Below are 56,088 nucleotides of genomic sequence, written 5' to 3'. Positions count from 1 at the left end.
AAGGTATTCCGCGCGGGTGAACATACCCCGGTGTTCGTACGCTTCTCCGCGGTGGTACATGGCAACCACTCGCCTGAAACCCTGCGCGACCCGCGTGGCTTCGCCACCAAGTTCTATACGGCCGATGGTAACTGGGACCTGGTGGGCAACAACTTCCCCACCTTCTTCATTCGGGACGCCATCAAGTTTCCCGACATGGTCCACGCTTTCAAGCCGGACCCGCGCACCAACCTGGACGATGACTCCCGCCGGTTCGATTTCTTCTCTCACGTTCCCGAAGCCACGCGTACGCTGACGCTGCTTTATTCCAATGAAGGTACCCCGGCCGGCTACCGCTTCATGGACGGCAATAGCGTACACGCCTACAAGTTCGTCAACGCCAAGGGCCAAGTGCACTATGTGAAGTTCCACTGGAAGAGCCTGCAAGGGATCAAGAACCTCGATCCGGCCCAGGTGGCGCAAGTCCAGTCCAAGGACTACAGCCACATGACCAACGATCTGGTGCAGGCGATCAACAAGGGCGACTTCCCCAAGTGGGACCTGTACATTCAGGTGCTGAACCCCGAAGACCTGGCCAAGTTCGCCTTCGACCCACTCGACGCCACCAAGATCTGGCCTGATGTGCCGGAGCGCAAGGTAGGCCAGATGGTGCTCAACAAGAACGTCGATAACTTCTTCCAGGAAACCGAGCAGGTTGCGATGGCGCCCGCCAACGTCGTGCCTGGCATCGAACCTTCCGAAGATCGACTGTTGCAGGGCCGAGTGTTCTCCTATGCCGATACTCAGCTGTACCGGGTTGGCACCAACGGGCTGAGCCTGCCGGTGAACCGTCCTCGGGTAGCGGTGAACAACGGTAACCAGGACGGCGCGATGAACCTGGGGCACACCACCACCGGGGTCAACTACGAGCCTAGCCGCCTCAATCCTCGCCCGCAGGACGAGAGCGCCCGCTACAGCCAGTTGCCCCTGACCGGTACTACCCAGCAGGCGAAGATCCAGCGTGAGCAGAACTTCAAGCAGGCTGGCGACCTGTACCGTTCCTATAGCCAGAAGGACCGCCAGGACCTGATCCAGAGCTTCGGTGAATCCCTGTCCACCACCGATGCGGAAAGCAAGAACATCATGCTTTCGTATCTGTACAAGGCCGATCCTGAATATGGCACCGGCGTGACCAAGGTTGCCAACGGTGACCTGGCCAAGGTCAAGGCACTCGCCGCCAAGTTGCAAGACTGATAATGGATGGCCCATGTTTCCGGACATGGGCCATGTTTAAGCGAGGTAGGCATGAGAAGGTATATCGCGGCGCTCTGTGTCGCTCTGTGTCTTGGTCCGGCCATGGCGGCTTCACCCGGACCGGAAGATACCCGCGCACAGTTGCGGGCATTGTTTTTCGAGGCTGCCCGCCAGGGCAATACGGACATGCTCGGCGCATTCATCGAGGCAGGGTACGACCTCAACGTTCAGGATGACAAAGGCTATAGCGGGTTGATCCTGGCGGCTTATCACGGCCATCAGCCGGCAGTGGAGCAGTTGCTGGCCGCGGGCGCTGATCCCTGCGCGCAGGATGCTCGTGGCAACACGGCCCTTATGGGCGCCATCTTCAAGGGGGAGCTGGCCATTGCGCGGCGTTTGGTCAATGCCGACTGTTCTCCTGACTTGCGTAATCACAGTGGCCAGACCGCCGCCATGTATGCGGCCCTGTTCCAGCGCGAAGACATTCTGCACGCGCTGGCCGACAAAGGCGCCGACCTGCAGGCTCAGGATGCCTTAGGTAACGACGTGCAATCCCTGGCCAAGGGCGAGTTCAAGGCCGCGCCCCAGCGTTGATCGTTGGCGGGGCCACGCCGGGCGGAAGACAGCCAGGCTGCCGAAAAGCGCTCGATCAGAAAAGCCTTTCGCTAGCTGGCGCTAGCTCCCACCGTGATCACTTCGCTGTCCAGCGAATGAGGTCCAGTTCGAGCATTCGGGTTACGGGCGAGCTTCGATAAAGGCGCGGATGCGCTGGGCCGCCTCGATGCACTCGGCCAGTGGCGCGACCAGTGCCAGGCGTATCCGGTTGGCGCCGGGGTTCACGCCGTTCACCTCTCGGGACAGGTAGGAACCCGGCACTACCGTTACATGCTGCTCGCTGAACAGCTCGCGGCAGAAGGTTTCGTCGCTCATGGGCACGCCTGCCCACAGGTAGAAGCCGCCATCGGGACGCTGAACGTCCAATACCGGCCCAAGAATGTCCAGTACCGCGGCGAACTTCTCGCGATAGAGATCACGGTTGGCGCGTACATGGGTTTCATCCTGCCAGGCCGCGATACTGGCCAGTTGAGTTGGAATCGGCATCGCGCATCCGTGGTAGGTGCGATACAGCAGGAAGGCCTTGAGAATATCAGCGTCGCCGGCTACGAATCCGGAACGCAGGCCGGGCAGGTTGGACCGCTTGGACAGGCTGTGGAACACCACGCAACGCTTGAAGTCCGTGCGCCCCAGGGCCGCGCAGGCGCTGAGCAGGCCAGGCGGCGGCGCGTCTTCGTCGAAGTACAGCTCGCTATAGCATTCGTCGGCGGCGATGATGAAGTCGTGCTCGTCGGCCAGGGCAATCAACGCCTTCAGGGTATCCAACGGAATCAGCGCGCCGGTCGGGTTGCCTGGGGAGCACAGGAACAGCACCTGGCAGCGCGACCAGACTTCGGCCGGCACGGCGGCGAAGTCCGGGTTGAAGCCATGAGTCTGCAGGCAAGGCAGGTAATAGGGCTGGACCCCTGCCAGGATCGCCGCCCCCTCGTAGATCTGATAGAAGGGGTTGGGACTGATGATCAAGCCGTCCCGGTCGCGCTCGGCCACCGCCTGCACGAAGGCGAACAAGGCTTCTCGGGTGCCATTGACCGGCAACACGTGACGCGCCGCGTCCAGCCAGCCCTCGGTCACGCCGAAGCGCTGCCCGCACCATTGTGCGATGGCTTCGCGCAAGGCCGGCAAGCCGGCGGTGGTGGGATAGACGGAGAGCTGGTCCAGATTGTCCGCCAGCGCCTGGGTAACGAAGGCCGGCGAGGCGTGCTTGGGCTCGCCGATCGATAGCGCGATGGGTGCCTTGCCCACTGGTGGCTGGGCGCCGGCCAGCAGGGCGCGGAGCTTCTCGAAGGGGTAGGGCTGCAAATGGCTCAGGGCGTGGTTCATCAGTGGCTCGGGTCTAGATGCTCAGGCGGGTCAATTCGATGCCGGGAGCCTGCTCCACGCTCAACTGCTCGACAATGGCGTCTTGCAGGCGCGCGCATAGCTGCGGGTCCGACAGGGGCTGGTTGTGGGCGTCGGTGAGGAAGAATACATCTTCGACCCGCTCGCCCAATGTGGCGATCTTGGCGTTCTGCAACGACAGATCATATTCCAGGAAGATCTTGCCCAGGCGGGCCAGCAGCCCCGGCCGGTCGGGCGCCCTCAGTTCGAGGATGGTCACCGGCCGCTGGGCGTCGGTGTGGATGATCACCTGAGGTGCGAAGGCGAAATGCTTGAGCTGTCGTGGCACTCGACGCTGGATGATGGTGGGATAGTCGTCAGGATTGCGCAGCGCCTCGTTCAGGCCGTCGCGGATTCGTCGGATTCGCTCCGGATCGTTGCCAATGGAGCCACCGTCGTTGTCCAGCACGATATAGGTGTCCAGGGTGAACTGGCTGCTGGAGGTAATGATGCGCGCGTCATGGATGTTCAGGTTCAACTGGTCCATGGCCGCTACGGTCACCGCGAAGAAATCGTGTTGGTCCGGCGCATAGATGAAGATCTGGGTAGCGCCTTCGAAGTCCCGCTGGGTGGTTTCCCGGATCAGCACCAGGGGGCCGCCGTCGGCGGGCTGCTGGAGGATCGCATCGCTGTGCCAGGCCACGTCAGCGGCCGTGTGGCGCAGGAAATAGTCATCGCCCAGCTGGCTCCACAGCTGCTCGACATCATCCGGGTCGGTGCCACCGCGCACCAGGATGTCGAGCGCCGCGGCCTGGGTCTGGCGAATCTGCTCTTCTCGGTCCAGCGGGTTTTCCAGGCCGCGGCGCAAGGCGCGCTTGGTCTCGGTGTACAGCTGGCGCAGCAGGCTGGCGCGCCAGGAATTCCACAAGCTGGGGTTGGTGGCGTTGATGTCGGCCACGGTGAGCACATAAAGGTAGTCCAGGTGCACTTCGTCCCCAACCAGCTGGGCGAAATCGTGGATCACCTGGGGGTCTGAAAGGTCCTTGCGCTGGGCCGTGGTGGACATCACCAGGTGGTGCTGCACCAGCCAGACGATCAGCCGGCTGTCCCAGGGCGGCAACTGGTGCCGTTCGCAGAAGGCCCGGGCATCTACCGCGCCCAGCTCGGAGTGGTCACCGTTGCGGCCCTTGCCGATGTCATGGTACAGCCCGGCGATGTAGATCAGCTCGGGCTTGGGCAGCCGACACATGACCTTGCTCGCCAGCGGGAACATCTCCGAGACCGGCGTGTATTGCAGCTTGCGCAGATGCTTGATGAGGTTGAGCGTGTGCGCGTCCACGGTATAGATATGAAACAGGTCGTGCTGCATCTGGCCCACGATATGGCCGAACTCGGGCAGGTAACGGCCCAGGATGCCGTAGCGGTTCATCCGCCGCAGGTTGCGATGGATGCCGATCTCGCATTTGAACAGCTCGATGAACAGGCTGGTGTTGCGGATATCGTGGCGGAACTGATCGTCGATCAGGTGACGGTGTTCGCGCAGCAATCGTATGGTGTTGGCCCTGACGCCCTTGATGGCGGGGTTCTGGGCCATCAGCACAAAGATTTCCAGGATGGCGAACGGGAACCGCCTGAAGATGTTTTCGGCGGTGGCCTCGATGTAGCCGTCATGCTGCTGGAAACGCGCAGTGATCGGTTGCAGGCTGGCGCCGGTTTCGTCCGCCAGGATCTCTTCCTCGAAGTGCTGCATGATCAGGTCGCTCAGCTCGGCGATGCGCATGACCACCCGGTAGTACTTTTGCATCAGCGCTTCGATGGCCAGCCTGGCGTTGCTGTCCTGGTAGCCCAGCAGCTCGGCGATGCGCCGCTGGTAGTCGAACAGCAAGCGGTCCTCGGAGCGCCCGGCCAGCATGTGCAGGGCGTAGCGAACCTTCCACAGGAATTCCTGAGAGGCTGCAAGCAGGTCGCTTTCGTTTTCCAGGAGAAAGCCCTGGCCGGCCAGCGCCTGCAGGTTGAGCGTGCCGTATTGGCGCCGGGCTACCCAGAGGATGGTCTGGATATCGCGTAGCCCACCTGGGGAGCCTTTTACGTTGGGCTCCAGGTTGTATTCGGTGTCGTTGTACTTGTGGTGCCGGGCCCGCTGTTCTTCGCGCTTGGCCAGGAAAAAGGCCTTGCTTGGCCACATGCGTTCGGGCGCGGTCACTTCCAGCATCCGCTTGCGCAGCCGCTCGGGCCCGGCGATGGTGCGGCATTCCATCAGGTTGGTGATCACCGTCAGGTCCGCCTGGGCCTCCTGGGCGCATTCGTCCACCGAGCGCACGCTTTGCCCCACTTCCAGGCCAATGTCCCAGAGCAGGGTAAGGAAGCGTTCGATGGAATCGCGGAAGACTTCGTGATCGGCGTGTTCCAGCAGGATCAGCAGGTCGATGTCGGAGTAGGGATGCAGCTCGCCGCGGCCGTAGCCGCCTACCGCAACCAGGGCGATATCGGCTTCATCGCTCCACTCGAACTGGGCCCAGGCCTGTTGCAGGATGTTATCCACGAACCAGGCGCGATCCTCCACCAGGCGGCGTACGTCCCGGCCGCTGGCGAAGCGCGCGTCCAATACCTCGCGAGCTTGCCGGATGGCCTTCTTGAAAGCCGTCACGGGGCTGGCCTTGAGCGCCAGTTCCGCCTGGAACTGGCCGCGATCGAACAATTCCGGATCTACCTGCGGCATCGCTCGCCTTCCTTCTATAGAACCCTTGTCAGGCGCGATTCATCGCGCCGAAGTACGTGCCAGGGTGTCGTCACGGCGCAGCGTGAGGATCTCATAGCCATCAGCTGTCACCAGCACGGTATGCTCCCACTGGGCCGAAAGCTTGCGGTCCTTGGTGATGGCCGTCCAGCCATCGCCCAACAGACGGGTGTCGGCCTTGCCCTGGTTGATCATCGGCTCGATGGTGAAGATCATTCCTTCCTTGAGCACCTCGCCAGTACCGCCCCGGCCGTAATGCAGCACCTGCGGTTCTTCGTGGAAGCCTTTGCCAATGCCGTGGCCGCAGTATTCACGGACTACCGAATAGCCGTTCTTCTCGGCGTGCTTCTGGATGACCTCGCCGATATCTCCCAGGCGCGCGCCAGGACGTACCACTTCGATGCCCTTGTACATGCATTCCTGGGTGACCCGGGAAAGACGTTGCGCCCATTCCGGCACGTTGCCCACATGGAACATGCGGCTGGTGTCCCCGTGGTAGCCATCCTTGATCACGGTGATGTCGATGTTCAGGACGTCGCCATCCTTCAGCGGCTTGTCATTGGGGATGCCATGGCACACCACATGGTTGATGGACGTGCAGATGGACTTGGGGAAGCCCTTGTAGTTGAGCGGGGCGGGGATGGCGTGCTGCTCGTTGACGATATAGTCGTGGCAGATGCGGTCCAGCTCCTCGGTGGTGACCCCTGGCTTGACGTGAGGCTCGATCATTTCCAGCACCTCGGCGGCCAGGCGGCCAGCGACGCGCATCTTTTCGATGTCCTCGGGGGTTTTGATGATAACGGTCATACGGGCTCTCTCGGCACCAGCGGTGCGGGTGAAAAAATTGCAAGGCAGCGATTCTATCATAGGCGCGCGCCCTGCCGTCGGCCGCGCAGGTCGCCCGATCGTATCCCTGGCGTGGAGAAGGCGCCATTGGCGGTTCTCTTTACAGGCCTTTCGTGATATAAAGTGCGCCGCTTTGCGGGGGGTAGCCCTGTAGAGCTCTAACCCACACACGTATCGACACGATGACCTGGGTGCCCGGGCCTTGCGGCCTTGGGTTGGATCATTGGGATGCGTGGAGGCCTAACCCGACTTATCAAGGAACTATCATGTCCCAAGTCAACATGCGCGATATGCTGAAGGCCGGTGTGCACTTCGGCCACCAGACCCGTTACTGGAACCCGAAAATGGGCAAGTTCATTTTCGGCGCGCGCAACAAGATTCACATCATCAACCTGGAAAAAACCCTGCCGATGTTCAACGACGCGCTGAGCTTCGTTGAGAAACTGGCCCAGGGCAAGAACAAGATCCTGTTCGTCGGCACCAAGCGTTCCGCTGGCAAGATCGTCGCCGAGGAAGCCGCACGTTGCGGTTCGCCCTACGTCGACCACCGCTGGTTGGGCGGCATGCTGACCAACTACAAGACCATCCGTCAGTCGATCAAGCGCCTGCGCGACCTGGAAACCCAGGCCGAAGACGGCACCTTCGCCAAGCTGACCAAGAAAGAAGCCCTGATGCGTACCCGCGACCTGGAAAAGCTGGATCGCAGCCTGGGTGGCATCAAGGACATGGGCGGCCTGCCTGACGCGCTCTTCGTCATCGACGTCGAGCACGAGCGCATCGCGATCACCGAAGCAAACAAACTGGGCATTCCGGTCATCGGCGTTGTCGATACCAATAGCAGCCCTGAAGGCGTTGACTACGTGATCCCTGGCAACGACGATGCCATCCGCGCCATCCAGCTGTACATGGGTTCGATGGCTGACGCCGTTATCCGTGGCCGCAACAATGTCGCTGCCGGCACTGGCGAATTCGCCCAGGACGCGACCAGCGAGGCCGTAGAAGGCTGAGTCGACCGCGCCTGAAAATGGCTCGGTAAGCGAAAAGGGGGCTAGGCCCCCTTTTTGCCACCCGTCGAGGCCGTAACAGCCTGGCGGGTCAGAATTTCAATGCCCGTTTCCACGCGGGCGGTATGGCCGAAAACCTGTTCAAGAGGATTTTGAAATGGCAGAAATTACTGCGGCGCTGGTCAAAGAACTGCGCGAGCGCACCGGCGAAGGCATGATGGATTGCAAGAAGGCCCTCACCAAGGCCGGCGGCGACATCGAGAAAGCCATTGACGACATGCGTGCCTCCGGCGCCATCAAGGCTGCCAAGAAAGCGGGCAACGTGGCCGCTGAAGGCGCCATCGCAATCAAGGACGACGGCAAAGCCGCCGTGCTGCTGGAAGTCAACTCCCAGACCGACTTCCTGGCCCTGCAGGACGACTTCAAGGCGTTCGTGGCCGCTGCCGCCGACAAGGCCTTCAGCGACAAGCTGACCACCGTCGAGCCGCTGATCGAAGCCATGGAATCCGACCGCCTGGTGCTGGTTGGCAAGACTGGCGAGAACGTCAACATTCGTCGCCTGGTTCGTGTCGAGGGCGATGTGGTCGGTAGCTACCTGCACGGCAACAAGATCGGCGTGGCAGTTGTGCTCAAGGGCGGCAACGTCGAACTGGCCAAGGACATCGCCATGCACGTGGCGGCCAGCAATCCCGAGTTCCTGCACCCTTCCCAGGTTTCCCAGGAAGCCATCGATCGCGAGAAGGCTGTATTCATGCAGCTGAACGAGGAAAAGATCAAGGGCAAGCCAGAGAACATCGTGGAAAACATGGTGGCTGGCCGTATCAAGAAGTTCCTGGCCGAAGCGAGCCTGGTCGAGCAGGCGTTCGTCAAGAACCCTGAAGTCACCGTAGGCACCCTGGCCAAGCAGGGCGGCGCCGAGATCGTATCCTTCACCTACTTCAAGGTAGGCGAGGGCATCGAGAAGCCGGTCGACAACTTCGCAGAAGAAGTTGCCGCTCAAGTGGCTGCCGCAAGCAAGCAATAAGACAGGTTCCATCTGTCACCCCAGAGAGGCTGCCCGCTCACGCGCGCAGCCTCTTTGTCAAAGTGAAGCCCGCCCGAGCACGGCACGGGGCGGCAGGCGCCGAAAGCGCCATGTTGCAAGCAGGCCAAGGCCTGGAATATTCGAGAACGCCGCAGGAGAGATACGCAATGGCCCAGCAGGTGAGTGGTCGTCAACCTCGCTATAAACGCATTCTGCTCAAGTTAAGCGGCGAAGCCCTGATGGGCTCGGAAGAGTTCGGCATCGATCCGAAGGTACTGGACCGCATGGCTCTCGAAGTCGGCCAGCTGGTCGGCATCGGCGTGCAGGTAGGGCTGGTGATCGGAGGAGGCAACCTGTTCCGTGGGGCGGCCCTGAGCGCGGCCGGCATGGACCGCGTCACCGGCGACCACATGGGTATGCTGGCCACCGTGATGAACGGCCTGGCCATGCGCGACGCCCTGGAACGGTCCAATATCTCCGCCATCGTCATGTCCGCGATCTCCATGGTAGGCGTGACCGATCACTACGATCGCCGCAAGGCCATTCGTCATCTGAATAGCGGCGACGTGGTCATCTTCTCCGCGGGCACCGGCAACCCGTTCTTCACCACCGATTCGGCTGCCTGCCTGCGCGGCATCGAAATAGGCGCTGACGTTGTGCTCAAGGCAACCAAGGTCGACGGGGTGTACACTGCCGATCCGTTCAAGGACCCTCACGCGGAGAAGTTCGACCGCTTGACCTACGACGAAGTACTCGACCGCAAGCTCGGCGTCATGGACCTCACGGCCATCTGCCTGTGCCGTGACCACAACATGCCGCTGCGAGTCTTCAATATGAACAAGCCTGGGGCCCTGCTCAACATCGTTGTGGGCGGTGGCGAAGGCACCCTGATCGAGGAAGGCGAACAATGATCAACGAAATCAAGAAAGACGCGCAGACGCGCATGCAGAAATCCATCGAATCGCTGGATCACGCTTTCGGCCGCATTCGCACGGGCAAGGCCCACCCCAGCATCCTCACTGGCGTGATGGTTCCGTACTATGGGGCTGACACCCCGATCAACCAGGTCGCCAGCGTCACCGTCAAGGACGCCCGTACCCTGCAGGTGGTCGCCTTCGAGCGCAACATGCTTGGCGCGGTGGACAAAGCCATCCAGAACGCCGGCCTGAACCTGAATCCGACCAACCTTGGCGAACTGCTCCTGGTAAACATGCCGCCGTTGACCGAGGAAACCCGCAAGGGCTTCACCAAGCAGGCTCGCGAAGCTGCCGAAGACGCCCGGGTTGCCGTGCGCAACATCCGTCGCGATGCCCTCGGCCAGCTGAAGGACCTGGTCAAGGAAAAGGAAATCAGCGAAGACGAAGAGCGTCGCGCCGCTGATGAAATCCAGAAGCTGACCGACAAGTTCGTGGCCGAGATCGATACTGCAGTGAAGGCCAAAGAAGCCGACCTGATGGCAGTATAAGAAGGAACTGCGCGTTTCCATGGAAAAGACGAAGTGGGTAGCGCCAGCATCCGTTCCGCGGCATGTGGCGATCATCATGGACGGTAACAACCGCTGGGCCAAGAAGCGCCTGCTGCCAGGGGTGGCGGGCCACAAGGCCGGCGTGGACGCGGTGCGCGCCGTGATCGAGGTCTGTGCCGAGGCTCGGGTGGAAGTGCTCACCCTCTTCGCTTTCTCCAGCGAGAACTGGCAGCGGCCCGCCGATGAAGTGGGCGCGTTGATGGAGCTGTTTTTCACCATGTTGCGGCGTGAAGCGCGCCGCCTGAATGAAAACAACATCAGCCTTCGCATCATCGGCGACCGCGGCCGCTTCCATCCCGAGCTGCAAGCGGCCATGGCAGAGGCCGAGGCGCTCACCGCGGGCAACGGTCGGTTCGTGCTGCAGATCGCCGCCAACTACGGGGGGCAATGGGATATAGCCCAGGCGGCCCAGCAGTTGGCGCGCCAGGTCCAGGCCGGGACCCTGCGTCCGGATGAAATTACCCCCGAGCTACTCCAGGGATGCCTGGCAACCGGTGATCTGCCGTTGCCAGACCTGTGCATTCGCACTGGGGGGGAGCATCGCATCAGCAATTTCCTGCTGTGGCAGCTGGCCTATGCTGAGCTGTACTTCTCCGACCTCTACTGGCCGGACTTCAAACACGAGGCCATGCGCAGCGCGCTGGCCAATTTCGCCTCCCGACAGCGTCGCTTCGGCAAGACCAGCGAGCAGATCGAGGCTGGAGCCCGCGCCTGATGCTCAAGCAACGCATTCTTACCGCCCTGGTCCTGTTCCCGTTGGCCTTGTGCGGCTTTTTTCTGCTGGAAGGCGTGGCCTTCGCTCTCTTCATCGGCGCGGTGGTGGTTCTCGGTGCCTGGGAGTGGGCCCGCTTGGCCGGCCTCGAAGGGCAGCCCCAGCGGGGGCTTTTCGCCGTCCTGGTAGCCGCTGGGCTCGTGATATTGTTCCTGGTACCTGGGTTGGCGCCCTGGCTGCTCGGGTTGGCGGTGCTCTGGTGGGCGCTGGCCACCTGGTTGGTACTGACCTATCCCGGCTCCGCGCGGCTCTGGTCGAGCATCGCCTGCAAGCTGCTGGTGGGCTTGCTCGTGCTCCTGCCAGCGTGGGAAGGCCTATGGCTGCTGAAGCAGTGGCCATCCGGGCAGGGGAACTGGCTGATCCTGGCTGTGATGGTGGTGGTCTGGGTGGCGGACATTGGTGCCTATTTTTCCGGGCGCGCCTTCGGGAAGCGCAAGCTGGCGCCTGCCGTCAGCCCTGGCAAGAGCTGGGCGGGGCTCTATGGTGGCCTGGGGATCGCCCTTGCCGTTACGCTGATCACCGGGCTTGTCCGCGGCTGGAGCGGTATGCACGTGCTCGGCGCGCTGCTGACTGTCGCCCTCGTGGTGCTCATTTCGGTGGTGGGAGACCTGACGGAAAGCATGTTCAAGCGTCAGGCAGGCATCAAGGACAGTAGTCAGCTGCTGCCCGGCCATGGGGGGGTGCTGGATCGTATCGACAGCCTTACCGCGGCCGTTCCGGTGTTCGCCGTAGTCTTGTGGGCAACCGGCTGGGGTGCGATGTGAATAGCCGCCAACGTATCACCGTGCTCGGCGCCACTGGCTCGATCGGGCAGAGCACCCTGGATGTCATCGCTCGCCATCCGCACCTGTATGAAATCCATGCCCTGACCGGGTACGCTCGTCTGGATGAGCTGCTGCGCCTGTGTCGGCAACATCGCCCCAGGGTGGTAGTGGTGGCTACCGCCGCCGACGCTGACGCATTCGCGCCCCGGTTGCGCGAACTGGGTCTGGCCACCGATGTGCTGTACGGCGAAGCAGGCCTGTGCGAAGTCGCCTCTGCCAGCGATGTGGATACGGTCATGGCTGCCATCGTTGGCGCCGCCGGTTTGCCGCCTACCCTGGCGGCGGTACGCGCGGGCAAGAAGGTGTTGCTGGCCAACAAGGAAGCGCTGGTCATGTCCGGCGGGCTGTTCATGCAGGCTGTACGTGAGCATGCTGCCGTGTTGCTGCCCATCGATAGCGAGCACAATGCCATCTTCCAGTGCCTTCCGGGCAACTATGCACAGGGGCTGGCCAGGGTAGGGGTGCGTCGTATCCTGCTGACGGCCTCGGGTGGCCCTTTCCGGGAAACCCCACTGGCGGCCTTGGCCGAAGTGACACCGGAGCAAGCCTGCGCGCATCCTAATTGGTCCATGGGGCGCAAGATTTCAGTGGATTCGGCCACCATGGCCAACAAGGGGCTGGAGCTGATCGAAGCCTGCTGGCTGTTCGATGCCCGTCCCGCCCAGGTGGAAGTAGTGGTTCACCCCCAGAGCGTGATCCATTCCCTGGTGGACTACGTCGACGGCTCGGTACTGGCCCAACTGGGCAACCCGGACATGCGCACCCCTATCGCCAATGCCCTGGCCTGGCCCGAGCGGATCGATTCCGGCGTCTCGGCGCTGGACCTCTTCGCCGTCGCCCGCCTGGACTTCCATGCCCCGGACGAAGCCCGTTTCCCGTGCCTGCGCCTGGCGCGAGAAGCGGCCGAGGCGGGTGGGAACGCGCCCGCCTTGCTCAATGCCGCCAACGAAGTGGCCGTGGCCGCATTTCTCGACCGGCGCATCCGCTACACCGAGATCGCGAGCATGATCGAAGCGGTGCTGACGCAAGAGCCCGGGCAGCGCCTTGAAAACCTTGAGGCGGTTTTCGCCGCCGACGACAGGGGGCGACGTTTGGCCGAGCAGTGGTTGACTCGGCGTGGCCGATGAGTTCCGATGACCTCGCTCCGGGCATGAATACAGGCGCCCGGCCGCAGCGGAGATACCTATGAGCGCGCTATATATGTTGGTCGGTACCCTGATTGCCCTTGGGGTATTGGTAACCTTCCATGAATTCGGGCACTTCTGGGTGGCCCGTCGCTGTGGGGTGAAAGTCCTGCGCTTCTCCGTGGGCTTCGGTACGCCACTGCTGCGCTGGTCCGACAAGCAGGGAACCGAGTATGTGGTGGCCGCGATTCCCCTTGGCGGCTACGTGAAAATGCTCGACGAGCGCGAGGCCGAGGTACCTGCCGAACAACGGGAACAGGCCTTCAACCGCAAGCCCGTGGCCCAGCGCATCGCCATCGTGGCCGCGGGGCCGATCGCCAATTTCCTGCTGGCCATCGTGTTCTTCTGGGGCCTGGCAATGTTGGGCAGCCAGCAGGTCCGTCCGGTGATCGGCGCCGTCGAATCCGGCAGCCTGGCAGCCGGCGCCGGCTTGCGCGCCGGCCAGGAGATCGTCGAGGTCGATGGCGAGCCTGTCTCGGGCTGGTCCGGCGTGAACATGGAGCTGGTACGACGCCTGGGCGAGACCGGTACCTTGCACATCCGGGTCAATGAGGAAAATGGCGGCACCAGCCTGCACGACCTTGACCTGGTCGCCTGGCTCAAGGGAAGCGAAGAGCCCGATCCGGTCCATTCCCTGGGTATTCGCCCATGGCGACCCGTGCTGGAACCGGTGCTGGCTGAAATCGAGCCCAAGGGGCCAGCCCATGCCGCCGGGCTGAAATCTGGCGATCGTTTGCTCGCCCTTGACGGGGTCGCCCTGGCCGATTGGCAGCAGGTGGTGGATGCCGTGCGTCAGCGGCCGGATCGTTCCGTGGTGTTGCAGGTCGAGCGTGACGGCAGAGCGGTGGATATCCCCGTTACCCTGGCCCGCAAAGGGGAGGGCGAGGCTGCCACCGGGTATCTCGGCGCCGGGGTTACGCCTGTTGCCTGGCCCGCGGAGATGCTGCGCGAGGTTCGCTATGGCCTGCTCGACGGCGCGGTCGAAGGCATGCGCCGCACCTGGGAGATGAGCGTCCTGACCCTTGATTCGCTGAAGAAAATGCTGTTCGGCGAGCTGTCCGTAAAAAACTTGAGCGGACCGATAACCATTGCTAAAGTGGCGGGCGCTTCGGCCCAGTCGGGCCTTGGGGATTTCCTGAATTTCCTTGCTTATCTAAGCATCAGTCTCGGGGTTCTCAATCTGCTTCCCATTCCCGTCCTGGATGGGGGGCATTTGCTGTTCTACCTGATCGAGTGGGTTCGGGGTCGCCCGGTGTCCGATCGGGTACAGGGCTGGGGGGTTCAGATCGGTATCAGTCTGGTGGTCGGCGTCATGCTGCTTGCCCTGATAAACGACCTGGGTCGGTTGTAATGAGTCGCACAATTGCGAACCTGCCGCCTATGCGGCAGTTTGTTTATTGCCTGTTGGAATAAGAAAGGACTTCATGAAACGTCTGCTGCTTACCGCGGTGCTGTCCGCACTGATGATCGCCGAAGTTCAAGCCGAGTCCTTCACCATCTCCGATATCCGAGTCAACGGCCTGCAGCGGGTGTCCGCCGGCAGCGTCTTCGGCGCCTTGCCCCTGAACGTGGGCGAACAGGCCGACGACCGCACGCTGGTGGAATCGACCCGCGCGCTGTTCAAGACCGGCTTCTTCCAGGACATTCAACTGGGGCGCGACGGTAACGTCCTGGTGATCAACGTGGTGGAGCGGCCTTCGATCGCCAGCATCGAAATCGAAGGCAACAAGGCCATCTCCAGCGACGACCTGCTCAAGGGCCTAAAGCAGTCGGGCCTGGCCGAGGGCGAGATCTTCCAGCGCGCCACCCTCGAGGGCGTGCGCAACGAGCTGCAGCGCCAGTACGTGGCCCAGGGCCGCTATTCGGCCACGGTGGACACCGAGGTGGTCACCCAGCCGCGCAACCGCGTGGGCCTGAAGATCAAGATCAACGAAGGCACGGTGGCGGCCATCCAGCACATCAACGTGGTGGGCAACACCGTGTTCCCCGAGCAGGATCTGGTCGACCTGTTCGAACTCAAGACCACCAACTGGCTGTCGTTCTTCAAGAACGACGACAAGTACGCCCGCGAGAAGCTGTCCGGCGACCTGGAGCGGCTGCGCTCCTATTACCTGGACCGCGGCTACATCAACATGGACATCGCCTCCACCCAGGTGTCCATCACCCCGGACAAGAAGCACGTCTACATCACCATCAATATCAACGAAGGTGAGAAGTACAAGGTGCGCGAGGTCAAGCTGTCCGGCGACCTGAAGGTGCCCGAGGAGCAGATCCGCGACCTGTTGCTGGTCAAGCCCGGCCAGGTGTTCTCGCGCAAGGTGATGACCTCCACCTCCGACCTGATCACCCGCCGTCTGGGCAACGAGGGCTATACCTTCGCCAACGTCAACGGCGTGCCCCAGCCCCATGACGACGACCACACCGTGGACATCACCTTCGCCGTGGACCCCGGCAAGCGTGCCTACGTGAACCGCATCAATTTCCGCGGCAACACCAAGACCGAAGACCAGGTACTGCGCCGTGAAATGCGCCAGATGGAAGGCGGCTGGGCTTCGACCTACCTGATCGACCAGTCCAAGACGCGCCTGGAGCGCCTGGGCTATTTCAAGGAAGTGAACGTGGAAACCCCGGCGGTGCCTGGCACCGACGACCAGGTGGACGTGAACTACTCGGTGGAAGAACAACCCTCCGGCTCGATCACCGCCAGTGTGGGCTTCGCCCAGAGCGCGGGCCTGATCCTGGGCGGCTCCATCAGCCAGAGCAACTTCCTGGGTACGGGTAACAAGGTCAGCATCGGCCTGACCCGCTCCGAGTACCAGACCCGCTACAACTTCAGCTTCGTCGACCCGTACTACACCCCGGATGGCGTCAGCCTTGGCTACAACGCCTTCTACCGCAAGACCGACTACGACGACCTCGACGTCGACGTGGCCAGCTACGCGGTAGACAGCCTGGGCGCGGGCATGAACTTCGGCTACCCGATCAGCGAAACGTCCCGCCTGACCTTCGGCCTGACCGTACAGAAGGACGAGATCAGCACCGGTACCTACACCGTTGGTGAAATCTACGACTTCATCGATCGCGAGGGCGACAGCTTCACCAACTTCAAGGCGTCCATCGGCTGGTCGGACTCCACCCTCAACCGGGGCACCCTGCCGACCCGTGGCCATTCCCAGAGCCTGACCCTGGAAACGACCACGCCGGGCAGCGACCTGTCGTTCTACAAGCTGGACTACCGCGGCCAGTTGTTCACGCCGTTGACCGAGAACTACACCCTGCGCTTCCATACCGAACTGGGCTATGGGGACGGTTACGGCTCCAGCGATGGGTTGCCGTTCTATGAGAACTACTACGCCGGTGGCTTCAACTCCGTTCGAGGCTTCAAGGACAGCACCCTTGGGCCGCGCAGTACCCCGGCGATCAACGACCCCGACCAGGATGACCTCGCCTTCGGTGGTAACGTGATGATCACCGGCGGCGCCGAGATCCTGTTCCCCATGCCTTTCGTGAAGGACCAGAAATCCCTGCGTACCTCCCTGTTCTGGGATGTGGGTAACGTCTTCGACTCGAAATGCCAGTATGGCTCCGGCACTGCTCAGTATCCTGTGACCACGAAAGACTGCGGCTCCATCGATTTCTCCAACATGGCGGCCTCGGTCGGCCTGGGAGTGACCTGGATCACCGCGCTCGGCCCGCTGAGCTTCAGCCTGGCGATGCCGGTGAAAAAGCCGGAAGAAGCCGAAACCCAGATCTTCCAATTCTCGCTGGGGCAGACGTTCTAAGCGTCGCGCCCCGGCCCACTCACACCGAATTCGCAGGAGTATCATCGTGCGCAAGCTGACCCAATTGGTAATCGTGGCCGCGGCCATGTTCGCGACCCCGGCATTCGCCGAAATGAAAATTGCCGTTCTGAACTATCAGATGGCCTTGCTCGAATCCGACGCGGCCAAGAAGTACGCGGTGGATGCCGAGAAGAAATTCGGCCCTCAGCTGAGCAAGCTCAAGGCCCTGGAAACCAGTGCCAAGGACATCCAGGACCGTCTCGTCAAGGGCGGCGACAAGATGCCCCAGGGCGACCGCGAGAAACTGGAACTGGACTTCAAGCAGAAAGCCCGCGACTTCCAGTTCCAGTCCAAGGAACTGAACGAAGCCAAGGCCAACGCTGACCGTGACATGCTCAAGCAGCTCAAGCCCAAGCTCGATGGTGCGGTGGAAAGCGTGATCAAGGCCGGTGGCTTCGACCTGGTGCTCGAGCGTGGTGCGGTCATCGATGTCAAGCCTCAGTACGACATCACCCGCCAGGTCATCGAGCGCATGAACCAGAGCAAGTAATGACCACCACAAGCCTCACCCTCGGCGATCTCGCCGATGCCCTGGGCGCCGACCTGGTCGGCGCTCGCGGGCACGTAATCGACGGGCTGGCCACCTTGCAGGAGGCCGGCCCTTCTCAGCTGAGCTTCCTGGCAAACCCTCAGTATCGCAAGCACCTGGCGGTCACCCGGGCAGGGGCTGTCCTGCTCAAGCGTGAAGACCTGCAAGGGTTCGAGGGCAATGCCCTGGTCGTGCCGGACCCTTATCTGGCATACGCCCGCATTTCTCATCGATTCGACCCCAAGCCCAGGGCGCCTGCGGGGGTTCATCCTTCCGCCGTGATAGCCGCGGATGCCCAGGTCGATGCCAGCGCCAGCGTTGGGCCCTTCGTGGTGGTGGAAAGCGGCGCCATCATCGGCCCGGGCGTAACCCTGGGTGCGCACTGCTTCATCGGCGCGCGCAGCGTGATCGGCGAAGGCGGTTGGCTTGCCCCGCGGGTTACCCTGTACCACGACGTGCGCGTGGGCAAGCGGGTAGTGATCCAGTCCGGCGCGGTGCTGGGCGGCGAGGGCTTCGGCTTTGCCAACGAGAAGGGCGTGTGGCAGAAGATCGCCCAGGTCGGCGGCGTCACGGTGGGCGATGACGTCGAGATCGGTGTGAATACCGCCATTGACCGGGGCGCGCTGGCCGATACCCTGATCGGCAACGGCGTGAAGCTGGACAACCAGATTCAGATCGCCCATAACGTGCAGGTCGGCGACCATACGGCCATGGCCGCATGCGTGGGGATATCCGGAAGCAGCAAGATCGGCAGGCATTGCATGCTTGCTGGCGGGGTCGGCCTGGTAGGCCATATCGAGCTGTGCGACAACGTTTTCGTAACGGGCATGACCATGGTCACGCGCTCCATTACCGAGCCCGGGGCCTATTCGTCCGGCACGGCGATGCAGCCAGCGGCGGAGTGGCGCAAGAGCGCGGCGCGCATTCGCCAGCTCGATGACATGTACCGCCGCCTCGCCCAGGCAGAAAAACGGATCGAAGCGGTGACCCAGGGCCCGGACGGGTCATCAGATGGCTGACCCCTATTCATCATCGGCCGCGCGCCGCTGCTAAGCCGCGCTGCCGAAAAAAGGCGTGCCGCACGTGGGCGCCCCCGTTACCCGTGCGCGCCCCCTCTCTTCCATACAGGCTTTTTCCCCGACATGATGGACATCAACGAGATTCGCGAATACCTGCCCCACCGCTACCCTTTCCTGTTGGTGGACCGTGTGGTGGAACTGGACGTCGAGAGCCAGCGCATTCGCGCCTACAAGAATGTCAGCATCAATGAACCTTTCTTCAATGGTCATTTTCCGGCGCACCCCATCATGCCCGGTGTCCTGATCATCGAAGCCATGGCCCAGGCGGCCGGTATCCTCGGTTTCAAGATGCTGGACGTCAAGCCGGCTGACGGCACCCTGTATTACTTCGTAGGTTCGGACAAGCTGCGTTTCCGGCAGCCGGTCACCCCCGGCGACCAGCTGATCCTCGAGGCCCGCTTCATCAGCTGCAAGCGACAGATCTGGAAATTCGATTGCCAGGCGTCGGTCGATGGCAAGCCTGTCTGTTCAGCCGAAATCATCTGCGCGGAACGCAAGCTATGAGTTTGATCGACCCTCGTGCAATCATCGACCCTTCGGCGGTAATCGCCGAGGGCGTCGAGGTGGGCCCGTGGTCGATCGTCGGCGCAGGGGTAGAGATTGGCGAAGGCACGGTGATCGGGCCGCATGTTGTGTTGCGCGGGCCCACTCGCATCGGCAAGCACAACCGTATCTACCAGTTCTCGTCAATCGGCGAGGACACGCCAGACCTCAAGTACAAGGGTGAAGCCACCCGCCTGGTGATCGGCGACCACAACACCATCCGCGAGGGGGTGACCATCCACCGTGGCACTATCCAGGACAGGTCCGAGACGACCATCGGCGATCATAACCTGATCATGGCCTATGCCCATGTGGGGCACGACAGTGTCATCGGCAACCATTGCATCCTGGTGAACAATACTGCCCTGGCCGGGCATGTGCACGTGGGCGACTGGGCGATACTGTCCGGTTATACCCTGGTCCACCAGTACTGCCATATCGGCAGCCACAGCTTCTCGGGCATGGGTACTGCCATTGGCAAGGACGTGCCGGCGTTCGTCACGGTTTTCGGCAACCCGGCCGAAGCCCGCGGCATGAATTTCGAAGGCATGCGCCGCCGAGGATTCAGCGACGCTACCATCCATGCCCTGCGCAACGCCTACAAGGTGGTCTATCGCCAAGGGCTGACCATTGACCAGGCGCTCTCCCGGCTGGAAGACGCAGTCAAGGAGTGCGCCGAAGTGGGCCTGTTCGTCGACTCCATTCGCGACGCCACTCGTGGTATCACGCGCTGATGGCAACACCGGTACGCTGCATCGCCCTGGTTGCTGGCGAAGCCAGTGGTGACATTCTCGGCGCGGGTCTGATGCGTGCGCTCAAGGCCCGCGAGCCTGGTGTGCGTTTCATCGGTGTGGGCGGCCCACTGATGGAAGCCGAAGGCCTGCGCTCTTATTTTCCCATGGAGCGCCTCGCGGTCATGGGTCTGGTGGAAGTCTTGGGGCGCCTGCGCGAACTGCTGGGCCGGCGCAAACTGTTGATCGAAACCCTGCTCGAAGCGCGACCGGATGTGTTCATCGGTATCGACGCACCCGACTTCACTTTGGCAATCGAAGCCCGCTTGCACAATGCCGGTATCAAGGCGGTGCATTACGTCAGCCCGTCGGTATGGGCGTGGCGCCAGAAACGGGTCTTGAAGATCCGGGAAGGCTGTGACCTGATGCTCACGCTCTTTCCCTTCGAGGCGCGCTTCTATGAGGAACAGGGCGTGCCAGTACGTTTCGTCGGGCATTCGCTGGCCGACCAGATTCCGTTGCAGGCCGATCGCGAGCAAGCCCGGCGGGCGTTGGGGCTGGCCGTCGAAGGGCCGCTGGTGGCCTTGATGCCTGGCAGCCGCGGCGGTGAAGTGCGGCGCCTGGGCGGATTGTTCTTCGAAACGGCCAAGCGCCTGTTGCAAGCGAGACCCGGCTTGCACTTCGTCCTGCCCTGTGCCAGCCCGGAGCGCCGGAGCCAGCTCGAAGCCTTGCTGGCCGAGCACTCGCTACCTGTAACCTTGCTGGACGGCCAGTCACACCAGGCGCTTGCCGCTTGCGACGCGGTACTCATCGCTTCCGGCACCGCTACCCTGGAGGCCTTGCTCTACAAGCGACCGATGGTTGTCGCCTATCGCCTCGCGCCGTTGACCTGGTGGATGCTCAAACGTATGGTCAAGAGCCCGTATGTTTCCTTGCCCAACCTCCTGGCTCAGCGCAAGCTGGTACCGGAGCTGTTGCAGGATGCGGCGACGCCCGAGACCCTGGCCGCAAACTTGCTGCCCCTGCTGGACAATCCGGCCGAGCAGACCGCGGGCTTCGATGCGATTCACCGGACGCTGCGTCAGGATGCCTCCAACCAGGCGGCCGACGCGGTGTTGCAATTGTTGGCACGTTGACCGGAACAGCCTGATGCAACCTACTCAACTACAGATGGGCCTTGATTACACCCTGGTCGAGGAGCTGGTCGCCGGTGTCGATGAGGTCGGTCGCGGGCCACTATGTGGCGCCGTGGTTACCGCGGCGGTCATTCTCGACCCGGCGCGTCCCATCCTGGGCCTGAACGATTCGAAAAAGTTGACCGAGGCGCGCCGGGAAGCCCTTTACGACGAGATCTGTGAAAAGGCCCTGAGCTGGTGTATCGCCCGGGCCGAAGTGGATGAGATCGACTCCCTGAATATTCTTCACGCCACCATGCTGGCGATGCAGCGGGCCGTGGCGGGGCTGCATGTCACCCCACGTCTGGCGTTGATCGATGGCAATCGCTGCCCGGCCCTGGCCGTGCCCAGCGCCGCCGTGGTTCAGGGGGACGCCAAGGTGCCGGCCATCGCCGCGGCCTCGATCCTGGCCAAGGTCAGCCGTGATCGGGAGATGACCGCCTTCGAGCTCATCTATCCCGGTTATGGGCTGGGCAGCCACAAGGGATATGCCACCCCTGTCCACCTCGAAGCCCTTGCCCGGCTGGGCCCGACCCCCATCCACCGTCGCTCCTTCGCCCCGGTGCGCGCGGCCTTCGAGGCCCGTGATCCAGGCCTGGCGGAATTCGCCGAAGCCTGAGGCAGCCCAGCGGCAGCCCTGGATCATGCAATCAGGGCCGGCCATGGGTACAATCTCTCCCTTCGTTTCAGCAACAGTCACGAGCACGCCCATGTCGGTTTCATTCGTTCACCTGCGCCTGCACACCGAGTATTCCCTGGTAGACGGGCTCGTTCGGATAAAACCCTTGGTCAAGGCCCTGGGGGGCATGAACATGCCCGCCGTGGCGGTCACTGACCAGAGCAACATGTGCGCCCTGGTGAAGTTCTACAAGGCGGCCATGGGCGCGGGGATCAAGCCCATCTGTGGCGCGGACCTCTGGCTGGCCGGCGAGGCCGGGGATGACAGCCTGAGCCGGATCACCTTGCTGGCCATGGACGCCCACGGCTATCGCAATATCACCGAGCTGATTTCCCGTGGCTACATCGAAGGCCAGCGCAACGGGCTGATCATCATCGAGCGCGAGTGGATCGCCGAGGCCAGCGACGGGGTGATCGCCTTGTCTGGCGCCAAGGAAGGTGAAATCGGCCAGGCGTTGCTGGGCAGCGATCCGGCCCAGGCGGAAAAGGCACTGCGCTACTGGCTGGAGGTGTTCCCGGATCGCTTCTATGTGGAAGTGCAGCGGACCAACCGCCCGGGCGACGAAGACTACCTGCACGCCGCGGTGGCGCTGGCCGACCGGCTGGGCGCGCCCCTGGTGGCCACCAACGATGTTCGTTTCCTCAAGGCCGAAGACTTCGAGGCCCATGAAACCCGGGTCTGCATCGGTGAAGGTCGCGCTCTGGACGACCCCCGCCGGTCTCGCAACTACAGCGATCAGCAATACCTGAAAAGCCCGGAAGAAATGGCCGAGCTGTTCAGCGATCTCCCCGATGCGTTACGCAACACCGTGGAAATCGCCCGGCGGTGCAACATCGAGGTGAAACTGGGCAAGCACTTCCTGCCTGACTATCCGATTCCCGATGGCATGACCATCGACGAATACTTCCGCAAGGTGTCGTTCGACGGCCTGGAGGAGCGTCTGGCCGTGTTGCTGCCCAAGGACACACCTGATTACGAAGCCCGACGCCAGGTCTACGTGGACCGACTCAACTTCGAGCTGGATATCATCATCCAGATGGGGTTCCCCGGCTATTTCCTGATCGTGATGGACTTCATCCAGTGGGCCAAGAGCAACGGCGTGCCGGTCGGCCCTGGCCGGGGGTCGGGCGCGGGTTCCTTGGTGGCCTATGTGCAGAAGATCACCGACCTGGACCCCCTCGAATACGACCTGCTGTTCGAGCGCTTCCTCAACCCGGAGCGGGTATCCATGCCCGACTTCGACGTCGACTTCTGCATGGACGGGCGAGACCGGGTCATCGACTACGTGGCTGACAAGTACGGGCGCAATGCGGTCAGCCAGATCATCACCTTCGGTTCCATGGCCGCCAAGGCAGTGGTGCGCGACGTGGCGCGGGTACAGGGCAAATCCTATGGGCTGGCCGACCGCCTGTCCAAGATGATCCCGTTCGAAGTCGGCATGACCCTGGAGAAAGCCTTCGAACAGGAGGAGATGCTGCGTGACTTCCTTGCCAGCGACGAGGAGGCGGCGGAAATCTGGGCCATGGCGCTCAAGCTCGAGGGCATCACGCGCAACGTAGGCAAGCACGCCGGCGGCGTGGTGATCGCCCCGACCAAGCTGACCGACTTCGCGCCCATCTACTGCGATGAGGCGGGTGATGGCCTGGTGACCCAGTTCGACAAGGACGACGTGGAAGCAGCCGGCCTGGTCAAGTTCGACTTCCTCGGCCTGCGCACCCTGACCATCATCGACTGGGCCCTGCGCACCATCAACCGCGACCGCGCCAAGACGGGCGAAGAGCCGCTGGACATCGCCTTCATTCCCCTGGACGACAAGCCCACCTACAACCTGCTGCAGAAAGCCGAAACCACCGCGGTTTTCCAGCTTGAATCCCGCGGCATGAAGGAGCTGATCAAGAAGCTCAAGCCCGACTGCCTGGAAGACCTGATCGCACTGGTAGCGCTGTTCCGTCCGGGGCCGCTGCAGTCCGGGATGGTTGACGACTTCATCAACCGCAAGCATGGCCGCGCCGAGCTGGCCTATCCACACCCCGATTATCAGTACGACGGCCTCAAGCCGGTGCTGGCCCCTACCTATGGCATCATCCTGTACCAGGAACAGGTCATGCAGATCGCCCAGGTCATGGCCGGCTACACCCTTGGCGGCGCGGACATGCTGCGGCGCGCCATGGGCAAGAAGAAGCCGGAGGAAATGGCCAAGCAGCGCGGCGGCTTCATCGAGGGCTGCGCCAAGAACGGCATCGAGGCGGACCTGGCGGGCAACATCTTCGACCTGGTGGAAAAGTTCGCCGGCTACGGCTTCAACAAATCCCACTCGGCCGCCTATGGTCTGGTGTCCTACCAGACCGCCTGGCTCAAGGCGCATTACCCCGCGCCCTTCATGGCAGCGGTACTTTCGGCGGACATGCACAACACCGACAAGGTGGTGACGCTGATCGAGGAAGTGCGCAGCATGAAGCTGCGCCTGGATGCGCCGGACGTCAACAGCTCCGAGTTCAAGTTCACTGTCAATGACGATGGGCGCATCGTCTATGGCCTGGGTGCGATCAAGGGAGTCGGTGAAGGGCCGGTGGAGGCCATCGTCGAGTCACGTGCGGCCGGCGGCGCCTTCAGGGATCTGTTCGATTTCTGTGCCCGGGTAGACCTCAAGCGCATCAACAAGCGCACCCTGGACGCCCTGGTGCGCAGCGGAGCGCTGGACCGCCTCGGCCCGCATTTCCATGACGAACCCAAGGCCTACCAGGCGAACATCGATCGCAACCGCGCGGTGCTGCTGGCGGCCATGGATGAGGCGATCAAATCGGCCGAACAGGATGCCCGTACCCAGGATAGCGGCCATGTGGACCTTTTCGGCGGCGTGTTCGGCGACGCCGAGGCCGACGTCTACGCCAATCACCTCAAGGCGCGCCCGTTGTCCTTGAAGGAGCGCCTCAAGGGCGAGAAGGACACTCTGGGCCTGTACCTCACCGGCCACCCCATCGATGAATACGAAACGGAAATCCGCCGTTTCGCCCGCCAGCGGATCATCGACCTCAAGCCTGCCCGGGATACCCAGACCATCGCTGGCATGGTGGTGGCACTGCGCGTGATGAAGAACAAGAAAGGCGACAAGATGGGCTTCATCACCCTGGATGACCGTTCCGGGCGGATCGAGGCCTCGCTGTTCGCCGACGCCTTTCACAGCGCCCAGGCTCTGCTGCAGACCGATACGGTGGTAGTGGTGGAAGGGGAGGTGAGCAACGATGATTTCTCCGGCGGGCTGCGCCTGCGGGTCAAGCGCGTCCTGAGCATGGAGGACGCGCGCACCCAGCTGGCCGAAAGCCTGCGTATCAGGGTGGACATCCAGGCCCTGGGCGGCGACCGCATCAATTGGCTGGGTACCTTGCTTGGCAAGCACCGGGGCGCTTGCCCGGTAACCCTGGACTACAGCTCCAGCGAGGCCCGCGCTTTGCTACAGTTCGGCGAGGCCTGGCGCATCGATCCGGCCGACAGCCTCATCCAGGCCCTGCGTGACCAGTTCGGACGCGAGAACGTCTTCCTGAATTATCGTTGAGCCGGGGGGCGTGCGGCCCTGTCCGGCGAAGGTCCGGGCCACCGCGCCGCGGACGCATTGTTTTTTACATCTCGACCTCAAGGCGCCACTTCCGTATGGTATGGCGCCAAACGGATCAACCGGCCGCCTGGCCGTCGACCCTAGACGGAAGCCTATGAACCCGAATTTCCTCGACTTCGAACAGCCCATCGCTGACCTGCAAGCCAAGATCGAAGAACTGCGCCTTGTCGGCAACGACAACTCGCTCAACATCAGTGATGAGATCTCTCGCCTTCAGGAAAAGAGCAGCACGCTGACCGAGAGCATTTTCGGCAACCTGACCAGCTGGCAGATCGCGCGCCTGGCGCGTCATCCGCGCCGCCCCTATACCCTGGACTACATCCCGCAGATCTTCACCGAGTTCGAAGAGTTGCACGGGGATCGTCACTTCGCCGACGATGCCGCCATCGTTGGCGGTACCGCGCGCCTCGAAGGGCAGCCGGTCATGGTCATCGGCCATCAGAAGGGTCGGGAAGTCCGCGAAAAGGTACGCCGCAACTTTGGCATGCCCCGCCCCGAAGGTTACCGCAAGGCCTGCCGGCTGATGGAAATGGCCGAGCGGTTCAAGATGCCGATCCTGACCTTTATCGACACCCCCGGCGCCTATCCGGGGATCGACGCCGAAGAACGCAACCAGAGCGAGGCCATCGCCTGGAACCTGCGCGTCATGGCCCGGCTGAAAACCCCGATCATCGCCACTGTCATCGGTGAAGGCGGTTCGGGCGGTGCCTTGGCCATCGGTGTCTGCGACCAGCTGAACATGCTGCAGTATTCCACCTATTCGGTGATCTCGCCGGAAGGCTGCGCTTCGATCCTCTGGAAAACGGCCGACAAGGCACCTGATGCCGCCGAGGCCATGGGGATCACCGCCGAGCGCCTCAAGGGCCTTGGCATCGTGGACAAGGTCATCGATGAGCCCCTGGGCGGCGCCCACCGGGACCTGGCCAAGGCCTCGCAGACCCTGCGCACGTCGCTGCTGGAGCAACTGGACATGCTCAAGGGCTTCGACATGCCGGCCCTGCTTGATCGCCGCTACCAGCGCCTGATGAGCTACGGCGTCTAACCTTTCGTAGGCGCCGGCGTCAGCTGGGGAACAGGCCTGGGTGTCTCCTGCAATCGCCAGCTTCGCTGGCTCCCACAGGGGTTCCGTTGCGCTGTCATGAGCCTTCACGATCATCTCCTGCACTCCCTTGAGCCCTGGCGCCACGCGCCGGGCTGGGTGATCGCGCTTTCCGGCGGGCTCGACTCAAGCGTGCTGCTTCATGGCCTGGCCATGCTGGCCAGGACCTACACCCTTCCTCCCTTGCGCGCCGTGCACGTGGCCCATGGGCTGCAAACCGCGGCGGCGGCCTGGCCCAGCCACTGCGCGCAGCTGTGCCGAGACCTGCAAGTGCCGTATCAGGCGCTATCGGTAAAGGTCATGGCTGGCCCGAGCCTGGAGCAGGCAGCACGCGAGGCACGCTATCAGGCACTGGCCGCGCAATTGGCGCCGGGTGAGGTGCTGCTCACAGCGCAGCACCGTGGCGACCAGGCCGAGACCCTGCTACTGCGCCTGTTGCGGGGGGCCGGGGTGCGGGGCGCCGCGGCCATGGCGAAGGCTCGGCCCTTGGGCCAGGGAACCCTGGCGCGCCCGCTGCTGGACCTGAACCGTGAGGCCCTGCTGGCCTATGCCCAGGCCGTAGGCCTGACGTGGGTGGATGATCCGTCCAACGCTGATCGGACCTTCGACCGCAATTACCTGCGCCATGAGGTGATTCCACGCCTGCGGCAACGCTGGCCTGGCGCCGTGGCGAACCTGGCCCGCAGCGCCAGTCATTTCGCCGAAGGGTTGGCCTTGCTCGAAGAGTTGGCCAGGCAGGACCTGCGCTTGGCGGAGCAGGGGGCGCCTTTTCCCTGGCTGGGGCTGCCCTCATTGGCACTAGCGCCCCTGCGTGAGCTGAGCCAGGCGCGTCAGCGCAATGCGTTGCAGGCTTGGCTCGCGACGCGCACCCGGCTGCCGGATACCGCCCACTGGGCCGGCTGGGAAGCCCTGCGCGATGCTGGCCAGGCCGCGACCCCCATCTGGCGCTTGGCCGATGGCACGCTCTGCCGCGCGCAAGACCGCGCCTGGTGGCTCAGCGGACCCTGGCTGGCCCAGCCGCCAGCTCCTGCGCGCTGGACGGATTTGGCAACGCCCTTGGCGCTGCCTGGCAATGGTGAGCTGCGCTGGGTAGGGCAGATACCTGAAGGGCAGGTCGAGGTTCGTTATCGCCAGGGTGGGGAAAGCGTCCTGATACCTGGGCGTGGCCGCCGTGATCTCAAGCGGTTGCTCAATGAGGCCGGGCTGCCGACCTTCGTGCGTGCGCGCCTGCCGCTGCTCTGGCTCAACGGTGAATTGGTGGCCGTGGCCAACCTCGATGGGGCGGGGAAGAGGCTGGGCGAACTGCGCTGGCGACCACCGACGAACGACCGGTGTTTGAGATGAAAGGCGCTTTCCGGTAGACTACCCTCCCTTCTTGATACAGCTTCTGCGGGTGGTAGAACCGCCGGAGCTGCCGATGACCAAGCACTTTCTGCTGGGCGATGCTTGAAATGCGTAGCGAGTCAAACGCCGGTGGGCTTCACCGGTACGAACGAACGCGGCCGATTTTCGAACGATGCTTGGTGGATATCGCTGGTCATTGGGGTCTTCGTGGGCGCAACGCTGTTCCCCGCGGCAGGCCTTCCTTCGCTTTCCCCGGCGGCTCCGACCGCTTTAACGCAGACTTCTAGGGTTTTTCATGACGCGTTACATCTTCGTCACGGGCGGTGTTGTTTCTTCATTGGGGAAAGGCATCGCCTCGGCTTCATTGGCGGCCATCCTGGAGGCGCGGGGGCTGAAGGTCACCATGCTCAAGCTGGATCCGTACATCAACGTCGATCCCGGCACCATGAGCCCGTTCCAGCACGGCGAGGTTTTCGTCACTCACGACGGCGCCGAGACCGACCTGGACCTGGGGCACTACGAGCGCTTCATCCGCACCACCATGACCCAGAACAACAACTTCACTACCGGGCGCGTCTACGAGCACGTGCTGCGCAAGGAGCGACGGGGTGACTACCTGGGCGCCACCATCCAGGTGATCCCGCATATCACCGACGAGATCAAGCGCCGCATCATCAAGGGCGCCGGGGATGCCGACGTAGCCCTGGTGGAGATCGGCGGTACCGTGGGCGACATCGAGTCCCAGCCGTTCCTGGAGGCGATCCGCCAGTTGCGTGTGGAAGTGGGCGCCCGCCGCGCCATGCTGATGCACCTGACCCTGGTGCCGTACATCGCCACCGCCGGCGAGACCAAGACCAAGCCTACCCAGCACTCGGTCAAGGAGCTGCGCTCCATCGGCCTGCAGCCCGACGTACTCATCTGCCGCTCCGACCATCCGGTGGATGCCTCGTCCCGTCGCAAGATCGCCCTGTTCACCAACGTGGAAGAGCGTGCGGTCATTTCCCTGGAAGACGTGGACACCATCTACAAGATCCCGGGCGTACTGCATGCCCAGGGCCTGGATGATTTCGTGGTCGAGCGCTTCGGCCTGCAGTGCGGCGGTGCCGACCTGTCCGAATGGGACAAGGTGATCGACGCCAAGCTCAACCCCGAGCATGAAGTGACCATCGCCATGGTCGGCAAGTACATGGAGCTGCTCGACGCCTACAAGTCGCTGATCGAGGCCATGAGCCACGCCGGCATCCAGAACCGGACCCGGGTGAACCTGCGCTACATCGATTCCGAAGACATCGAGAACCAGGGCACCGGCCTGCTCGAGGGCGTGGACGCCATCCTGGTACCTGGCGGCTTCGGCCTGCGTGGCGTGGAAGGCAAGATCCGCGCGGTGCAGTTCGCCCGTGAGAACAAGGTTCCCTACCTGGGCATCTGCCTGGGCATGCAGGTGGCGGTCATCGAATTCGCCCGTAACGTGCTGGGTTGGAGCGACGCGAACTCAACGGAATTCGAGCGCAACAGCGGCCACCCGGTCGTGGGCCTGATCACCGAATGGGCTGACGCCACCGGCGCCGTGGAAACCCGTACCGAAGCTTCCGATCTGGGCGGCACCATGCGCCTGGGCGCCCAGGAATGCCTGCTCGAGCCGGGCTCTCGCGTGCACGCCTGCTATGGCAAGGACGTGATCGTGGAGCGCCATCGTCACCGCTATGAAGTGAACAACAACCTGCTGCCGCAGCTGATAGACGCGGGCCTGGTCATTTCCGGCCGCTCCGGGGACGGCGCCCTGGTGGAAGTGGTCGAGGGCCAGGATCACCCCTGGTTCGTGGCCTGTCAGTTCCACCCGGAATTCACCTCCACGCCTCGCGACGGCCACCCGCTGTTCAGCGGCTTCGTCAAGGCGGCATTGGCACAGCGGAACAAGGACTGAACCATGGCACAGAAGATCATTCGCGTCGGCAACCTGGAGTTGGCCAACGACAAGCCCATGGCGCTGTTCGGCGGCATGAACGTCCTGGAATCCCGCGACCTGGCCATGAAGGTATGCGAAGAATACGTGAGGGTCACCGACAAGCTCGGCATTCCCTACGTGTTCAAGGCCAGCTTCGACAAGGCCAACCGCTCCTCGGTGAATTCCTACCGTGGTCCGGGCATGGAGGAGGGGCTGCGGATCTTCGAGGAGATCAAGCGCACCTTCAACGTACCGGTGATCACCGACGTGCATGAGCCGCACCAGGCCGCGCCGGTGGCCGAAGTCTGCGACATCATCCAGCTGCCGGCCTTCCTGTCCCGGCAGACCGACCTGGTGGTGGCCATGGCGCGCACCGGCGCGGTGATCAATATCAAGAAGGCGCAGTTCCTGGCACCCCAGGAAATGAAGCACATCCTGACCAAGTGCGAAGAAGCCGGGAACGACCGGCTGGTACTGTGCGAGCGCGGTTCCAGTTTCGGTTACAACAACCTGGTGGTGGACATGCTCGGCTTCGGCATCATGAAGCAGTTCGAGTATCCGGTGTTCTTCGACGTCACCCATTCGCTGCAAATGCCCGGCGGACGTGCCGATTCGGCCGGTGGCCGCCGCGCGCAGGTCACCGACCTGGCCAAGGCCGGCATCAGCCAGGGCCTGGCCGGCCTGTTCCTGGAAGCCCATCCGGACCCAGACAACGCCAAGTGCGACGGGCCGTGCGCCCTGCGCCTGGACAAGCTCGAGCCTTTCCTTGCCCAACTCAAGGCACTCGATGAACTGGTCAAGGGTTTTCCGATCATAGAGACCGCTTGATCGCGGTTTAGAGGGTCAGCACCGGTTTTTTCAATGGCCCCGCACCGATGACAGGAGTCGCGGGGAGTCGTCCACTCTGGAGTGTTTATAACAATGGCAAAGATCGTCGACATCAAAGGTCGTGAGGTTCTGGACTCCCGTGGCAACCCGACCGTGGAAGCCGACGTGCTTCTGGACAACGGTATCATCGGTCGTGCCTGCGCGCCGTCCGGTGCCTCCACCGGCTCGCGCGAGGCACTGGAATTGCGCGATGGCGACAAGAGCCGTTACCTGGGCAAGGGTGTGCTCAAGGCGGTGGCCAATATCAACGGGCCGATCCGCGATGCGCTGCTGGGCAAGGACCCGGCTGACCAGAAGGCCCTCGATCGCACCATGATCGACCTCGACGGTACCGAGAACAAGGCCAACCTGGGCGCCAACGCCATCCTGGCTGTCTCCCTGGCCGCCGCCAAGGCTGCCGCCGAAGACCAGGACCTGCCGCTCTTCGCACACATCGCCAACCTCAATGGCACTCCAGGCGTCTACTCGATGCCCGTCCCGATGATGAACATCATCAACGGCGGCGAGCATGCGGACAACAACGTAGACATCCAGGAGTTCATGGTCCAGCCGGTAGGCGCCAAGAGCTTCGCCGACGCGCTGCGCATGGGTGCCGAGATCTTCCATCACCTCAAGGCCGTGCTCAAGGCCAAGGGCCTGAACACCGCGGTGGGTGACGAAGGTGGTTTCGCCCCGAACCTGGGCTCCAATGCCGAGGCGCTGTCGGCCATTGCCGAAGCCGTGAAGAACGCTGGCTACACCCTTGGCGACGACGTCACCCTGGCCCTGGACTGCGCGTCGAGCGAGTTCTACAAGGATGGCAAGTATGATCTGGCTGGCGAAGGCAAGGTTTTCGACGCCGCTGGCTTCGCTGACTACCTGGCCGGGCTGAGCGAGCAGTTCCCGATCATTTCCATCGAAGACGGCATGGATGAGTCTGACTGGGCGGGTTGGAAAACCCTTACCGAGAAGATCGGCGACAAGGTGCAGCTGGTCGGTGACGACCTGTTCGTTACCAATACGAAGATCCTCAAGGAAGGCATCGACAAGAAGATTGGTAATTCCATCCTGATCAAGTTCAACCAGATCGGCAGCCTGACCGAGACCCTGGAAGCCATCCAGATGGCCAAGGCCGCTGGCTACACCGCGGTGATCTCGCATCGCTCCGGTGAAACGGAGGATGCCACCATTGCTGACCTGGCAGTGGGCACCGCCGCTGGACAGATCAAGACCGGCTCGCTTTGCCGCTCTGACCGGGTATCGAAATACAACCAACTGCTGCGCATCGAAGAGCAACTCGGCGAACGCGCGCCTTACCGTGGTCGGGCCGAGTTTCGCGGCTGACCAGGAAGTGGTAAAAAGGCGGCAGGGAAGGGGAAGCCCGGCCACTGCCGTCTTCATGGCTTCCCGGTTTGGATACACCTGAACCCATCCGAGGCGCCACTTTCCGGTATTCGGATCTGTTTCACACTGAGCCTGGCGCACGCTAGGCTCATTGCTATCTGGCAAGCCTGGATTCTTCGATGCGCAGTCCCTATTGGTTGTTCCTGGTTCTCATCCTCTTGCTGGCAGGGCTGCAGCATCGGCTGTGGGTCGGCTCGGGCAGCTTTGCCCAAGCCGCCGACCTCAAACAGCAAATCGCTGACCAGAAAGCCGAGAATGAACGGCTTCTGGAGCGTAACCGCGTACTCGATGCCGAAGTACTGGAACTCAAGAAAGGCATGGAAACCGTTGAAGAGCGTGCCCGCCACGAGCTGGGCATGGTCAAGGACGGCGAAACCCTTTACCAGATTACACAATGAACCCTTCCGTTCCTTTCTGGGTGGTGATCCCGGCCGCCGGTGTCGGCTCGCGCATGGGCGCCGACCGTCCGAAGCAATACCTCAGCCTGGCCGGCAAGACGCTGATCGAGCATACCCTCGAGTGCTTCCTTGGCCATCCTGACCTTCGTGGCCTGGTCGTCAGCCTGGCCGCCCAGGATCCCTGGTGGCCAGGCTTGGCCTGCGCCGGGCATCCCTCCATCCATCGCGCCGAAGGGGGCAAGGAGCGTTGCGATTCGGTGCTCGCCGCGCTGCTCAAACTCAATGAACTGGGCGCCGGTAGCCGTGACTGGGTCTTGGTCCACGACGCAGCGCGGCCCAATCTCGCGGCCAATGACCTTGAGCGGTTACTGAGCGAGCTGGCTCACGACGAGGTGGGAGGCCTGCTCGCCGTTCCTGCCAGGGATACCCTCAAGCGGGTGGATGCCACGGGCCGTGTGGCCGAGACGCTCGACCGTAGCCTGGTCTGGCATGCGTTCACCCCGCAGATGTTCCGGCTTGGCCCCCTTCAAAGGGCGCTGGCCGATGCGATGGTGGCCGGCGTGACCATTACCGACGAGGCCAGCGCCATGGAATGGGCGGGGCATGCGCCACGCCTGATCGAAGGGCGTGCCGACAACATCAAGGTCACCCGTCCCGAAGACTTGGCCTGGCTGAAGCGCTGAAGCGCTCCAAGCCCTCAAGGCGCCACGGCATAGGCCTCGCATTGGGCCAAACCTTGGCGCAGGTGTTCGATCAGCCCGCGTACCTTGGGCGAAAGATGACGCTGCTGCGGATACAGCGCCCACACAGCCGTGTTGGGGGGTTGATGGTGTTCAAGCAAGGATATCAGCGCGCCGCTGCGCAGGTGTTCCAGCACGTAGTAATCAGGAAGCTGGCACAAGCCCATTCCCTTGAGCGCGGCATCGAGAACCGCCTGGCCACTGTTGCATCGCCAGTTACCGCTGACCCGCACATTGATCTCCCTGGCTTCCTGCAGCATCTGCCATTGGTCTGAACTGCCCACCAGGCAGTTGTGCCGCGCCAGTTCCGAAAGGCTGTGCGGCCGCCCGTAGCGCTCCAGGTAAGCCGGTGAAGCGCAAAGATACATCCGGCGCGGAGCCAGGCGATGGGCAACCAGCCGGGAGTCCTGTAGGCGACCCAGCCGGATCGCCAGGTCCAGCCCTTCGTCGACCAGGTCCAGCGTTCGGTTGGTCAGTTCGATATCCAGCTGCAATCGGGGGTAACGCTGTTGATAGTCGCTGACCAGAGGCACGATGAAGCGCTCTCCATAGGCGACCGCGCAAGTCATGCGCAGCAGGCCCTTGGGCTCGCTGGCCAGGTCATGTACCGCGCGCAAAGCCTCGTCTCGGCCATCATGCAAGCGTCGGCAATGCTGCAGGAAGGTATGACCCGCCTCTGTCAGGCTGACTCGTCGGGTGCTGCGATAAAACAGACGAGCCTGGAGGCGATCTTCCAGCATCGCGACCTGGCGGCTGACATGGGACGAAGACACGCCCAGGGTTGATGCAGCGGCGCTGAACTGACCATGTTCGGCCACCGCTACGAATTCATCGATACCCTCCCAACCTGCGCTCACGATTATCCCTGACCTGCAATAATGTTTTCTGAAAGGACGGATTATCCCTGCATAGGGCCTGAATTACACTGTCCTCATCGTTGAAATTCGAATCGAGGAAGCCCCATGATCAAATCCCGTGCCGCTGTCGCCTTCGAAGCGAAAAAACCGCTGGAGATCGTCGAAATCGACGTCGCTCTGCCCAAGGCGGGTGAAGTCTTGCTGCGTGTGGTTGCTACCGGTGTTTGCCATACAGACGCCTATACCCTGTCCGGCGCGGATCCGGAAGGCATCTTCCCGTCCGTGCTGGGTCATGAAGGTGGCGCCATCGTCGAAGCGGTAGGCGAGGGGGTGACCTCGGTAGCGGTGGGTGATCATGTAATCCCGCTGTATACCCCAGAGTGCCGGCAATGCAAGTTCTGCCTTTCCGGCAAGACCAACCTCTGCCAGGCCATCCGTGGCACCCAGGGCAAGGGGTTGATGCCGGACGGTACCACGCGGTTCTCCTACCAGGGCAAGCCACTGTTCCACTACATGGGCACCTCTACCTTCTCCGAGTACACGGTGCTTCCGGAAATCTCAGTGGCTCGCATACCCAAGCAGGCGCCCCTGGAAAAAGTCTGCCTGCTGGGCTGCGGCGTAACCACGGGCATAGGCGCCGTGCTCAATACCGCCAAGGTCAAGCCAGGCGACACCGTAGCCATCTTCGGCCTGGGCGGCATTGGTCTGTCCGCCATCCTCGGAGCGGTCAAGGCCAAGGCCAGCCGCATCATCGCCGTGGACATCAACCCTACCAAGTTCGAGATCGCCCGCCAGCTGGGCGCCACCGACTGTGTAAATCCCAAGGATTACGACAAGCCGATCCAGGAGGTCATCGTGGACCTTACCGATGGCGGGGTGGATTTCTCCTTCGAGTGCGTGGGTAATGTTCAACTGATGCGCGCGGCTCTGGAGTGCTGCCACAAGGGTTGGGGTGAGTCGGTGATCATCGGAGTCGCCGGCGCTGGCCAAGAGATCGCCACCCGGCCTTTCCAACTGGTGACCGGGCGCGTCTGGCGCGGCAGTGCCTTCGGTGGCGTACGCGGTCGCACCGAATTGCCCAGCTACGTGGACATGGCTGAAAAGGGCGAAATCCCCCTGGATACCTTCATCACGCACACCATGCCCCTGGAAGACATCAACAAGGCCTTCGACCTGATGCATGAGGGCAAGAGCATTCGTAGCGTCGTCCACTTCTAAAGGAAACGCCATGAGCCTGGACAACCTTTCCTGTCAGAAAAGCTTCGGTGGCTGGCACAAGCGCTACAAGCACCGCTCCAATACCCTGGGCTGCGACATGGTGTTCGCGGTCTACCTGCCGCCCCAGGCCGAATCCGGCGGTCGCCTGCCTGTGCTGTACTGGCTGTCCGGGTTGACCTGCACCGACGAAAACTTCATGCACAAGGCCGGCGCTCATCGGGTGGCCGCCCAGCTGGGGCTTATACTCGTGACCTGCGATACCAGCCCTCGCGGCGCCGAAGTACCTGGGGACCCGGACGGCGCGTGGGATTTTGGCCTGGGCGCCGGTTTCTACCTCAACGCTACCCAGCCGCCTTATGCCCAGCATTACCGGATGCATGATTACGTCGTGCATGAACTGCCTGCCTTGATCGAGGCGCATTTTCCGGCCAATGGCCAACGGTCCATCGCGGGCCACTCGATGGGCGGCCACGGCGCGCTGGTCTGCGCGCTGCGCAACCCCGGTCGATATCGCGCCATTTCCGCGTTCTCTCCCATCAGCAACCCCATGAATTGCCCCTGGGGCGAGAAGGCGTTCAGTCGTTACCTGGGCGAGGACCGCAGCCGATGGCGCGAATGGGACAGTTGCGTGCTGCTGGGGCAGGCCCAGGAGCATCTGCCCTTGCTGGTGGACCAGGGCGACCGGGATGACTTCCTGAGCAGCCAGCTCAAACCCGAAGCCTTGCAGCAGGCCGCCGAGGCCGCCGGTTATCCACTGACTCTGCGCCTGCAGGCAGGCTATGACCACAGTTATTACTTCATCGCCAGCTTCATCGAAGACCACCTGCGCCATCATGCCCAGGCCCTGGCCGAAGGCTGAGCGGCGCCTGGCGGTGCCCAAGCGGCGCCAGCCAAGGTAGAATCGCGCCCTGATCAGAACAGGGCGTTTTTCTATGCGTATCGGCCACGGCTATGATGTCCACCGCTTCGGCGAAGGCAGTTTCATCACCCTCGGCGGGGTGCGCATCGCTCACCGAGCCGGCCTGGTAGCCCATTCCGACGGTGACGTACTGCTCCATGCGCTCAGTGACGCGCTGCTGGGCGCCGCCGCGCTGGGGGATATCGGCCAGCATTTTCCTGATACCGACCCTCGCTTCAAGGGTGCCGATAGCCGCGCGCTGCTCAGGCATATTGTAGAGCTCATTCACGGCAAGGGCTGGCGGGTGGCGAACGTCGACGCCACCATCGTGGCCCAGGCACCGAAGATGGCACCGCACATTTCCGGGATGCGCCAGTGCATCGCCGAAGACCTGCAAGTGGAACTCGACGCCGTCAACGTCAAGGCCACCACGACCGAAAAGCTAGGCTTCACCGGCCGCGAAGAAGGCATAGCCGTGCACGCCGTTGCACTGCTGATGGCCCTATGACCGAGGCTGAGCTGCTAGGCCCACGGGCCAACCAAAAGGTGCTGGGCACAGCCGTGCTCAAGGCCACGGCCGAGGATTTCCAGGTCAACGAGGTGCTGGACATTCCCTTGAGCGGGGAGGGCGAACATCTTTGGCTATGGGTGGAAAAACGCGAACTCAATACCGAGGAAGCTGCCCGGCGCCTGGCGAAGGCTGCCGGCGTGCCGCTCAAGGCCATCAGCTATGCCGGACTCAAAGACCGTCAGGCGCTGACACGGCAGTGGTTCAGCCTGCACCTGCCAGGCAAGGCCGACCCCGACCTGGCCTCGGCCCAGGATGCCAGCCTCGCTGTTCTGAAGGTCTGTCGTCACTCGCGCAAGCTGCAACGAGGCGCGCATTCAGCCAACGGCTTCTCGTTGCGGCTCACCGAGATGAAGGCCGATCCCGCCGCGGTTGAGCAACGGCTACAGGTATTGAAGGCTCAGGGCGTGCCCAACTATTTCGGCCTGCAGCGCTTCGGTCACGAAGGCGGCAACCTGGCGCAGGCGCGGCACTATGCTACAGAGGGCAAGCTGCCCGCGCAGCGCAATCTGCGTTCGCGTCTGCTATCCAGCGCCCGCAGCTATCTGTTCAACCAGGTGCTCGCTGAGCGGGTAGGCCAGGGCAGCTGGGAGCAGGCTCGGCCCGGAGATGTATTGGCCTTCACCGATAGCCGCAGCTTCTTCGCCGCCGGTCCGGCCGAGTGCAGCGACCCACGGCTGCGGGCCCTGGACCTGCATCCCACCGGGCCGCTGTTCGGTGGCGGCGCCAGCCCTGCCTCGGCCGCCACCCTGCTACTCGAAGAACAGGTCGCCGCTCGGGAGCCCCGGCTCTGCCATTGGCTTGCCGAGGCGGGCCTGGATCACGAACGGCGTATTCTGCGGCTGCCCATCCGGGATTTGTCGTGGCATTATCCCCAGCCTGACATTCTGCAACTGGATTTCATCCTGCCCACCGGATGCTTCGCCACTGCCGTGGTTCGTGAGCTGTTCGATCTGGTACCGGCGGGATAGACGGAAAGCCCATGCGTATCTTGATCTCCAATGACGACGGGGTCACAGCCCCCGGCATCGCCGCGCTGCATGCCGCCCTGGCGGATTTCGCCCAGTGCACGGTGATAGCGCCGGACCAGGACCGGAGCGGTTGCAGCAGCGCCTTGACCATTGACCGGCCGTTGCACCCCGTTGTGCTGGACAACGGCTTCATCAGCCTTGATGGTACTCCGGCCGATTGCGTGCACCTGGGGCTCAATGCCCTGATGGAAGACGCGGCGGACCTGGTGGTGTCAGGGATCAACCTGGGCGCCAACCTGGGCGACGACGTCATTTATTCCGGTACCGTGGCCGCTGCCTTGGAAGGGCGATTCAGCGGGCATACCGCCTTTGCCTTTTCACTGGCCTCGCGTCAGTTGGAGAACCTGCCTACAGCGGCCTGGTTCGCCCGCAAATTCATCGAGGCCCAGGCAGGCCTGGCATTGCCACCACGTACGTTGATCAACGTCAATGTGCCGAACCTGCCGCTCGAGGCGGTGCGCGGCATACGTCTGACCCGCCTGGGCCACCGCGCCCGCGCGGCGCGTCCCAGCCTGGTGGTGGACCCTCGCGGCAAGCCAGGCTACTGGATCGCGGCGGCGGGCGATGCCGAAGATGGTGGCGAGGGCACGGATTTCCATGCGGTGCTGCAAGGCTTCGTTTCAGTGACCCCGCTGCAGCTGGATCGCACCTTCTATCCCGCGTTCGAGGCGCTTGGGGCCTGGTTGGAGGAACTAGGGTGATGCGCGGCCAGGACGACCTGTTGCACCGGGGCATCGGCATGACCTCGCAGCGCACCCGAGAGCGGCTGATTGCCAGGCTGGTAGAGGAAGGCATCTGCAATTCCCAGGTGCTGGAGGTGATCCGCAAGACCCCCCGTCATCTGTTCGTGGACGAAGCGCTTGCCCACCGCGCCTACGAGGATACCGCGCTTCCCATCGGCAACAATCAGACCATTTCCCAGCCCTACATGGTCGCGCGCATGAGCGAACTGCTCCTGGCGGCAGGGCCTCTGGACAAGGTGCTGGAGATCGGTACCGGCTCGGGCTACCAGACCGCTGTGCTTTCCCAACTGGTCGAGCGCGTGTTCTCGGTGGAGCGCATCAAAGGACTGCAGGATCGCGCCAAGGAGCGCATGCAAGGCCTCAACCTGCGCAATGTGGTCTTCCGCTGGGGAGATGGCTGGGAAGGCTGGCCGGCCCTGGCGCCCTACAATGGCATCATCGTTACCGCTGTGGCCGCGGACGTTCCCCAGGCGTTGCTGGATCAACTGGCCCCCGGTGGGCGACTGGTGATACCGGTAGGCGCTGGGGATGTGCAGCAGTTGCTGCTCATTATTCGGGAAGAACACGGCTACGCGCGGCATACCTTGGGCGCAGTGCGTTTCGTTCCCTTGCTCAACGGCCCGCTGGCCTGACCGCGGGTTGGAATTCCGCGTCGCCTGACAGGTCAGAGATGGCTGTAGGTTTTCGCGGCATCTTTCTGTTTCATAATGGCTTTCCTGACCTGGCCATCGTTCAGGCTCGGTTATAATGCCGGCCGTTCATTCACCATCCAAAGGGAGCAACGGGTGAGTCTGATAGTAACTGGCCAGCGCTGTGGCGCGCGGTGGAAGGCACGCCTGCTCATCGGCCTGGCTGGCCTGGCCTTGCTGGCAGGCTGCTCGAGCACGCCCAGCAGTGGTGTGCGTGTAGTGGACCGAGCGGCTCAGCCGCAGCGTCCTCAGGTCACGACAGGGCAATATGTGGTCAAGCGCGGGGACACCCTCTATGCGATCGCCTTCCGGTATGGCTGGGACTACAAGGCCCTGGCAGCCCGTAATAACATTCCGCCACCCTATACCATTCGTCCGGGCCAGGCGCTGCGCTTCGACGGTGCATCAGGGGGCACCGCTGCGGTTACCAGCGCACCTGCAACTGTCGTGACTCGCAGTACCTCGACATCCTCTTCCAGCACCACAACCGTCATTCGTCGTCCAGTCGTCACTGCCACCCCCGCAACAGCGGGGGTTTCAGGCGCCGGCGCCGCTTCGCCAGGCGTTGCGGAACCTACTCCCGTCCCTGCTGGCGAAGTGGTGGCGGGCGGTTGGACCTGGCCTGCAAATGGCGTCTTGATAGGCAAATTCGCTTCAAACGGTAGTTTGAATAAAGGAATTGATATCGCGGGGGATTTGGGACAGCCTGTTTTCGCTGCGTCTGATGGATCCGTGGTGTACGCCGGGAGTGGACTTCGGGGCTACGGCGAGTTGGTGATCATCAAACACAGTGACACCTACGTGAGTGCCTATGGTCATAACCGTAGGCTATTGGTTCGGGAGGGGCAGCAAGTCAAAGCCGGGCAGACGATTGCCGAAATGGGCTCAACGGGGACGGATCGAGTAAAGCTGCACTTTGAGATTCGCCGTCAGGGCAAACCGGTAGACCCTATGCAATTTCTGCCGCGACGTTGATCGATGCTGCAGCCTGTCGCTGACCACGTAGTGGGGACAGGCTCCTGCGCAGCCATGGAAACCAGGCGCGCTTGGGCTTGAGGTCGAACTCAGCAAGGGACTATAACAATGGCTCTTAATAGAGAAGCGCCGGAGTTTGACATCGACGATGAGGTGCTGTTGGTCGAAACCGGCATCGTCCTGGACACGGCCATTGAAGAGGATACCCCGGTACCGGCGGTACGCCCCAAGGCCAGGCAGTCTTCCTCGCTCAAGCAGCACAAGTACATTGACTACACCCGCGCGCTTGATGCTACCCAACTCTATCTGAACGAAATCGGCTTCTCGCCGCTTCTTTCCCCCGAGGAAGAAGTCCACTTCGCCCGGCTCTCCCAGAAAGGTGACCCCGCCGGGCGCAAGCGAATGATCGAGAGCAACCTCAGGCTGGTGGTCAAGATTGCCCGTCGCTATGTCAATCGGGGGCTATCCCTGCTCGACCTGATCGAGGAGGGCAACCTCGGACTCATCCGGGCGGTGGAAAAGTTCGACCCCGAACGCGGCTTCCGTTTCTCAACCTACGCAACCTGGTGGATTCGCCAGACCATCGAGCGGGCGATCATGAACCAGACCCGCACCATCCGCCTGCCGATCCATGTGGTCAAGGAATTGAACGTCTATTTGCGCGCTGCTCGCGAACTGACGCAGAAGCTCGACCACGAGCCGTCCCCTGAAGAAATCGCCGCGCTGCTGGAAAAACCCGTGTGCGAGGTCAAGCGCATGCTCGGGCTGAACGAGCGCGTGTCCTCCGTGGATGTCTCCCTTGGCCCGGATTCGGACAAGACCCTACTCGATACCCTGACCGATGACCGCCCGACTGACCCTTGCGAACTCCTGCAGGACGACGACCTGTCGCAGAGCATCGACCAATGGCTCTCGGAACTCACTGATAAGCAGCGTGAGGTGGTAGTCCGTCGCTTCGGCCTCAGGGGTCATGAAAGCAGCACGCTGGAAGATGTGGGCCTGGAGATCGGACTCACTCGGGAAAGGGTGCGGCAGATCCAGGTGGAAGGGCTCAAGCGGCTGCGGGAAATACTCGAGCGCAATGGCCTTTCCAGCGAGTCTCTTTTCCAGTAGCACGCTCGCCTGCGACAACAAAGCCCGAAGCTTTGCTTCGGGCTTTGTTTTGCCCAATTGAAAAGCGACAGGAGCTGTTTTGCCCCCGGCATCGTGGCGAGGTCCGGTGAAGCGTGACTACAGTTTGGGTAGGAAAATGCTTACATCTAACGTAAGCAAACGCCATCTCAACTTGTGAAAAACTTCTTTAATGAACTAAGCGAATTCTTAATCCGTTGAAAAATCGGCGTTTTATTGTTGTAACACCTTGAACTCGGTCTTTTTTTGAAAAACTGGGTGGCTTGCCTGGCAGGCTCAAGGCCCTATTATTGGAACTGTGTCTAGGGACAGACACAGGCCGCCAGGAAGGTAGCCAGGACATCGCATGATGCGATTCATCAGGACGATGTAGGAAGCACAAGGACCAGGGACGACGATACGGGGGGGGTTAACCCCCCCTTTTTATTGCCTGCGAGAAAACCAGTAGCCAGTGCCTGCGTCAGCGCACCAGGTCCTTGATCTTGCCCTTCACCCCATCGAATTCCTCGGCTTCCGGCAGGGCGTCCTTACGCTCGGTGATGTTCGGCCATACCTCTGCCAACTCGGCGTTCAACGCAATGAATTCCTGCATGTCGTCCGGCACTTCGTCTTCGGAGAAGATGGCCTGGGCGGGGCATTCGGGTTCGCACAAGGCGCAATCGATGCATTCATCCGGGTGAATCACCAGGAAGTTCGGGCCTTCGTAAAAGCAATCCACCGGACACACTTCTACGCAGTCGGTGTACTTGCACTTGATGCAGTTGTCGGTGACGACGAAGGTCATTTCACTCTCTCTCCTCAGGCGGCTGTCTCGGGCCCCACGGCTGGGCCCGGGCAGGTTCGGGGTGCTGGTCTGGCGCCAGGCTGATCGCCACAAGCGGCCCGCGCGGGCCACTGACGGTGGACTTCCCAAACCGCGCGGGATTCTATCAGCTTGATGGGCTGCGCGTTAGACCCGGTTCTTCAATGTATAGAGCAGCTCCAGTGCCGCGCGGGGTGTGAGGCTATCCACATCGAGCTTGGCCAGTTCATCGAGCACCGGGTGAGGCAGTTGCGCAAAAAGGTCACTCTGGTGCGGCACCTGGGCCTTCCCTGGCTTGCGGTTGACAGGCTCCTTGGGCAGGCTGGCGGTTTCCAGCCGAGCCAGGTGATCCCGGGCGCGCTGGATCACCGCGGCGGGCACGCCTGCCAGCTGTGCCACCGCCAGCCCATAGCTCTGGCTGGCCGGCCCTGGCAGCACATGGTGCAGGAACACGATGCGCTCATTGTGCTCGGTAGCATTGAGGTGCACGTTGGTTACCACTGGCTCGCTCTCCGGCAGCACCGTGAGCTCGAAATAGTGAGTGGCGAACAGGGTGAATGCCTTGAGCTGAGCCAGTCTTTCAGCCGCGGCCCAGGCCAGGGACAAGCCGTCGAAGGTGCTGGTGCCTCGGCCGACCTCGTCCATCAGCACCAAGCTGGCATCCGTGGCGTTATGCAGGATATTGGCGGTCTCGCTCATCTCCACCATGAAGGTCGAACGTCCACCGGCCAGGTCGTCGCTCGAGCCGATGCGGGTGAAGATGCGGTCTACCAGTGACAGCTCGCAGCGTGCCGCGGGCACGAAGGCGCCGATATGAGCCAGCAGTACGATCAGCGCTGTCTGCCGCATGTAAGTGGACTTACCACCCATGTTCGGGCCGGTGATCACCAGCATCCGTGTCTGGTTGTCCAGGGTCAGGTCATTGGCTACGAACGGCGTGGTCAGCACTTGTTCCACGACAGGGTGGCGCCCCTGGTCGATGCGGATGCACGGCTCATCGACGAAGCTGGGGCAGTTCAGGTCCAGGGTCAGGGCACGCTCGGCCAGATTGCTCAGCACATCCAGCTCCGCCAGGGCCGCCGCGGTGTCCTGCAGGGGCGCCAAGTGGCCGATCAGGGTTTCCAGCAGCGCCTCGTAGAGCATTTTCTCCCGAGCCAGCGCCCGGGTTTTCGCGGACAGGGCCTTGTCTTCGAAAGCCTTGAGCTCCGGGGTGATGAAGCGTTCCGCGCCCTTGAGCGTCTGCCGGCGAATGTAGTCGCCCGGGGCCTGTTCGGCCTGCTTGCTGGGCAATTCGATGAAGTAACCGTGCACCCGGTTGTAGCCGACCTTGAGATTGGCCAGGCCGGTACGGGCCTTTTCCCGTGCTTCCAGATCGATCAGGAACTGCCCGGCGTTTTCGCTCAGCGCAAGCAGTTCGTCCAGCTCCGGATCGTAGCCGGCCTTGAGCACTCCGCCATCGCGAATTACCGCTGGCGGCGTGTCGATGACGGCTCGTTCGAGCAACGACGCCAGTTCAGGGTAGGTGCCGGCAATGGTCGCCAATTGCGCCAGATGTGGCGCCTCCAGATCAGCCATGTGGTTCTGCAGTTCGGGCAAGGCGGCCAGGGCGTCGCGCAGCCGCGCCAGGTCCCGGGGACGAGCATTGCGCAGGCCGATGCGCGCCAGGATACGTTCCAGGTCGCCTATGTCCTTGAGCCGCGGCTGCAAGCCCTCGAAGCGATAGTTTTCCAGCAGGCAGGCGATGGAACGCTGGCGAGCGTTGAGTACCTTGAGGTCGCGCAGCGGGCGGTTCAGCCAGCGGGTGAGCAGGCGGCTGCCCATGGCCGTCTGGCAGCGGTCCAGCACTGATTGCAAGGTGTTGTCGCGACCACCGCTGAGGTTGACGTCCAGTTCTAGGTTGCGCCGCGTAGCGGCATCCAGCACCACGGTGTCGTCCAGTCGTTCATGCCGTAGGCTGCGTAGGTGGGGCAGAGCGGTGCGCTGGGTTTCGCGCGCATAGGCCAGCAGGCAGCCAGCGGCGCCAATGGCCAGGGTCAGTTGCTCACAGCCAAAGCCTTTGAGGTCCTGGGTGCCGAACTGCTGGCATAACAGCTTCCTAGCGGTGTCGCGCTCGAATTCCCAGGGTGCGCGTCGGCGCGAGCCCCGGCGCTTTTCCGCGGGCAGCCCCTGGGGCCAGTCGTCGGGAATCAGCAGCTCGACCGGGTTGATCCGCTCCAGTTCGGCCAGCAGGTGCTCCCAACCTTTGAGTTCCTGCACGATGAACTGGCCGCTGGTGATATCCAGCACAGCCAGCCCGAACAGGCGCTCATCGCCAAGCAGGGCAGCGATCAGATTGTCGCGGCGCTCATCGAGCAAGGCTTCGTCGCTCACCGTTCCAGGCGTGATGATCCGTACCACCTGCCGCTCTACTGGCCCCTTGCTGGTAGCCGGGTCGCCGATCTGTTCGCAAATGACGACCGATTCCCCCAACTTGACCAGCTTGGCCAGGTAGCCTTCGGCCGCGTGATACGGGATACCGCACATGGGAATGGACTGCCCGGCGGACTGACCACGCGCGGTCAGGGTGATATCCAGCAGCTTGGCCGCTTTCTTGGCATCTTCGTAGAAGATTTCGTAGAAGTCGCCCATGCGATAGAACATGAGCTGATCTGGATGCTGATGCTTGAGCTTCCAGTACTGCTGCATCATCGGGGTATGGTTGGACAGGTCAGACATTCAGGGGCTTGGCTCGGCTACGTTCAACATGGGGCGAAGCCGCCCATGGTACTAGGTTTTCACCTGGTCATTGAATGCCGATACGGGCTCAGGCATGAACGCGTCTGCAAAGAAAGGGCTGGCCGACGCTATCCGGGCATTGGAAGCCGTTGACTCATGCCTTGGTTAGGGCGGGGTCAGAGAGGAGCCCGGCAAGGCCGGGCTCGCGCTCATGGCTCAGGCAAGTCGCCCGGCCTCATTCCTGGTTGCGATTGCCGCCGCCGCTGTTCTGGCCGCCCTTGCGCCCGGCCTCGCTGGCTTTCTCGCGATCGTTGGCGAAGTTGCCGCCGCTGTTCTGGCTGCCGCCTCCGCTTTTCTGGTTATTGCCGCCGCTGTTCTGACCGCCCTTGCTGCCGGCTTCGCTGGCGCGCTCGCGGTCATTGGCGAAGTTGCCACCGCTGTTCTGGCCACCCTTGCTGCCGATTTCCTGATAGAACTCGCTGCCGTGGGATTCGGCCGTGGCTTGGCCCCCTTTACGACCAGCTTCTTCCACGGTCATCTTGCCTTGTTGCTTATCTTGTTTGTCGGTCATGATCCTTACTCCTCAGGGGTTAGTTTAGGTCACGCATTGAATGTGACTGGGCCTAGGCCGGCGGGCTCCCCTGGCGCGACGAAACGCGAGAGCTTTTCAGGCTCGAAACTGTGGCATTCTGGCTTAAAGGACCGATTCAACCATGGCGGCATTCTTTAGTCTTCCAGATGCCGACCTTTGTCATCCCTGGTTGCGCATGGACGCTGGACAGCGAGCCGCGAGCGTTGGAAAGTCCCTGTGCAACTTGCCCTCTGCCCACTCGAGGTTTCCTCCATGGATGAAATAACCCATCTGGCCACTACCCTTGGCCAACGCCTGCTGGCACTGGATGCATCGGTCACTACGGCCGAGTCCTGTACCGGTGGCGGTATTGCCGAAGCGATCACCCGTGTGGCCGGAAGCTCATCCTGGTTCGAGGCTGGGTTCGTCACCTATTCGAACCGGCAGAAGCAATTGCAGTTGGGCGTTGCCGCGTCCGTGTTCGATCGGGTGGGAGCGGTCAGCGAGGAGGTGGTCATCGCCATGGCGCGCGGCGCGGCGGCCAGGGCCGAAGCTCGCTTTGCCGTGGCCGTGAGCGGTATCGCCGGCCCGGGTGGCGGCTCGCAGGCCAAGCCTGTGGGCACGGTCTGGCTGGCCTGGGCCGATGGCGGGGCAGTCTTTGCCGCGCGGCGTCAGTTTCCCGGTAATCGACAGGCTGTAAGGGAGCAAACCGTCGTCGCCGCGCTCCAAGGATTACTGGCCTTGGCCAATGGAGAAAAACCCGTTCAGGGGTAGGCGGCCGTCATAAGGCGTGTATAATACTGTCTACTTATACAGTAATTGGCCAGATGCAGGCCGCGCTTCGCGCGCTGTGGGCCTTGTCGAAATCGTGAGGATATCTATGGACGACAACAAGAAGCGTGCCTTGGCTGCGGCCTTGGGTCAGATCGAGCGTCAGTTCGGCAAGGGAGCCGTGATGCGCATGGGTGACCATGAACGGTCAGCCATCCCGGCCATTTCCACCGGCTCGCTCGGCCTGGACATCGCGCTGGGCATCGGCGGCCTGCCAAAGGGCCGTATAGTTGAAATCTACGGGCCTGAGTCGTCCGGTAAAACCACCCTGACCCTGTCGGTCATCGCCCAGGCCCAGCGCGCCGGCGCCACCTGCGCCTTCGTCGACGCCGAGCATGCGCTGGACCCGGAATACGCCGGCAAGTTGGGCGTCAATGTCGACGATCTCCTGGTGTCGCAGCCGGACACCGGTGAGCAGGCGCTGGAAATCACCGATATGCTGGTGCGGTCCAACGCGGTGGACGTGATCATCGTCGACTCCGTGGCGGCTCTTGTGCCCAAGGCGGAAATCGAAGGCGAAATGGGCGACATGCACGTGGGCTTGCAGGCTCGCCTGATGTCCCAGGCCCTTCGCAAGATCACCGGTAACATCAAGACCGCCAATTGCCTGGTGATCTTCATCAACCAGATCCGCATGAAGATCGGTGTCATGTTCGGTAGCCCGGAAACCACCACTGGTGGTAACGCGCTGAAATTCTACGCATCGGTTCGTCTGGATATCCGTCGCACTGGCTCGGTGAAGGAAGGCGACGATATCGTTGGTAGCGAAACCCGCGTCAAGGTGGTCAAGAACAAGGTGTCGCCGCCATTCCGCCAGGCCGAGTTCCAGATTCTGTACGGCAAGGGCATCTACCTGAACGGCGAGATCATCGACCTTGGCGTTGCCAACGGGCTGATCGACAAATCCGGCGCCTGGTATGCGTACCAGGGCAACAAGATCGGCCAGGGCAAGGCCAACGCTGCCAAGTACCTGGAAGAGAATCCGGAAGTGAAGGCCGCGTTGGAAAAGCAGATCCGCGACAAGCTGTTGAGCGCGGCGCCTGCGCCTTCGCCTGAAGCCAAGCGCGGTGCCGTGGCTGCGGATGAAGCGGTCGATGCCGAAAGCGACTTCTGACCTGTTCTGGCGGCTGTGAATGGCAACCTTGGTGCTTGATACCCCTGTTGCCGTCCGCCGAGCCGCCATGGATTTGCTTGCGCGGCGTGAGCACGGGCGCGTTGAGTTGGAGCGCAAGCTCCGGCAAAAAGGCGCGCCCGCTGAGCTGATCGCTGGTGCTCTGGATCGGTTGGCCGAAGAAGGTTTGCTCTCGGAGGCCCGTTACCTGGAAAGCTTCATCAGTTATCGGGCGCGTTCGGGTCATGGGCCCGCCCGTATCCGCGAGGAGTTGACGCAGCGAGGTCTTCAACGCAGTGATGTGGAACAGGCACTGCGCGAAAGCGCGCTGGATTGGCCCGCATTGCTGCGTGATCTCTGGGAACGCAAGTTCGATGGTCGCGCGCCAAGCGATGCCAAGGAACGGGCGCGGCAGACTCGATACCTGCTCTACCGGGGCTATTCCATGGACATGGTCGGCCGCCTCTTGAGCGGGCGAGATTGACAGTGGGGCTGGGCGCCAAGGCGTCCGGCCCCCTTTCATATCAGGGCCTGGCCCAGTTTTCCTGTTGGTTGATGAAGTTCACCAGTTCCCGCAATCGCCCCTGGCCGCGCCTGATGAAGCTGAATACCAGGCGAGTCAGATGTGCCAGTTCGGGCTCGTCAGCGGTTTCATGGGTCGGCTCGAACTGCGCGAACTCACCCTCGAGCTTGAGGTCGGCAAAATCTTCTTCCAGACGCGCGAGGGCATTCGGCGTCAGTGGATGATGCATGCGGATGATGAACTGCTGGTTGAGCCAACGAGAAGAGTGGAAGTTGGCGTAGAACTGGCTGATTTCTTCCACGGCATCCTGGGCGCTGTGCACTAGTTTCATCAGTTTCAGGTCGCTGGGAAGGATGTACCGGTTCGATTCCAGCTGGCGCTGCACGAAGCCCAGGGCGTCCTGCCAGAAGGTGCCGCCGGGTGCATCCAGCAATACCACGGGCACCAGGGGGCTTTTGCCTGTCTGGATCAGCGTTATCACCTCGAGCGCTTCGTCCAGGGTGCCGAAACCGCCTGGGCACAGCACGATAGCGTCGGCCTCCTTCACGAAGAAAAGCTTGCGCACAAAGAAGAAATGAAACGACAACAGGCGCTCGGACCCATGAATAGTGGGGTTGGCCTGTTGTTCGAAAGGCAAGGTGATGTTGAAGCCCAGACTGTGCTCAGCTCCTGCACCCTCATGGGCGGCCGCCATTACCCCACCGCCACCTCCGGTGATAACCATGAAGCCATCTCGTGCCAAGGCAGCGCCCAACTCACGAGCGAGGGCATACACGGGATGTTCCCATGGTGTACGCGCCGAGCCGAAAACCGTGACCTTGCGGCGCCCCTGATGAGGTTCCAGGGCGCGGAAAGCCTTGTCCAGTTCGCGCACGGTCTGCAAGGTGATCTTGGCATGCCACCGGCTGCGATCCTCATGGGCCATGCGCAGCGCGGTCAATATCATGTCCCGATAAAAGCCGGTGTTGGGGCTGCCCGGCGCCAGGCGAGCCAACTGGGCATCGACCTGCTCGAGCAGGGTAGGGTCAAGCTCCGTAAGGTGCTGGCCCAGGGTTGTGTCGTGCTGGTAGGGCATTGAACCTCTCCTTGGTGGGAAAGCGACGGCCCCGCAGAGGCGCCGCTACCCTGGATGGGAACAGCTCAGGGCTTGAGACCACAATCAGCGGCGGTGTACCTGTGAGTGGCGACCGGCTTCCTGGCCTTGGTATTCTCTACGAAGTCATAGCGCATCACCGCGCCGCTGCGCATCAGGTCGACATAGCCTTTGTTGCGGCAAACGCTGGCGCCCAGCTGAAGATAAACATCCTGGGGATTCTGGCGCATCTGCTCGGCATAGCTTGGGCGCACGGCCAGGTGGTCGACCAGCTCGTTACCCTGCACGGTATAGCCCAGGTCGAGGATGTCTTCGTTCAGGGCGCGGGGCGTACCGACACTGCTTTCCCGGGCTACGTTCTGGAGCTTCTTGCTAAGCCCGAACTCCTGTAGCGAAGCAGCCTGGACCATGCCCAGGGGCAGCGCCATTAGCAGGGAAAGAGCGATGGTGAAGCGTGGCATGAAACCTCCTCAGTCGAATGTCGCCCAGGGCGCAAGCCCGTTGGACCGGTGCGAACCGGCCATGTTCCAGCCCAGGGCCCGGGCAGTATATACGCTGTACGACCGGCCACGCCGACGATCAAAAGCCGGTGGTAGAATGCGCGCTTTCTCCCCGCCTTGGCCGTACCATGTCCCACGCCGTTTTTCACCTGCGCGCCGAACGCCTGGCGCGCAGCACTCGCCCTTTCATCGCCCGGGGCTCGAAGAGCGCCCGATGCCCGCGTTGCCGTGTGATCCCCAGTCATTGCATCTGTGCGCTTCGCCCCTGGGTGCAGGCTCAGGCGGCGGTGTGCCTGCTCATGCATGACGTTGAAGCCCTTAAGCCCACCAACACCGGTTGGCTGATCGCCGATGTGGTGCCGGATACCTTCGCCTTTGGCTGGCAACGCACGGAAGCGGACCCCAGGTTGCTCGCCCTGCTGGCCGACCCGGCCTATCAGCCCTACCTGGTGTTCCCGGGTGAGTTCGTTGAACCCAAGAGCCGTGTGCTCAGCCAGGTGGAACCACTGAACGGCAAGCGCCCGCTGTTCGTGCTGCTGGATGCGACCTGGACCGAAGCGCGCAAGATGTTTCGGAAAAGCCCTTACTTGGACGGCTTTCCGGTACTGAGCCTGGCGCCTGAGGAAATTTCCCGCTACCGCTTGCGTCGCTCGCGACGGGACGACCACTTCTGCACGGCAGAGGTGGCCGCCATGTGCCTGGCGTTGGCGGGAGATGAGCCAGCCGCCCAGGCGTTGGACGGCTGGCTGGACAGGTTCAGCACGCACTATCTGGCAGCCAAGCGTAACTTGCCCAGGCCAGGAGATGGCTGATCAGGCGATAGCGGCGCGGGCGCGGGAGGGCCACAACTGGGCAGTGAGCATCCCCGCCAGCATCACGGCGCATCCCAGGTAACCGCGCGGCGTCAGCACCTCACCGAGCAGGAGGGTGGCAGCCATGGCCGCGAAGACGGCTTCGAGGGAAAAGATGATGGCCGCATGGGATGCGATGGCATGGCGCTGGGCGACCACTTGCAAGGTGTACCCAAGCGCCGCGGCCACCATGCCGCCGTACGCCACGGCTGGCAGGGCGGCCAGGATAGCGTCCGCGGCAAGAGGTTCGAAGGCCAGCGCCAGGGCCAGGCTGAACAGCGCGCAGACCAGGAACTGAATGCAAGCCAGTTGGACCACGTTATGGTGTCGGGCGAATTGGCCTACCAGCAGCACATGACCGGCCCAGACGAACGCGCCCGCCAGTTGCAGCCAGTCCCCGGGGGCGACCTGGAAGTGTTCATTGACACTGAGCAGGTACATCCCCACCACGGCCATGGCTGCTCCTAGCCAGGTACCGGCGCCGGTGCGATGACCCAGGAACAGGCCGACCACGGGAACGACTATGACGTAGAGGCCAGTGATGAACCCGGCGTTGGTCACGGTGGTGAACTGCAGGCCGAATTGCTGCAGGTTGATGCCCACGGCCAGGGCCAGGCCCATGGCGGTGCCTGCCCTCCAGTGACCACTGGACGCCGGGGCCGGGTTCGGCCGTTGGCGCAGCGACCAGCACAACAAGGGCAGCAGGCAGAGCGCGCCGAGGGCAAAGCGCAGCCCTGAATAGAGGAATGGGCCAATATGTTCCATGCCAGCGGTCTGTGCCACGAAACCCGAGCCCCAGATCAGGGCGGTCAGTAGCATGAGAAGGTCGGCCCGCAGGGCATTGGCTTGCATCGTATTCGTCCTTGGCAATATCCGGAGCGCGGACTGTGCCCCAATGCAGGCAACTTGACCACCCCGGCTGGCCTCGGCATGCTTGGCCCCGGTTCAGCCGCGGCGAAATGTCACGCCGCTGACGGCCTCCGGGCCGCCCTTGCCCGTTCATACAGGACGCCTCCGATGGCCAGCCACCACCATATCCTGATCGCTGATGATCACCCGCTGTTTCGCAGCGCGTTGAGCCAGGCCTTGACCCTGGCCTTCGGCGAAGAGGTCAGCGTGCGTGAGGCCGATAGCATTGCCCAATTGGAGGCGCGATTGGCAGACAAGTGCGACTGGGACCTGGTGTTGCTGGACCTGAACATGCCCGGTGCCTATGGCCTTTCCGGGCTAGTGCTGCTACGTGGGCAATATCCACAGGTACCGGTGGTGATGATTTCCGCCCAGGACGACGCAACCGTGGTAGTGAAGGCACGGGAGTTCGGCGCCAGCGGCTTCATTCCCAAATCCAGCCCGCTGGAAGCCATCCAGGCCGCAGTGCAGGCGGTGTTGGAGGGGGATGACTGGTGGCCGCCACAAGCCTTCGAGGTGGTGGAAGTGACGCCGCAGGCGCGGGCGGCCGGCGAGGGGCTGGCCAGCCTGACGCCACAGCAGTTTCGCGTATTGACCATGGTATGCGAGGGCCTTCTGAACAAGCAGATCGCCTTCGAGCTGAACGTTTCCGAAGCCACGATCAAGGCTCACGTTACCGCCATTTTTCGCAAGCTGGGCGTGCGCACCCGTACTCAGGCAGCGCTGTTGCTGCAACAGCTGGCCACTGTCAGCGTTTAAGGAAGGACAGCTGCAACCGGCGAGGCGATCAGGTAAGGTGCAGCACCAAAATTCCAGGGCCCGACCCATGTCCCCTTTCAAAGGCCAGCGTGGCCTCAAGCGTATCTTCAATGCCGCGGGCTATTCCCTGGACGGGCTGCGCGCCGCCTTTACCGGCGAAGCCGCGTTCCGCCAGCTGGTACTACTCAATGTGCTGCTCATTCCACTGAGCTTTTTCCTGCATGTCAGCCGGGTAGAGCACGCGGTATTGGTAATGGCATGCCTGCTGGCGTTGATCGTCGAGTTGATCAATTCCGCCATCGAGGCCACGGTCGATCGCATTTCCCTGGAGCGTCACCCATTGTCCAAGAACGCCAAGGACATGGGCAGCGCCGCGCAATTGATCGCTCTGAGCATGATCGCCGTCGTCTGGGCCATCGTGCTGCTTTGACCCGGTTCACGCCACGGGCTGCAGCACGATCTCATCGCTGCGCCGAACCCCGGCGGTAAAGGTGCGGCACAATTCGAGGAACTCCCGCATGGCGCAGGTCTGGTATTTCTGCTTGTGCCAGATGAAGAAGAACTGGCGCGCCAGGTCAAGCTCCGGCGTGGCGATGTAGACCAGGCTGCCGCGGCGTACCGCGTCGCGCAGGGCCAGGCGCGATACGCAGCCAATACCGAGGCCGGACTCCACCGCGCGCTTGATCGCCTCGGTATGCTCCAGTTCCAGGCGCACATTGAGCATCGAACGATGATGACGCATGGCCTGGTCGAAGGTCAGGCGCGTGCCAGAGCCCTGCTCGCGCAATATCCAGGCTTCGTTGACCAGCTCCTCGAGACTTGCCTGGCCTTTGCTGGCCAGCGGGTGGGAAGGAGAACAAAACACCGCCAGTTCGTCTTCCACCCAAGGTTGAACAGCGATGTCGCCGTGGTGACAGTCGCCCTCGATCAGCCCCAGGTCCAGTTCGTGCTGAGCCACCTGCTGCACGATATGCGCGGTGTTATGGACGTGGAGCTTCACCTGGCTTTCCGGATGCCGTTGCATGAAGCTGCCGATCAGCAGGGTCGCCAGGTAGTTGCCGATGGTCAGGGTCGCGCCCACGGCCAGGGAGCCGAAGCCGGATTTGCCATTGAGCAGGTCTTCGATCTCCTTTGCCTGGTCCAGCAAGGCAACGGCCTTGGGAAGCAACTGATGCCCCAAGGCGTTCAGGCTCAGACGCTTGCCCGCACGATCGAACAACTGGCAACTGGACTGCCGCTCCAGCTCGGTGATGGAGGTACTGGCAGCAGACTGGGACAGTGCCAGCAGGGACGCTGCGCGGGAGACGCTTTCCTGCTGGGCCACCGCTACGAAAACCTGAAGCTGACGCAAGGTGAATCGCATATCTATATAACCGATTAGGTATATCTTGATAATTCATTTAACAGATATTGTGGCGCGATCTAGAATACGGCGCAATCATGCCGCGTCGTCGGCGCCTGCCAGCCAGGGTACCGAGTTTTCAGGAGCCTTTCTTTCAATGAGCAACTTCAACCACGAGCGCGTGCTCAGTGTTCATCACTGGAACGATACCCTGTTCAGTTTCAAGTGCACCCGCGACCCGGGCCTGCGTTTCGAAAACGGGCAGTTCGTGATGATCGGCCTGCAGCAGCCCAACGGTCGTCCTCTGATGCGTGCCTACTCCATCGCCAGCCCGAACTGGGAGGAGCATCTGGAGTTCTTCAGCATCAAGGTGCCGGACGGCCCGCTCACCTCGCAGTTGCAGCACCTGAAGGAAGGCGACGAGATCATCATCAGCAAGAAGCCCACCGGCACGCTGGTGCTCGACGACCTCAAGCCGGGCAAGCACCTGTATCTGCTCAGTACCGGGACTGGCCTGGCGCCCTTCATGAGCGTTATCCAGGATCCGGAAACCTACGAGCGTTTCGAGAAGGTCATTCTGGTACATGGCGTGCGCTACACCAATGAAGTCGCCTACCATGAGTTCATCACCGAGCACCTGCCGCAGAACGAGTTCTTCGGCGAAGGCGTGCGCGACAAGCTGATCTACTACCCCACCGTGACCCGCGAGCCCTTCCGCAACCAGGGGCGCCTCACCGACCTGATGCGCAGCGGCAAGCTGTTCGCGGATATCGGCCTGCCGCCGATCAACCCGCAGGATGACCGCGCCATGATCTGCGGCAGCCCAAGCATGCTGGATGAAACCAGTGCCGTGCTGGACAGCTTCGGCCTGCAGGTGTCGCCGCGCATGCGCGAGCCGGGTGATTACCTGATCGAGCGGGCCTTCGTCGAGAAATAATCGGCGCTGGCTCATGAAGCCGCCCCGCGTCATGCCGGGCGGCTTTTTCATGCCTGGACGAACACCTCCAGCACGCGGATGCTTGCCGGGGTGGGGTAATGCCAGCGCACCTCGACATCCCAGAGCTTCACGCCGTAGGTGCGCTCGGGGCTGGGTACCTGATAAGCAGGGCGCGGGTCCTGCCCCAGGCATTGCTCGATCAGCGCCACCAGGGGCTCGTCAAGGCGAAGGGCGTGTGACCGCGCCTCTGCCAGCGCTGCGCTGGCCCAGTCTACCGGCAGCAGGGCTGGCGGCGCCTCGGCAATGGCGTTGGTCGCTCCGGGAACCTGGTCCGCGTAGGGAACATAAGGCTTGATGTCGAGCACCGGCGTACCGTCGAGCAGGTCAAGGCCTGATAGCCATAGCTTGCCGGGCTCGATGCGGTCCAGCCTTACCACCGACTGACCGATCCCGTTGGGGCGGTGGGTAGCGCGGCTGGCGAAAACGCCGATGCTGCGGTTCCCCCCCAGCCTGGGCGGGCGCACTTTCAACCGTGGCTCGGTGTCCAGAGCCTGATGGAAAATGAACAGCAACCAGACATGGCTGACCCCTTCAAGCCCTTGCACGGCTTCGGCACGGTCGAAGGGCGGCGACAACTCCAGGCAGCCGCGGGCGGCCGGGGCCAGGGCGGGCTGGCGCGGAATGGCGAATTTTTCCTTGAAGCACGACCGTACATGGCCGACCGGAACGACGCTATAAGCCATGTCAGGGACGCAGCCGAGCCGTCAGGCCTTTGAGGAAGTTACGCAGCAGCTGGTCGCCACAGGGCCGATAGTTGTTATGGCCCTGTTTGCGGAACAATGCACTGAGCTCCGGTTTCGAGACAGGGAAGTCGACGCCGGCCAGGATGTCCCGGATGTCGTCTTCCCGAAGTTCGAAGGCCACGCGCAGCTTCTTCAGAATGTCATTGTTTGTCACCGGCAACTGCAAGGGCTGGGGCGGACGACTGTCGTCTCGCCCGCGGCGGTGAATGACCAGCCCGTCGAGAAAATGGCCCATGACCGCGTCCGGGCAGCGGGTGAAGCCGGCTTCCTCTTCTTTCTTGAGATAGCTGCGTACCGCTTCGATAGGCACGTTGAGGCCACCCAGCTGGATAATGTCCACCAGCTTGCCATCACCGATGTTGAGCAGGTAGCGCAAGCTGCGCAGCACGTCGTTGTGAATCATGGATCTTCAGGCCTTGAGCGCGAACAAAGCGCATAGTGTACCTGCCGTCGCCAGCCGCTGCTCATGCCGAGCGCGCAGGACGCATGGCCAGGCGCAGATGGAGAAGCGGATAGGGCTGGCCCATGCCGTCCACGTCGCTGCGGCCTACCACTTCGAAGCCTTCATGCAGGTAGAACCCCAGGGCCTGGATATTCTGTTCGTTCACATCCAGTCCCCGGGCATTGAAGTGTTCCACGGTGTACCACAGCAGGCGCTTGCCCAGCCCTATGCCGCGTTGGGCTGGGTCAATGAAGAGCATTTCGACGCGCCCTGCGGCCACCCCGGCAAAGCCTGCGATCCGGCGCCTGGCGTCCCGGATGCAGACCAGCATCACCGCGTCCAGATAGCGCTCGGCCATGATCACTCTGAGCTCGACGATGTAGGCATCGGGGAGAAAGTCATGGGTAGCCCGCACCGAGGCTTCCCAGACCCTGAGCAGGTCCGGGTATTCGGCGCGGCTGGGGGTGCCTATGGTGAAGGCTGCTGGGGCAAAGGCTGCTGGCATGCTGGGTGTCTCCTTGACAGGTGCCAGCAACACTATAGCCCGCGTCGTTCTAGAGCGCCGTCGCCCAAAGGTCGTATTCATCGGCTTCGGTGATGCGGCAAAGCACCTTGTCACCGGGGCGCAGCGGCCGTTCGCCGTCCACGTACACGTTGCCGTCGATTTCCGGGGCATCATAGAAGCAGCGGCCAATGGCGCCGTCTTCGTCCACCTCGTCG

At 62.6% G+C, this 56,088-nt stretch carries 55 protein-coding genes (2 of these 55 cut by a window edge); 40 read left to right on the top strand and 15 right to left on the bottom strand.

The genetic code is table 11. From position 1 onward, the window contains the following. Both katB and BN1188_RS09430 read left to right on the top strand, forming a co-directional pair. Nucleotides 1-1,233: the 3' portion of a catalase KatB gene (gene katB / locus BN1188_RS09435; RefSeq protein WP_052469245.1), read on the top strand. It extends 237 nt beyond the left edge of the window; the window shows 1,233 of its 1,470 coding nt (coding positions 238-1,470); its start codon lies off the left edge, out of view; it ends in the stop codon at nt 1,231-1,233. Between the two features lie 63 nt (nt 1,234-1,296). After that, on the top strand, nt 1,297-1,827 hold the full coding sequence (locus BN1188_RS09430; RefSeq protein ID WP_408633600.1) for an ankyrin repeat domain-containing protein: 531 nt from the start codon (nt 1,297-1,299) through the stop codon (nt 1,825-1,827). A 141-nt stretch (nt 1,828-1,968) separates the two neighbouring features. Here BN1188_RS09430 and dapC read toward each other — a convergent pair whose 3' ends face one another. The 3 genes from dapC to map are packed head-to-tail and all read right to left on the bottom strand — an operon-like array spanning nt 1,969 to nt 6,709. Continuing rightward, complete coding sequence (gene dapC / locus BN1188_RS09425; protein ID WP_040261140.1) at nt 1,969-3,168, bottom strand: succinyldiaminopimelate transaminase; 1,200 nt, start codon at nt 3,166-3,168, stop codon at nt 1,969-1,971. 13 nt (nt 3,169-3,181) lie between these two features. Next, the gene (locus BN1188_RS09420) at nt 3,182-5,884 is read right to left on the bottom strand and encodes a [protein-PII] uridylyltransferase (protein ID WP_040261139.1); all 2,703 of its coding nucleotides are present in this window, start codon (nt 5,882-5,884) and stop codon (nt 3,182-3,184) included. 39 nt (nt 5,885-5,923) lie between these two features. Continuing rightward, complete coding sequence (gene map / locus BN1188_RS09415) at nt 5,924-6,709, bottom strand: type I methionyl aminopeptidase (protein ID WP_040261138.1); 786 nt, start codon at nt 6,707-6,709, stop codon at nt 5,924-5,926. Between the two features lie 305 nt (nt 6,710-7,014). On the opposite strand from map, the gene rpsB reads away from it, so the two are divergent. The 23 genes from rpsB to ispD all read left to right on the top strand — a co-directional run bounded on the left by rpsB (nt 7,015) and on the right by ispD (nt 33,012). After that, nucleotides 7,015-7,755 carry a 30S ribosomal protein S2 gene (gene rpsB / locus BN1188_RS09410; RefSeq protein ID WP_040261137.1) on the top strand — a complete coding sequence of 247 codons (741 nt, stop codon included), beginning with the start codon at nt 7,015-7,017 and terminating at the stop codon, nt 7,753-7,755. A gap of 154 nt (nt 7,756-7,909) precedes the next feature. Further along, nucleotides 7,910-8,776, top strand: coding sequence for a translation elongation factor Ts (gene tsf, locus BN1188_RS09405; protein WP_040261136.1), 867 nt, complete (start codon nt 7,910-7,912; stop codon nt 8,774-8,776). Nucleotides 8,777-8,943: 167 nt separating this feature from the next. Continuing rightward, nucleotides 8,944-9,687, top strand: a complete 744-nt coding sequence (pyrH, locus tag BN1188_RS09400) for a UMP kinase (protein ID WP_040261135.1) — start codon at nt 8,944-8,946, stop codon at nt 9,685-9,687. Beyond that, nucleotides 9,684-10,241 (top strand): ribosome recycling factor, encoded by a 558-nt coding sequence (gene frr / locus BN1188_RS09395; protein ID WP_040261134.1) that lies wholly within the window; start codon nt 9,684-9,686, stop codon nt 10,239-10,241. Before pyrH ends, frr begins: the two co-directional genes overlap by 4 nt. A 19-nt stretch (nt 10,242-10,260) precedes the next feature. Beyond that, nucleotides 10,261-11,016 (top strand): polyprenyl diphosphate synthase, encoded by a 756-nt coding sequence (gene uppS, locus BN1188_RS09390; RefSeq protein ID WP_040261133.1) that lies wholly within the window; start codon nt 10,261-10,263, stop codon nt 11,014-11,016. Beyond that, nucleotides 11,016-11,837 (top strand): phosphatidate cytidylyltransferase, encoded by an 822-nt coding sequence (locus tag BN1188_RS09385; RefSeq protein WP_040261132.1) that lies wholly within the window; start codon nt 11,016-11,018, stop codon nt 11,835-11,837. Before uppS ends, BN1188_RS09385 begins: the two co-directional genes overlap by 1 nt. Then, a complete protein-coding gene (gene ispC / locus BN1188_RS09380) occupies nt 11,834-13,024 on the top strand; it encodes a 1-deoxy-D-xylulose-5-phosphate reductoisomerase (RefSeq protein WP_040261131.1) in 1,191 nt (396 codons plus the stop codon). The genes BN1188_RS09385 and ispC overlap by 4 nt, the downstream gene beginning before the upstream one ends. A 58-nt stretch (nt 13,025-13,082) precedes the next feature. Then, nucleotides 13,083-14,432, top strand: coding sequence for an RIP metalloprotease RseP (gene rseP, locus BN1188_RS09375; protein WP_040261130.1), 1,350 nt, complete (start codon nt 13,083-13,085; stop codon nt 14,430-14,432). A 73-nt stretch (nt 14,433-14,505) separates the two neighbouring features. Continuing rightward, nucleotides 14,506-16,863: an outer membrane protein assembly factor BamA gene (gene bamA, locus BN1188_RS09370; protein ID WP_040261129.1), complete on the top strand. Its 2,358-nt coding sequence runs from the start codon at nt 14,506-14,508 to the stop codon at nt 16,861-16,863. 46 nt (nt 16,864-16,909) lie between these two features. Next, entirely contained in the window at nt 16,910-17,413 is a 504-nt protein-coding gene (locus tag BN1188_RS09365; protein ID WP_040261128.1) for an OmpH/Skp family outer membrane protein, read from the top strand. Next, nucleotides 17,413-18,471 (top strand): UDP-3-O-(3-hydroxymyristoyl)glucosamine N-acyltransferase, encoded by a 1,059-nt coding sequence (lpxD, locus tag BN1188_RS09360; RefSeq protein ID WP_040261127.1) that lies wholly within the window; start codon nt 17,413-17,415, stop codon nt 18,469-18,471. The genes BN1188_RS09365 and lpxD overlap by 1 nt, the downstream gene beginning before the upstream one ends. 123 nt (nt 18,472-18,594) lie before the next feature. Continuing rightward, nucleotides 18,595-19,035: a 3-hydroxyacyl-ACP dehydratase FabZ gene (gene fabZ, locus BN1188_RS09355; protein WP_040261126.1), complete on the top strand. Its 441-nt coding sequence runs from the start codon at nt 18,595-18,597 to the stop codon at nt 19,033-19,035. Beyond that, entirely contained in the window at nt 19,032-19,808 is a 777-nt protein-coding gene (gene lpxA, locus BN1188_RS09350) for an acyl-ACP--UDP-N-acetylglucosamine O-acyltransferase (RefSeq protein ID WP_040261125.1), read from the top strand. The genes fabZ and lpxA overlap by 4 nt, the downstream gene beginning before the upstream one ends. After that, entirely contained in the window at nt 19,808-20,941 is a 1,134-nt protein-coding gene (gene lpxB, locus BN1188_RS09345; RefSeq protein ID WP_040261124.1) for a lipid-A-disaccharide synthase, read from the top strand. The genes lpxA and lpxB overlap by 1 nt, the downstream gene beginning before the upstream one ends. A gap of 13 nt (nt 20,942-20,954) precedes the next feature. Next, a complete protein-coding gene (gene rnhB / locus BN1188_RS09340) occupies nt 20,955-21,599 on the top strand; it encodes a ribonuclease HII (RefSeq protein WP_040261123.1) in 645 nt (214 codons plus the stop codon). A 91-nt stretch (nt 21,600-21,690) separates the two neighbouring features. After that, nucleotides 21,691-25,212 carry a DNA polymerase III subunit alpha gene (gene dnaE, locus BN1188_RS09335; RefSeq protein WP_040261122.1) on the top strand — a complete coding sequence of 1,174 codons (3,522 nt, stop codon included), beginning with the start codon at nt 21,691-21,693 and terminating at the stop codon, nt 25,210-25,212. Nucleotides 25,213-25,366: 154 nt separating this feature from the next. Continuing rightward, on the top strand, nt 25,367-26,314 hold the full coding sequence (locus tag BN1188_RS09330) for an acetyl-CoA carboxylase carboxyltransferase subunit alpha (protein ID WP_040261121.1): 948 nt from the start codon (nt 25,367-25,369) through the stop codon (nt 26,312-26,314). A gap of 96 nt (nt 26,315-26,410) precedes the next feature. Continuing rightward, nucleotides 26,411-27,715: a tRNA lysidine(34) synthetase TilS gene (tilS, locus tag BN1188_RS09325; protein ID WP_040261120.1), complete on the top strand. Its 1,305-nt coding sequence runs from the start codon at nt 26,411-26,413 to the stop codon at nt 27,713-27,715. 295 nt (nt 27,716-28,010) lie between these two features. Next, nucleotides 28,011-29,639 (top strand): CTP synthase, encoded by a 1,629-nt coding sequence (locus BN1188_RS09320; RefSeq protein WP_040261119.1) that lies wholly within the window; start codon nt 28,011-28,013, stop codon nt 29,637-29,639. A gap of 3 nt (nt 29,640-29,642) precedes the next feature. Continuing rightward, nucleotides 29,643-30,488, top strand: coding sequence for a 3-deoxy-8-phosphooctulonate synthase (gene kdsA, locus BN1188_RS09315; protein WP_040261118.1), 846 nt, complete (start codon nt 29,643-29,645; stop codon nt 30,486-30,488). Nucleotides 30,489-30,581: 93 nt separating this feature from the next. Continuing rightward, nucleotides 30,582-31,871 (top strand): phosphopyruvate hydratase, encoded by a 1,290-nt coding sequence (eno, locus tag BN1188_RS09310; protein WP_040261117.1) that lies wholly within the window; start codon nt 30,582-30,584, stop codon nt 31,869-31,871. 179 nt (nt 31,872-32,050) lie between these two features. Then, nucleotides 32,051-32,329, top strand: a complete 279-nt coding sequence (ftsB, locus tag BN1188_RS09305) for a cell division protein FtsB (protein ID WP_040261116.1) — start codon at nt 32,051-32,053, stop codon at nt 32,327-32,329. Further along, nucleotides 32,326-33,012 carry a 2-C-methyl-D-erythritol 4-phosphate cytidylyltransferase gene (ispD, locus tag BN1188_RS09300; RefSeq protein ID WP_040261115.1) on the top strand — a complete coding sequence of 229 codons (687 nt, stop codon included), beginning with the start codon at nt 32,326-32,328 and terminating at the stop codon, nt 33,010-33,012. Before ftsB ends, ispD begins: the two co-directional genes overlap by 4 nt. A 14-nt stretch (nt 33,013-33,026) precedes the next feature. Here ispD and BN1188_RS09295 read toward each other — a convergent pair whose 3' ends face one another. Next, nucleotides 33,027-33,926: a LysR family transcriptional regulator gene (locus tag BN1188_RS09295; RefSeq protein WP_040261114.1), complete on the bottom strand. Its 900-nt coding sequence runs from the start codon at nt 33,924-33,926 to the stop codon at nt 33,027-33,029. A 105-nt stretch (nt 33,927-34,031) separates the two neighbouring features. On the opposite strand from BN1188_RS09295, the gene BN1188_RS09290 reads away from it, so the two are divergent. The 8 genes from BN1188_RS09290 to rpoS all read left to right on the top strand — a co-directional run bounded on the left by BN1188_RS09290 (nt 34,032) and on the right by rpoS (nt 41,161). Beyond that, on the top strand, nt 34,032-35,144 hold the full coding sequence (locus BN1188_RS09290; RefSeq protein ID WP_040261113.1) for an S-(hydroxymethyl)glutathione dehydrogenase/class III alcohol dehydrogenase: 1,113 nt from the start codon (nt 34,032-34,034) through the stop codon (nt 35,142-35,144). Nucleotides 35,145-35,154: 10 nt separating this feature from the next. Continuing rightward, complete coding sequence (gene fghA / locus BN1188_RS09285; RefSeq protein WP_040261112.1) at nt 35,155-36,003, top strand: S-formylglutathione hydrolase; 849 nt, start codon at nt 35,155-35,157, stop codon at nt 36,001-36,003. Between the two features lie 73 nt (nt 36,004-36,076). Further along, a complete protein-coding gene (ispF, locus tag BN1188_RS09280; RefSeq protein ID WP_040261111.1) occupies nt 36,077-36,550 on the top strand; it encodes a 2-C-methyl-D-erythritol 2,4-cyclodiphosphate synthase in 474 nt (157 codons plus the stop codon). After that, the gene (truD, locus tag BN1188_RS09275; RefSeq protein WP_040261110.1) at nt 36,547-37,581 is read left to right on the top strand and encodes a tRNA pseudouridine(13) synthase TruD; all 1,035 of its coding nucleotides are present in this window, start codon (nt 36,547-36,549) and stop codon (nt 37,579-37,581) included. The genes ispF and truD overlap by 4 nt, the downstream gene beginning before the upstream one ends. A gap of 11 nt (nt 37,582-37,592) precedes the next feature. Continuing rightward, a complete protein-coding gene (surE, locus tag BN1188_RS09270) occupies nt 37,593-38,342 on the top strand; it encodes a 5'/3'-nucleotidase SurE (protein WP_040261109.1) in 750 nt (249 codons plus the stop codon). A 38-nt stretch (nt 38,343-38,380) separates the two neighbouring features. Then, on the top strand, nt 38,381-39,016 hold the full coding sequence (locus BN1188_RS09265; protein ID WP_187375321.1) for a protein-L-isoaspartate(D-aspartate) O-methyltransferase: 636 nt from the start codon (nt 38,381-38,383) through the stop codon (nt 39,014-39,016). Nucleotides 39,017-39,169: 153 nt separating this feature from the next. Further along, nucleotides 39,170-40,048 carry a peptidoglycan DD-metalloendopeptidase family protein gene (locus BN1188_RS09260; protein WP_040261448.1) on the top strand — a complete coding sequence of 293 codons (879 nt, stop codon included), beginning with the start codon at nt 39,170-39,172 and terminating at the stop codon, nt 40,046-40,048. A 108-nt stretch (nt 40,049-40,156) separates the two neighbouring features. Continuing rightward, nucleotides 40,157-41,161: an RNA polymerase sigma factor RpoS gene (rpoS, locus tag BN1188_RS09255; protein ID WP_040261107.1), complete on the top strand. Its 1,005-nt coding sequence runs from the start codon at nt 40,157-40,159 to the stop codon at nt 41,159-41,161. A gap of 478 nt (nt 41,162-41,639) precedes the next feature. Here the strand turns inward: rpoS and fdxA are convergent, their stop codons facing one another. From fdxA to BN1188_RS09240, 3 genes are all read right to left on the bottom strand, one after another. Continuing rightward, a complete protein-coding gene (gene fdxA / locus BN1188_RS09250) occupies nt 41,640-41,963 on the bottom strand; it encodes a ferredoxin FdxA (RefSeq protein WP_040261106.1) in 324 nt (107 codons plus the stop codon). 165 nt (nt 41,964-42,128) lie between these two features. Further along, complete coding sequence (gene mutS, locus BN1188_RS09245; protein ID WP_040261105.1) at nt 42,129-44,696, bottom strand: DNA mismatch repair protein MutS; 2,568 nt, start codon at nt 44,694-44,696, stop codon at nt 42,129-42,131. Between the two features lie 235 nt (nt 44,697-44,931). Beyond that, nucleotides 44,932-45,267 carry a con-10 family general stress protein gene (locus BN1188_RS09240; RefSeq protein WP_040261104.1) on the bottom strand — a complete coding sequence of 112 codons (336 nt, stop codon included), beginning with the start codon at nt 45,265-45,267 and terminating at the stop codon, nt 44,932-44,934. Nucleotides 45,268-45,540: 273 nt separating this feature from the next. On the opposite strand from BN1188_RS09240, the gene BN1188_RS09235 reads away from it, so the two are divergent. From BN1188_RS09235 to recX, 3 genes are all read left to right on the top strand, one after another. Next, on the top strand, nt 45,541-46,041 hold the full coding sequence (locus tag BN1188_RS09235) for a nicotinamide-nucleotide amidohydrolase family protein (RefSeq protein WP_040261103.1): 501 nt from the start codon (nt 45,541-45,543) through the stop codon (nt 46,039-46,041). A gap of 106 nt (nt 46,042-46,147) precedes the next feature. Next, nucleotides 46,148-47,212, top strand: coding sequence for a recombinase RecA (gene recA, locus BN1188_RS09230; protein WP_040261102.1), 1,065 nt, complete (start codon nt 46,148-46,150; stop codon nt 47,210-47,212). Nucleotides 47,213-47,231: 19 nt separating this feature from the next. Then, nucleotides 47,232-47,693, top strand: a complete 462-nt coding sequence (gene recX, locus BN1188_RS09225; protein ID WP_040261101.1) for a recombination regulator RecX — start codon at nt 47,232-47,234, stop codon at nt 47,691-47,693. Between the two features lie 40 nt (nt 47,694-47,733). On the opposite strand, the gene BN1188_RS09220 is transcribed toward recX, so the two are convergent. Beyond that, nucleotides 47,734-48,807 carry an LOG family protein gene (locus tag BN1188_RS09220; RefSeq protein ID WP_040261447.1) on the bottom strand — a complete coding sequence of 358 codons (1,074 nt, stop codon included), beginning with the start codon at nt 48,805-48,807 and terminating at the stop codon, nt 47,734-47,736. Nucleotides 48,808-48,872: 65 nt separating this feature from the next. After that, a complete protein-coding gene (locus tag BN1188_RS09215; protein WP_040261100.1) occupies nt 48,873-49,286 on the bottom strand; it encodes a PA3611 family quorum-sensing-regulated virulence factor in 414 nt (137 codons plus the stop codon). Between the two features lie 167 nt (nt 49,287-49,453). Between BN1188_RS09215 and BN1188_RS09210 the strand changes: the two genes are divergently transcribed. Continuing rightward, complete coding sequence (locus BN1188_RS09210) at nt 49,454-50,137, top strand: tRNA-uridine aminocarboxypropyltransferase (RefSeq protein WP_040261099.1); 684 nt, start codon at nt 49,454-49,456, stop codon at nt 50,135-50,137. Here BN1188_RS09210 and BN1188_RS09205 read toward each other — a convergent pair whose 3' ends face one another. Next, nucleotides 50,138-51,028, bottom strand: coding sequence for a DMT family transporter (locus BN1188_RS09205; RefSeq protein ID WP_040261098.1), 891 nt, complete (start codon nt 51,026-51,028; stop codon nt 50,138-50,140). 165 nt (nt 51,029-51,193) lie between these two features. Here BN1188_RS09205 and erdR point away from each other — a divergent pair, with 165 nt between their 5' ends. Both erdR and BN1188_RS09195 read left to right on the top strand, forming a co-directional pair. After that, on the top strand, nt 51,194-51,844 hold the full coding sequence (gene erdR / locus BN1188_RS09200; protein WP_040261097.1) for a response regulator transcription factor ErdR: 651 nt from the start codon (nt 51,194-51,196) through the stop codon (nt 51,842-51,844). 67 nt (nt 51,845-51,911) lie between these two features. Continuing rightward, on the top strand, nt 51,912-52,274 hold the full coding sequence (locus BN1188_RS09195) for a diacylglycerol kinase (protein WP_040261096.1): 363 nt from the start codon (nt 51,912-51,914) through the stop codon (nt 52,272-52,274). A gap of 6 nt (nt 52,275-52,280) precedes the next feature. Here the strand turns inward: BN1188_RS09195 and BN1188_RS09190 are convergent, their stop codons facing one another. Then, on the bottom strand, nt 52,281-53,207 hold the full coding sequence (locus tag BN1188_RS09190; protein ID WP_040261095.1) for a LysR family transcriptional regulator: 927 nt from the start codon (nt 53,205-53,207) through the stop codon (nt 52,281-52,283). 136 nt (nt 53,208-53,343) lie between these two features. On the opposite strand from BN1188_RS09190, the gene fpr reads away from it, so the two are divergent. Further along, entirely contained in the window at nt 53,344-54,123 is a 780-nt protein-coding gene (gene fpr / locus BN1188_RS09185) for a ferredoxin-NADP reductase (protein ID WP_040261094.1), read from the top strand. A 47-nt stretch (nt 54,124-54,170) separates the two neighbouring features. Here fpr and tsaA read toward each other — a convergent pair whose 3' ends face one another. The 4 genes from tsaA to rimO form a co-directional block, all read right to left on the bottom strand. After that, nucleotides 54,171-54,866, bottom strand: coding sequence for a tRNA (N6-threonylcarbamoyladenosine(37)-N6)-methyltransferase TrmO (gene tsaA / locus BN1188_RS09180; RefSeq protein ID WP_040261093.1), 696 nt, complete (start codon nt 54,864-54,866; stop codon nt 54,171-54,173). A gap of 1 nt (nt 54,867) precedes the next feature. Then, nucleotides 54,868-55,329, bottom strand: a complete 462-nt coding sequence (locus tag BN1188_RS09175) for a YehS family protein (protein ID WP_040261092.1) — start codon at nt 55,327-55,329, stop codon at nt 54,868-54,870. 61 nt (nt 55,330-55,390) lie between these two features. Next, nucleotides 55,391-55,873: a GNAT family N-acetyltransferase gene (locus BN1188_RS09170; RefSeq protein WP_040261091.1), complete on the bottom strand. Its 483-nt coding sequence runs from the start codon at nt 55,871-55,873 to the stop codon at nt 55,391-55,393. A 49-nt stretch (nt 55,874-55,922) separates the two neighbouring features. Then, nucleotides 55,923-56,088, bottom strand: partial view of a 30S ribosomal protein S12 methylthiotransferase RimO gene (gene rimO, locus BN1188_RS09165; protein ID WP_040261090.1) — the 3' portion only. It continues 1,172 nt past the right edge of the window; only the last 166 of its 1,338 coding nucleotides appear in the window; its start codon lies beyond the right edge, outside the window; it ends in the stop codon at nt 55,923-55,925.

Origin of the sequence: Pseudomonas massiliensis (assembly GCF_000826105.1) — a bacterium.
Lineage (GTDB): Bacteria > Pseudomonadota > Gammaproteobacteria > Pseudomonadales > Pseudomonadaceae > Aquipseudomonas > Aquipseudomonas massiliensis.
This window is presented reverse-complemented; position numbering and strand designations above follow the sequence as displayed.

What these genes read in the sequence shown, in the direction of transcription:
- dapC (WP_040261140.1), bottom strand. Translation starts at nt 3,168, where the DNA reads ATGAACCACGCCCTGAGCCATTTGCAGCCCTACCCCTTCGAGAAGCTC.
- BN1188_RS09420 (WP_040261139.1), bottom strand. Translation starts at nt 5,884, where the DNA reads ATGCCGCAGGTAGATCCGGAATTGTTCGATCGCGGCCAGTTCCAGGCG.
- map (WP_040261138.1), bottom strand. Translation starts at nt 6,709, where the DNA reads ATGACCGTTATCATCAAAACCCCCGAGGACATCGAAAAGATGCGCGTC.
- rpsB (WP_040261137.1), top strand. Translation starts at nt 7,015, where the DNA reads ATGTCCCAAGTCAACATGCGCGATATGCTGAAGGCCGGTGTGCACTTC.
- tsf (WP_040261136.1), top strand. Translation starts at nt 7,910, where the DNA reads ATGGCAGAAATTACTGCGGCGCTGGTCAAAGAACTGCGCGAGCGCACC.
- pyrH (WP_040261135.1), top strand. Translation starts at nt 8,944, where the DNA reads ATGGCCCAGCAGGTGAGTGGTCGTCAACCTCGCTATAAACGCATTCTG.
- frr (WP_040261134.1), top strand. Translation starts at nt 9,684, where the DNA reads ATGATCAACGAAATCAAGAAAGACGCGCAGACGCGCATGCAGAAATCC.
- uppS (WP_040261133.1), top strand. Translation starts at nt 10,261, where the DNA reads ATGGAAAAGACGAAGTGGGTAGCGCCAGCATCCGTTCCGCGGCATGTG.
- BN1188_RS09385 (WP_040261132.1), top strand. Translation starts at nt 11,016, where the DNA reads ATGCTCAAGCAACGCATTCTTACCGCCCTGGTCCTGTTCCCGTTGGCC.
- rseP (WP_040261130.1), top strand. Translation starts at nt 13,083, where the DNA reads ATGAGCGCGCTATATATGTTGGTCGGTACCCTGATTGCCCTTGGGGTA.
- bamA (WP_040261129.1), top strand. Translation starts at nt 14,506, where the DNA reads ATGAAACGTCTGCTGCTTACCGCGGTGCTGTCCGCACTGATGATCGCC.
- lpxD (WP_040261127.1), top strand. Translation starts at nt 17,413, where the DNA reads ATGACCACCACAAGCCTCACCCTCGGCGATCTCGCCGATGCCCTGGGC.
- fabZ (WP_040261126.1), top strand. Translation starts at nt 18,595, where the DNA reads ATGATGGACATCAACGAGATTCGCGAATACCTGCCCCACCGCTACCCT.
- lpxA (WP_040261125.1), top strand. Translation starts at nt 19,032, where the DNA reads ATGAGTTTGATCGACCCTCGTGCAATCATCGACCCTTCGGCGGTAATC.
- lpxB (WP_040261124.1), top strand. Translation starts at nt 19,808, where the DNA reads ATGGCAACACCGGTACGCTGCATCGCCCTGGTTGCTGGCGAAGCCAGT.
- rnhB (WP_040261123.1), top strand. Translation starts at nt 20,955, where the DNA reads ATGCAACCTACTCAACTACAGATGGGCCTTGATTACACCCTGGTCGAG.
- dnaE (WP_040261122.1), top strand. Translation starts at nt 21,691, where the DNA reads ATGTCGGTTTCATTCGTTCACCTGCGCCTGCACACCGAGTATTCCCTG.
- BN1188_RS09330 (WP_040261121.1), top strand. Translation starts at nt 25,367, where the DNA reads ATGAACCCGAATTTCCTCGACTTCGAACAGCCCATCGCTGACCTGCAA.
- tilS (WP_040261120.1), top strand. Translation starts at nt 26,411, where the DNA reads ATGAGCCTTCACGATCATCTCCTGCACTCCCTTGAGCCCTGGCGCCAC.
- BN1188_RS09320 (WP_040261119.1), top strand. Translation starts at nt 28,011, where the DNA reads ATGACGCGTTACATCTTCGTCACGGGCGGTGTTGTTTCTTCATTGGGG.
- kdsA (WP_040261118.1), top strand. Translation starts at nt 29,643, where the DNA reads ATGGCACAGAAGATCATTCGCGTCGGCAACCTGGAGTTGGCCAACGAC.
- eno (WP_040261117.1), top strand. Translation starts at nt 30,582, where the DNA reads ATGGCAAAGATCGTCGACATCAAAGGTCGTGAGGTTCTGGACTCCCGT.
- ftsB (WP_040261116.1), top strand. Translation starts at nt 32,051, where the DNA reads ATGCGCAGTCCCTATTGGTTGTTCCTGGTTCTCATCCTCTTGCTGGCA.
- ispD (WP_040261115.1), top strand. Translation starts at nt 32,326, where the DNA reads ATGAACCCTTCCGTTCCTTTCTGGGTGGTGATCCCGGCCGCCGGTGTC.
- BN1188_RS09290 (WP_040261113.1), top strand. Translation starts at nt 34,032, where the DNA reads ATGATCAAATCCCGTGCCGCTGTCGCCTTCGAAGCGAAAAAACCGCTG.
- fghA (WP_040261112.1), top strand. Translation starts at nt 35,155, where the DNA reads ATGAGCCTGGACAACCTTTCCTGTCAGAAAAGCTTCGGTGGCTGGCAC.
- ispF (WP_040261111.1), top strand. Translation starts at nt 36,077, where the DNA reads ATGCGTATCGGCCACGGCTATGATGTCCACCGCTTCGGCGAAGGCAGT.
- truD (WP_040261110.1), top strand. Translation starts at nt 36,547, where the DNA reads ATGACCGAGGCTGAGCTGCTAGGCCCACGGGCCAACCAAAAGGTGCTG.
- surE (WP_040261109.1), top strand. Translation starts at nt 37,593, where the DNA reads ATGCGTATCTTGATCTCCAATGACGACGGGGTCACAGCCCCCGGCATC.
- BN1188_RS09265 (WP_187375321.1), top strand. Translation starts at nt 38,381, where the DNA reads ATGACCTCGCAGCGCACCCGAGAGCGGCTGATTGCCAGGCTGGTAGAG.
- rpoS (WP_040261107.1), top strand. Translation starts at nt 40,157, where the DNA reads ATGGCTCTTAATAGAGAAGCGCCGGAGTTTGACATCGACGATGAGGTG.
- fdxA (WP_040261106.1), bottom strand. Translation starts at nt 41,963, where the DNA reads ATGACCTTCGTCGTCACCGACAACTGCATCAAGTGCAAGTACACCGAC.
- mutS (WP_040261105.1), bottom strand. Translation starts at nt 44,696, where the DNA reads ATGTCTGACCTGTCCAACCATACCCCGATGATGCAGCAGTACTGGAAG.
- BN1188_RS09240 (WP_040261104.1), bottom strand. Translation starts at nt 45,267, where the DNA reads ATGACCGACAAACAAGATAAGCAACAAGGCAAGATGACCGTGGAAGAA.
- BN1188_RS09235 (WP_040261103.1), top strand. Translation starts at nt 45,541, where the DNA reads ATGGATGAAATAACCCATCTGGCCACTACCCTTGGCCAACGCCTGCTG.
- recA (WP_040261102.1), top strand. Translation starts at nt 46,148, where the DNA reads ATGGACGACAACAAGAAGCGTGCCTTGGCTGCGGCCTTGGGTCAGATC.
- recX (WP_040261101.1), top strand. Translation starts at nt 47,232, where the DNA reads ATGGCAACCTTGGTGCTTGATACCCCTGTTGCCGTCCGCCGAGCCGCC.
- BN1188_RS09220 (WP_040261447.1), bottom strand. Translation starts at nt 48,807, where the DNA reads ATGCCCTACCAGCACGACACAACCCTGGGCCAGCACCTTACGGAGCTT.
- BN1188_RS09215 (WP_040261100.1), bottom strand. Translation starts at nt 49,286, where the DNA reads ATGCCACGCTTCACCATCGCTCTTTCCCTGCTAATGGCGCTGCCCCTG.
- BN1188_RS09210 (WP_040261099.1), top strand. Translation starts at nt 49,454, where the DNA reads ATGTCCCACGCCGTTTTTCACCTGCGCGCCGAACGCCTGGCGCGCAGC.
- BN1188_RS09205 (WP_040261098.1), bottom strand. Translation starts at nt 51,028, where the DNA reads ATGCAAGCCAATGCCCTGCGGGCCGACCTTCTCATGCTACTGACCGCC.
- erdR (WP_040261097.1), top strand. Translation starts at nt 51,194, where the DNA reads ATGGCCAGCCACCACCATATCCTGATCGCTGATGATCACCCGCTGTTT.
- BN1188_RS09195 (WP_040261096.1), top strand. Translation starts at nt 51,912, where the DNA reads ATGTCCCCTTTCAAAGGCCAGCGTGGCCTCAAGCGTATCTTCAATGCC.
- BN1188_RS09190 (WP_040261095.1), bottom strand. Translation starts at nt 53,207, where the DNA reads ATGCGATTCACCTTGCGTCAGCTTCAGGTTTTCGTAGCGGTGGCCCAG.
- fpr (WP_040261094.1), top strand. Translation starts at nt 53,344, where the DNA reads ATGAGCAACTTCAACCACGAGCGCGTGCTCAGTGTTCATCACTGGAAC.
- tsaA (WP_040261093.1), bottom strand. Translation starts at nt 54,866, where the DNA reads ATGGCTTATAGCGTCGTTCCGGTCGGCCATGTACGGTCGTGCTTCAAG.
- BN1188_RS09175 (WP_040261092.1), bottom strand. Translation starts at nt 55,329, where the DNA reads ATGATTCACAACGACGTGCTGCGCAGCTTGCGCTACCTGCTCAACATC.
- BN1188_RS09170 (WP_040261091.1), bottom strand. Translation starts at nt 55,873, where the DNA reads ATGCCAGCAGCCTTTGCCCCAGCAGCCTTCACCATAGGCACCCCCAGC.